Below are 50,867 nucleotides of genomic sequence, written 5' to 3' on the forward strand. Positions count from 1 at the left end.
CCTGCAGGGATGGCGGATAGGTCAATTGGCCCTCGTAGTATTTGCCGGGAAGGGAATACGATTGTAGCCGCATCCGGCGCGCGCGGTTTTGCCGCACGCGGCCGCGACCCGGCTTACGCGCATTCCAGCCGCTTCAGTTCCATCCCGATCTGTTCGCAAAGTGCAGGCGTGGCTTGCTGCAGCGGCGCGCGCAAGCCGTCGTCCATCCACCCCATCATGGAGAGCGCCGCCTTCAGCGGCCCGGGATTCGGTTCCCGGAACAGCAGCCTGATCAGCGGCAGCAGCCGATAGAACCTGTCCCTTGCCTCCGTGAGCGCGCCGTGCTCGACCAGCCGGACGATCTGCACGAACAGCTCGGTGCGCAGATGGGCCGATGCCATAATGCCGCCACTGCCGCCGAGTGCCAGGGTCGAAAGCAGCTGGTGATCCTCCCCTGCCAGGACCTGCAGCCCGGTTTCCGTGATCAGCCGCATCGTCAGCACCGGGTCGCCGCCGCAGTCCTTCAGCGCCACGATGCGGTCGTGGCGGGCGAGGCCGGCAAGTGTGTTGAACTCCATCGTCACACCCGTGCGATACGGAATGTTGTAGAGGACCAGCGGAACCAGGGCGGCATCGGCAAGCGTACGGAAGTATTCGGTCAGACCGGCCTGGGATGGCCTGATGTAGTAGGGAGGCGGCACAAGGAGGCCGGCGACCGGGCGCTGCTGCACGCGTTCCAGCCGGCCGAGCACCGCGCGCAGGTTGTTGCCCGCCAGCCCCATCATCACCGGTGCGCCGGGCACTGCCGCGAGTACCGCGTCCAGTACCGCGAGTTGTTCGTCTTCGTCCAGCGCCGCCGCCTCGCCGGTCGAACCGCATGCGACGAGCCCGGATGCGCCCGCTTCAACGAGGCGGCGTGCAAGCGCCTGCAGCGATGCGAAATCGATCGCGTCCCCGCGGAACGGTGTCACGAGGGGAACCCAGATACCTGAAAAGCCTGTCATGAAACACTCCTGTTTGAATGACCGTCAGGGTCACCGCCAGGGTGTTCTGCGAGTGCGTGCAACAGAGGGAGGGAGTGCGACCGGTCTGTGTGCCTGCTGTCCCGTCAGCCCACCTGACGGGACAGCGCGCCCCGGTCAGATGAGCGACTGTTTTTTCGATTTGCCTGCAGCAGCGCGTGCCGACACCGGAGCGGGGGCGCTCAGGTTGGCAGGGCGGGCGGCGTGCTGGGCAGTCATCGTAAGCATTGGAAGAAGAATGGTCTATCGATTATGTTTCGGCAGGCGCAGGGCGTCAAGCCGGCCCGTCCGCTTCACTTTCCGGGTGTCGCCAAAGCATCTATGAATGCGCGGACCCGCGGCGGCAGCAGCCGGCTCCCCGGCCATATCACGCTGATCGGCAATGGCGGCGGGCGGTACCGCGCCAGCACCTCCACCAGTGTGCCGTTCCCCAGTTCCTCTGCAACCATGTAGTCCGGCACCTGCGTCAGTCCGAGGTCGTGACACGCCGCCTGCACCAGCGCTTCGCCGTCGTCCATCAGCACGCGGCGCGGGGGATGCAGGTCGATGGTCCTGTCCTCGACCCGAAACTGGAGCGGGCGCTCTCGCCCGGAACTTGGATTGCGGAACAGCAGGAATGCATGGCCGTCCAGGCGGCCGGGATGCTTCGGCTTGCCGTGGCGAGCCAGGTAAGCCGGGCTGGCGCACAGCAACAGATGCTGCCAGCCGATACGCCGGCACGCCAGGCGCGAATCTTCGAGCGGCGCGATGCGGATGACCGCATCCATCCCATCCTTGACCACGTCACAGAACTGGTCCGACAGCCGAAGGTCGGCGGACAGCGCCGGATGTGCCGCCATCAACCGGGCCAGCGCCGGTATCACCACCCGCTTGCCGTAAGTGATCGGCACGTTGATGCGCAGTTCGCCGCGCGCCTCGCCGCTGGCGCCGGCCGCGAGCGCTTCGAGTTCATCGATGTCGGCCAGGATTTTCTCGCAGCGCGCATACAGTGCCTCGCCGTCCGAGCTCAGGGTGACGTGGCGCGTCGTGCGGTGAAACAGTTTCACGCCGAGCTGGCGTTCCAGCTGCGCGATCCGTTTGGCCACGGTCGATGCCGTGATGCCGAGCTCACGCCCCGCCTGCGCAAAGCTGCGGCGGCGCGCGGCACTGGCAAACGCGAGGAACTGGTTGAAGCTGCCCATCTGCGATTGAAGAAAAATTTTCCTCAATATTACGACATTGCACATCGTTCCGGACAGGGCGCGAGATGCGCATACTCATCTCTCGGCCGCCATGCGGGCGGCGACCCGTAAAACAAGGAGATCGACCATGTATGTGATTGCAAACCAGGCGCCGGCCGCGACCGGCATTCCCGGCATCGAGCACGTGACCCTTGCGGGCAGCGACGACGGCCTGCGCCGCATCTCGGTCTGGCAGCAGTCGCTGGCTCCCGGTGCGGCAACGCCGCCGCACCGGCACGATTGCGAGGAAGTGGTCCTGTGCCGGGCGGGCGCGGGCGAGCTGCATATCGGCGAATGCATCGAGCGCTTCGGCGCCGACATGACCGTGTTGATTCCGGCCGATGTCGACCACCAGATAGTCAGCGTGGGCAAGGAAGCGCTGCAACTTGTCGCCGTATTCAGCGCGACGCCGGTGGCGACCTGGTTGCCGGACGGCGCGCCGATCGAACTTCCCTGGCGCTCCTGATGTTGTGGCGGCGAGGCGGTTTTGTCCGCCCGCCAACTTCTTGCAACGCTGGAAACGGGAAGGCCGGAAGGATGGCGCAGAGATGCGCCTCCGGCATCGCCGCGCGGCTATAATCTGCGGATGCAAAATCTCCTCCACAACCTTAATTCCGAGCAGCTCGCCGCCGTCACGCTTCCCGCACAATCCGCATTGATCCTGGCCGGTGCCGGCTCGGGCAAGACGCGCGTGCTGACCACGCGGATTGCCTGGCTGATCCAGACCGGACAGATGTCGCCGGCCGGCGTGCTGGCGGTAACGTTTACCAACAAGGCGGCGAAGGAGATGATGTCGCGCCTGTCCGCAATGCTGCCAATCAATACTCGCGGCATGTGGATCGGCACCTTCCACGGTTTGTGCAACCGGCTGTTGCGGGCGCATTACCGCGACGCCGGCCTGCCTCAGACCTTCCAGATCCTCGATTCGGCCGACCAGCTCTCCGCCATCAAGCGGCTGCTGAAGTCGCTCAACATCGACGACGAAAAATACCCGCCGCGCAACCTGATGTACTTCATCAACGGTGCGAAGGAACAGGGTTTGCGCGCGAAGGATGTGGAGGCGAATGACGATTACAACCGCCGCTTCGTCGAGCTTTACGAGGCGTATGACCAGCAATGCCAGCGCGAGGGCGTGGTCGACTTCGCGGAACTGCTGCTGCGCTCGTATGAATTGCTGATGCGTAACCAGCCGCTGCGCGAGCACTACCAGTCGCGCTTCAAGCACATCCTGATCGACGAGTTCCAGGACACCAACAATCTGCAATACAACTGGCTCAAGCTGATGGCGGGCCAGCACAACGCGGTATTCGCGGTGGGCGACGACGACCAGAGCATCTATGCGTTCCGCGGCGCCAACGTCGGCAACATGGCCGCGTTCGAGCGCGAGTTCCGCGTGCAGAACCTGATCAAGCTGGAGCAGAACTACCGCTCGCACGGCCACATCCTCGATGCCGCCAACATCCTGATCGCCAACAACAGCCGGCGCCTCGGCAAGAACCTGCGCACCGACGCCGGCCATGGCGAGCCGGTGCGCATCTATGAAGCCAGCAGCGATATCCAGGAGGCGCAGTGGATCATCGAAGAGGCCAAGGGCCTGATCAATGACGGCGCGTCGCGCAGCGAGATCGCGATCCTGTACCGCTCCAACGCGCAGTCACGCGTGATCGAGCATGCGCTGTTCACCGCGGGCATTCCGTACCGCGTGTACGGCGGCCAGCGCTTCTTCGAGCGCGCGGAAATCAAGCATGCGATCGCCTACCTGCAGCTGATGGACAACCCGCACAATGATTCCGCGTTCCTGCGCGTGGTGAATTTCCCGGCGCGCGGCATCGGCGCGCGCTCGCTCGAGCAGCTGCAGGATGCGGCCCGCCAGTACGGGGTGTCGCTCTATGCGGCGGTACCCTATGTGGCCGGCAAGGCCGGTACCTCGCTCGGTTCTTTCGTGAAGCTGATCGAAGGCATGCGCTTCGAGACGCAGAACCTGCCGCTGCAGGAAATGGTGCAGGTGATGCTCGACATGAGCGGCCTGGTAGCGCATTACCAGACCGAGAAGGAGGGCGCGGACCGCATCGAAAACCTGGAGCAGCTGGTCAGCGCCGCGATGCTGTTCGTTTCCGAGGAGGGGTTCGGCATCGACGCGCCGGCCTTGCTCGGCCCGAAGACGCAGGCCTCTTCGGGCGTGCCGCTTCCCAACGGCGATGAGCTGATCGACGCCGACGCGCCGCTGCCCACCGTGATGTCGCCGCTGTCGGCCTTCCTGTCGCATGCGTCGCTGGAAGCGGGCGACAACCAGGCGCAGGCCGGGCAGGACGCGCTGCAGCTGATGACGGTGCACTCCGCCAAGGGCCTGGAATTCGACGCGGTGTTCATCACCGGGCTGGAAGAAGGCCTGTTCCCGCATGAGAACAGTGCGCAGGAAGAAGGCGGACTGGAGGAAGAGCGCCGCCTGATGTACGTCGCGATCACGCGCGCCAAGAAGCGGCTCTACATCAGCTTCTCGCAGACCCGCATGCTGCACGGCCAGACGCGCTACAACATGAAGTCGCGCTTCCTCGACGAATTGCCGGAAGAGGCGCTCAAGTGGCTGTCGCCGAAGGTGCAGCAGCACAGCTGGTTCGGCCAGCGCAAGTCGGCCTGGGACGAGGCGCCGGAAGCGGCGGCGAACGCGATTGCGCAGAACTTCAGCCGCAAGGATGCCGGCTGGCGGGTCGGCGAGACGGTGGCGCACCAGAAGTTCGGCGAGGGCGTGATCGTCAATATCGAAGGCAGCGGCACCAATACCCGCGCCCATATCAACTTCGGGCGCCACGGGATGAAGCTCCTCGATCTCAATATTGCCAAGCTTGAAAGAGTGGCCGGCTGAGCAGCCGTTCAGCGGGCGTGCGCGGCACTGCCGCGCCGCTTGGGGCTGGCGTCGCAGGACGCAGCCCTATGCTTGCCGAGACCTATTCCAGCGCAAAGAACTTCATCGGGTCGACGCGCCACTTCTCCGGCAATTCATGGCTGAGGATCTTGTCGCCCCCGCCCAGGCCCAGCGGTCTGGACAGATCCACTTCCACGGGCTTGATGTAGGTGTTGGACCGGGTGCTGAAGAACACGTTCACCTTCGGCGCCAGCAGGTTGGTCTCGTGCGGTTCGGTGACCACGCCGAGCCGGCCCGATTCCAGCAGCACCAGCGTGCCGACCGGGTAGATGCCGACGCAGCGCATGAAGGCCTGCACATGCTGCGCATTGAAGTGGAACTTGCTCCATTCGTAGATCTTGCGGAGCGCGACCGCGGCGGGCATGCCCTTGTGGTAGCAGCGGTCGGCGGTGATTGCGTCGTACACGTCGACGATCGCCGCCATCTGCGCGAGGGTGCCGATGCGCTCGCCCGGCAACCTGTCCGGGTAGCCGCTGCCGTCCATGCGCTCGTGGTGATGCAGCGTGATATCGAGCGGGATTTCCCCCACCCCGGGTGTCCTGAGCAGGATGTCGTAGCCGTCCTTCGGATGCTTGCGGATGATGTCGAATTCCGCGTCGGTCAGCCGGCCCGGCTTGTTCAGTACCGCGTCCGGCACCAGCGCCTTGCCGGTGTCGTGCAGCAGGCCGCCGAGGCCGGCCTCGCGCGTGGTCGCCGCGTCCAGCCCTGCGGAGCGGCAAAAGGCGACCAGCAGCGTGCAGACGCTGACCGAATGCAGGAAGGTATAGTCGTCCTTGTTCTTGATGCGCAGCAGGCCGGTCAGCGCGCCGGGATTGCGCAGAATGGATTCGGTGATGTTCTGCACCACCGGCTCGACCCGGTCCAGTTCGATCGCCTTGCCGAGTCGCGCGTCCGCCATCACGGTGCGTACCAGCTGGTGCGCCTGGTTCTTGATCTGCTTGGCGCGCGCGATTTCCTGCGTCAGGGTCACACGGGCGACTGGCGCCGGCTGGCGCGCGGCAATGTCGACCAGTTCCTTTTCGAGCGAGCGCTGCACCTGTTCCGCGGTCGGCGCATCGGCGACATCCAGGCCCTTGCCGGTATCGATGTACACCTCGTGGATGCCGGCGTCGATGATCTTGCGGATCTCGTCTTCGGAGGTGACCAGCAGCCGGTTGCGCATGAATGGATGATTCATCCAGTCGCAACTCAGGTCGTGCACGTACATGCCGACCTTGAGCTGGTGTACCGCGATTTTCTTGATCATCTGCACCTCCCTGGATGTCGCGTTGACAGTTCCGGCCGGCGCAGGGACCGGCGTGGGGCTAGTATAGCGAGAATGTTTCCTGCTAGCAGCGAGCCGGACGGGAAGCGGCTATTGTTGCGGCAGGACAGGAGCGGGCTGCGGTCCGGGGCGGCCGAAAATCGAGGTATAGGTCGGATAGAAGGAACAGTACATCACGACGGTCAGCATCAGGGAGACTGACAGCAATACCAGCATCACCGCGAACGCCTTGCCGACCAGCAGCGCGACGAAGCTGGAAATCACCGCCGGCAGGATCACGCCGAGCAGCATCCAGACCAGTCCGTACACGAGGAAGGCCATGCCGGAGCGCTTGACCGCGAAGAAGCTGTAGAACACTGCCTTGCCGATGCTCATATCCTGCCAGGCGACCAGCGGCGCGGCATACCAGAATGCCATGAGCGCCGGCGTGTAGATCGCCGCGGCGAACATCATGGCAGACGACAGGTTCGAGCCGCGTATGGTTTCCGCGTCCAGGCTCTTCTGGCCGGTCATCACTTCCCAGAACACGCCGCCGTCGACCACCGCCGATGCGCCGACGGCGACAACCGCGGCAGCCAGGTACAGCACGCCGAGCTTGATCAGGCGGCGCATCGCCGGGCTGCGGAAACCAGTCAGGAGCAGGTTCGGATACACCTTCCGGCCTTGCTCGATATTCGCGCAGGCCTGCATGAAGGCCATCGAAAACACCGGCACCAGCATCAGCGGCAATATCTGGCCGAGCAGCGGCAGGAAGCCGATGGCGATCATCAGGAACATGTACGCCAGGAACAGCGTGGAGATTTCGGCGGGCTGCTTGCGGAACAGTGCAAATCCTTCCTTCACCCAGAGCCAGCCGGTAATTGCGGGCAATTTATCCATTGTCAGAACAGGTCGGGCACCGGATGGTTGATGCGTTGGCGAAGGATGCGTTCAAAATGCGTCGGGTCGTGCGGCGTCAGCATCTCCGCTTCACGCGGCAGATAGAAATCGTACAGCCGCGACAGCCAGAAGCGCAGCGCACCGGCCTGCAGCATCGGCTGCCATGCAATCTTTTCGGCGGCATTGAACGGCCGCACCGCGTGGTAGGCATCGAGCATCGCGCGCACGCGGCTTTCGTCCAGCGCGCCGGTTGCTAGGTCGATGCACCAGTCGTTGACGGTAACCGCCACGTCGAAGATCCAGGTGTCGCAGCCGGCGAAGTAGAAATCGAAGAAACCGGTCAGCCGCTCGCCGTCGAACATCACATTATTGCGGAACAGGTCGGCATGGATCGGGCCGCGCGGCAACTGGTGGAAGGTGGCGGAGGCGGCAAAGGCTTCCTGCGTGTGGATTTCGGCTCGCAGCAGATGCTGCGCGTCTTCCGGCAGGTAGGGCATGACCACCGGCGTCGTTTCGCGCCACCAGTCCAGGCCGCGCAGGTTTGGCTGCTGCAGCGGGAAATCCTGGCCGGCAAGATGCATTTTCGCGAGCATCGCGCCGACCGCCGCGCAGTGCGCCGGCGCTGGAGAGAGCTGCGAGCTGCCGTCGAGCTTGGTGACGATCGCACACGGCTTGCCATGCAGCGCGTGCAGGATATCGCCATGGCGATTGGCAACCGGCGCGGGGACCAGCACGCCGCGGTCAGCGAGATGGCGCATCAGTTCCAGGTAGAACGGCAGTTGTTCGAAGCTCAGCTTTTCAAAGATCGTCAGGACATATTCGCCCGCTTCGGCCGTGAGGAAGAAATTGCTGTTTTCGATGCCGGAGGAAATGCCCTTGACCGCAAGCGGCTTGCCGAGGGAGAACTGCTTGGTCCATTCCGTAAGGTCATCCAGGCTGACCGGGGTGAATACTGCCATGTGCGGAAACGATAAAAAGTCGAAATCGGGTTGGGTGGAGTGCTATTTCTGGGCGGGTGGCGGGGGCGGCGGCGGTGCAGGCGCCGCGGCCTGCGCTTCTTCCTGCTCCCTGGCGGTCGGCCGGCCCAGGTTGAATTCCTTCACTTCCCATTGCGCAGCGCGTATTGCATGTCCCTGCAGGTCGCCGGCGGCGGCGCTGCCTGCCTGGTCATTCGCTCTTACGACATAGGTGCTGCCGCCGGTGCTGACCCTGATCGCGGTGACCTTGCCGCCAGGCGTGCGGTTTTCCTCGATCCGGCTTTTCTGGTCAGGCTTGCGGATCGTGACCGCCGGCGCCTCGCCTTCGTCCAGGCTTTCCAGTTGTGGCGGCTGCTGCGCGAACGCCGCCAGTGTGGTTGCTTGAATGGCAATGCAGGCAAGCGCTGCGTGCCGTGCCTTGTTCAGGAACGTCATGAGGTCGAGGTGTTGGTTGATCCGCTTTGCCTGACTGCAATCAGGCGCTGGAGCAACATTTTAGCAAACCCGACCCGGCGGCCGGGGAAATTCCCGGCCTTGGGCGCTCCGGCAGTCTCACAGATACGCGCCGGCTTCCCTGCTGTCGGCGGACAGCAGCTCGTGATGCGCCTCATAGAACGCAAAGATCGCTTCCACGACGTTGGCGGGTTCGTCGATCAGCTGCACCAGGTCGAGATCCTTCACATCGATCATGCCGTTCGCTGCAAGGCTGGTCCGGAACCAGTCGAGCAGGCCACGCCAGAACGTTGTGCCGACAAGAATGACGGGAATACGGCGTGACTTCCCGGTCTGAATCAGCGTCAGCACCTCGGTGAATTCATCCAGCGTACCGTAGCCGCCGGGCATGACGACATATGCGTCTGCATACTTCACGAACGCGACCTTGCGCGCGAAAAAGTGGCGGAAATTAATGGAGATGTCTTGCCAGGCATTGCTGGCTTGCTCGTGCGGCAACTCGATGTTCAGCCCGACAGAAGAGGATTTGCCTTCGAACGCGCCTTTGTTTGCGGCTTCCATGATGCCGGGGCCGCCGCCGGAGATCACCGCGAGTCCGGCATCGGACAGGCGGCGCGCGATGTCGATCGCCTTCTGGTAGTAGGGATCATCCGGTTTCGTGCGGGCGGAGCCGAAGATCGAGACTGCCGGCCGCAATTCCGCCAGCCGTTCGGTCGACTCGATAAACTCTGCCATAATCGTGAGCATATGCCACGATTCACGCGCCTTTTTCGCCGTGGCGCGATTGACGTCCGCGATCTGCCGCAGACGGGGCACGTTTTTTCCCTTTGATTCCATATGAATAAAACCTTGTTGTTAGTTGACGGTTCGAGCTACCTGTATCGCGCCTTCCATGCAATGCCCGATTTGCGCAACGGGGAAGGCGCGCCGACAGGCGCGATCTACGGCATGATCAACATGCTGCGCAAGCTGCGCAACGACTTCGATGCAGCATACATCGCCTGTGTATTCGACGCAAAAGGAAAAACATTCCGCGACGACCTGTATCCCGACTACAAGGCGCACCGGCCTCCGATGCCGGAAGACCTCGCCCGGCAGATCGAACCGATCCATGAAGCGGTGCGCGCACTCGGCTGGCCGATCCTGATGGTGGAAGGCATCGAGGCCGACGACGTGATCGGCACCCTCGCCACGCAGGCGGTACAGCATGGCATGGAGGCGGTCATCTCCACCGGCGACAAGGACATGGCGCAGCTGGTGAACGAGCATGTCACGCTGATCAACACGATGACGAATGAGAAACTCGATCGCGAAGGCGTGATCGCGAAGTTCGGCGTGCCGCCGGAACGCATCGTCGACTACCTGACGCTGATCGGCGACACTGTCGACAATGTGCCCGGCGTCGACAAGGTCGGCCCCAAGACCGCGGTCAAGTGGCTGACCCAGTACGGCACGCTGGACAACATCATCGAACAGGCGGCCGGCATCGGCGGCGCGGTCGGCGAGAATCTGCGTCGCGCGCTCGACTGGCTGCCGCAGGCGCGGGTGCTGTTGACCATCAAACATGATTGCGACCTGGCCAAGCATATGGTGTCGATCCCGGAATCGCTGGTCGCGCGGCCGGCGGATAACGACGCGCTGATCGATTTCTTCCGGCGCTACGGCTTCAAGACCTGGCTGCGCGAACTCACGGGCGATGCCGGCAGCGCGCGTGCCGCTACGGCGCCGGCCAATGGGGAGCCGCAGGGCGGCCTGTTCGATGCCGCCGCGCCGGCCCCCGCTGCCGAGTACGAGACCGTGCTGACGGAAGCGCAGCTCGAGCGCTGGCTCGCAACCGTCGACGCCGCGGCACTGACTGCCGTCGATACCGAAACCACCTCGCTCGATCCGATGCGCGCGCAGCTGGTCGGCATCTCGCTGTGCTGCACGCCCGGCAAGGCGGCCTACATCCCGGTGGCGCACCGCTACCAGGATGCGCCCGCGCAGCTGTCGCGCGAACTGGTGCTGGCGAAGCTCAAGCCCTGGCTGGAGGACGCCGGCAAGCCCAAGGTCGGGCAGAACCTGAAATACGACAGCCATATCTTCGCCAACCATGGCGTGACGCTGCGCGGCATCGTGCATGACACGCTGCTGCAATCCTATGTGTTCGAATCCCACCGCAGCCATGACATGGACAGCCTCGCGCTGCGCCACCTCGGCCGCAAGACGATTGCCTACGAGGAAGTGTGCGGCAAGGGCGCGTCGCAGATCGGCTTCGACGAAGTCGCGGTGGAGCGTGCGACCGAATATGCGGCGGAGGATGCGGACGTGACGCTGCAGCTGCACCAGGCGATGTGGCCGGAGGTGGCGCAGGACGAGGGCCTGCAATTCATCTACGAGAAAGTCGAGCTGCCGACCTCGGTCGTGTTGCAGAAGATCGAGCGCAACGGCGTGCTGATCGATGCGCAGCTGCTGTCGGCGCAGTCGCATGAACTCGGCCTGCGCATGCTGGAGATGGAAAAGCAGGCCTACGAGCTGGCGGGCCAGCCGTTCAACCTGAATTCACCCAAGCAGATCTGCGAAATCTTTTTCGACAAACTGCAGCTGCCGGTGGTGAAGAAGACGCCGTCCGGCTCGCCGTCGACCGACGAGGAAGTGCTGCAGAAGCTGGCGGAGGATTTCCCGCTGCCCAAGATCCTGCTCGACTATCGCGGGTTGTCCAAGCTGAAATCGACCTATACCGACAAGCTGCCGAAGATGGTCAACCCCGGCACCGGCCGGGTGCATACCAATTACGCGCAGGCGGTGGCCGTCACCGGCCGCCTGGCATCCAACGATCCCAACCTGCAAAACATCCCGGTGCGCACCGCCGAAGGCCGGCGCATCCGGGAAGCGTTCATCGCACCACCCGGCAGCGTGATCGTGTCGGCTGACTATTCGCAGATCGAGCTGCGCATCATGGCGCACATTTCTGGCGACGACAACCTGCTGCGCGCATTCGCCGAGGGGGAGGACATCCACCGTGCGACCGCCGCCGAAATCTTCGGCGTAGCCCCGGCGGAAGTCAGCAGCGAGCAGCGCCGCTATGCGAAGGTGATCAATTTCGGCCTGATCTATGGCATGAGCGCTTTCGGACTGGCGAGCAACCTCGGCATCGAGCGCTCGGCGGCGCAGATGTATATCGACAAGTATTTCCAGCGCTATCCGGCGGTGGCGCAGTACATGGCTGACACGCGCACGCAGGCCAAGGCGCGCGGTTATGTGGAAACGGTGTTCGGCCGCCGCCTGTGGCTGTCCGAGATCAATTCGCCCAACGGTCCGCGCCGGCAGGCCGCCGAGCGCGCCGCTATCAACGCGCCGATGCAGGGCACCGCCGCCGACCTGATCAAGCTGTCGATGATCGCGGTACAGGACTGGCTGGAAGCGGAGCGCATGGCGTCGAAGATGGTGATGCAGGTGCATGATGAACTGGTGCTGGAAGTGCCGCAGGAAGAACTCGAGCGCGTACGGCAGAAGCTGCCGGCGCTGATGAGCGGCGTGGCGCAATTGAAGGTGCCGCTGCTGGCGGAAGTGGGCATCGGCCCGAACTGGGACCAGGCGCACTGAGCGGGGCGGTGATTCCGGCATTGCCGGCGAGCGGCCCGGCGGCTGCCGCCACAAGGAAAGGGCGCAGCCTGGAAAGCGCGGTGGAAACAGCCGCGCTTTTTGCTGCCGTTTGCCGAAATACCCGGTCTGTGCTTTAATTTGCAACTTTGTTGCATCTTTGCCGAGGCCGAAAATCGACTCTTCCCTGCTTTCCATCCTGCTAGCCACGATCCTTGCCGGCATCGTCAGCATTACCGCGGCCGCGGCGTTTTCCTTTTCGCTGCTGTCGAAAATGGTCGAGCGCATGGTCAGCCTGTCGGTCGGCCTCCTGCTCGCAACCTCGCTGCTGCATGCGTTGCCGGAGGCGTTCGAGTCCGGCGCCGACACCCATGCGCTGTTCGCCACGCTGCTGGCCGGCCTGCTTGGCTTTTTCCTTCTCGAGAAGATGGCGATCCTGCGCCATTCGCACCATTACGAGGGCGACGGCCATGGCCATGAGCACGGCCACGATGCGCACGAGGCAGGCAAGGCGGGATGGATGATCCTGGTGGGCGACGGGCTGCATAATTTCACCGACGGCATCCTGATCGCCGCCGCTTTCCTGGCCGATCCGAACCTCGGCCTGATTACTGCGCTGGCAATCATCGCGCACGAAATCCCGCAGGAGATCGGTGACTTCATCGTGCTGCTCAATGCCGGTTTTTCCCGCGCCCGTGCATATGTGTACAACCTGTTGTGCAGCCTGATGGCGGTGGCGGGCGGGGTGATCGGGTATTTTTCGCTGGAACGCGCGTCGGGAATGATTCCCTATGTGCTGGTATTTGCCTCTTCAGGCTTCATCTACATCGCGGTCAGCGACCTCATGCCGCAGATGCAGCGCCGGTCGACGCTGCGCGACACGATCCCGCAGGTCTTGCTGATCGCCGTCGGTGTCGCGGTGGTGCTGTTGCTGACTGGGCAGTCCCACGACCACTAGCGATCGTCAGGGGGGGCGTCCCCTGAGTCAGGGGTGCCTCTGCCGCCGCGCGCTTACCCGCCCCTTGCCACCGGGCGCGCAGGATCGGCGCACCATTCGCTCCATGAGCCCGGGTACAGCGCCGCGCCCTTCAGGCCGGCCACTTCCAGCGCCAGCAGGTTATGACAGGCGGTCACGCCGGAGCCGCACTGCATGATGCTGTTTTCCGGCGTGTCGATCAGCGCGCCGAAATCCTGGCGCAGCTGCGCGGCCGGCTTGAAACGCCCGTCCGGCGCAAGGTTGTCCTTGAAGAAGCGGTTCTTCGCGCCCGGAATGTGCCCGCCGACCGGATCCAGGGTTTCATTCTCGCCGCGGAAACGGTCGGGCGCCCGGGCATCGACGACGGTCCGCGCCGGGTTCGCGAGGTTGGCCAGGATATCCGCCGCGCTGACAGTCGATGCCAGCGGCGCATGCGGCTCGACATTGCCGCGCGGCCGCGCGACCGGCGCGTTCGACAGCGGCTGGCCGGCTGCCTGCCATGCCTGCAAGCCGCCGTCCAGCACCGCGACCGCTTCATGGCCAATCCAGCGCAGCATCCACCACAGGCGCGCGGCAAACATGCCGCCCTGGGCGTCATAAGCGATGACCTGTGAACCATGGTTGACGCCCCAGCGGCGCAGCGTCTCGACGAAGGCATTGCGGTCCGGTAGCGGATGGCGTCCACGGAAGGCGCCATCCGGCGCCGGGCGTTTGTCCGACAGGTCGGTATCGAGATGGGCGAACTGGGCGCCCGGGATATGCCCGGCGTCATAGGCGGTCTTGCCGGCGTCGGGGTTGGCGAGGTCGTGGCGGCAGTCGAGCACGACCCAGTTGGCGTCGTGAATATGACGCGCCAGGTCTTCCGCGCAAATCAGTGTGGTGGCGTAAGGCATGGGTCTCCTTCCCGGTTGTTACACCCTCTATACCTCGGTCGCGATCGGATCGTTCGCGTTTGCCACCGATACCTTGGCGGCGGCAGGCGGGGTGTTCCGTGCATTGTAATAGGTTGCGGCGATGCCGCTGGCAAGAATGATGGCGATGCCGGCCCAGCTCGTCAGGCTGAGGACGTCGCCCCAGATCAGGATGCCCCAGAGACTGGAAAACACGATGCCGGTGTATTGCAGGTTCGCCGTCACCAGCGTCTTGCCGAGGCGGTAGGCGCGCGTCATTGCCATCTGCGCGACGGTGGCGGTGATGCCGGTCGCCAGCAGCAGCAGGATGCCCTCGACACTGTGCGCGCTCCAGGCGGTGGCGCCGTTCGCATCGGCGAGCGTGCCGGCAACGCCGGCGAGGCAGCCGGTCAGGGAAAAGTAAAACACCACGCGGTATTCCGGCTCGCCCATCTGGCCGAGCTTTTTTACCTGCAGGTAGGCGAGCGCCGACAGCACGCCGGATGCCAGTCCGACCAGCCCGGCAAACCACTGGTCGGCGTGGAAGGACGGCTGCAGCAGCAGGGTCACGCCGATGAAGCTGAACAGGATGGCCGCCGCCAGCCCCCATTCGAAACGCTGCTGGCGATGCCACCATGCGGCGCCGAACAGGATGGCGGCGATCCATATCGGCGACATGTAATTGAGCGTCATGCCGGTCGCGATCGGCAGCTCGCCGATCGAATAGAACCACATCCAGAGCGCAGTGACGCCGACCACGCCGCGCCACAGGTGGTGCCAGGGCAGCGCGGTGCGGAAGGTGCCGCCGCGCGCCGTGATCAGGCCCGCCATGAACAGCGCGCCGATCATGCCGCGGTACATCACGATCTCGGCGATGGAATACATGCCGGATGCCATCTTCACGCACACCCCCATGATGGAGAAGACGAAACTTGCGAACAGCATCCAGAGCGATTGCATGGGGCGGCTAACGGGGAAGAACGATGGGCAAGCCCATGATGATACGCGCAATCGCACTTGCGGGCAGGGAACCGCCCAGGCAGGGAGAGGAGGCGCGGGCGGACGTCCTGCGTCCGCCCGCCGGTGCGCTTATACCGCGATGCGAGCCCGGTACCATTCGTGGAAGTGCTGCATGCCGTCTTCCATCGGCGACTGGTAGGGGCCGACTTCATTGACGCCGCGGTCGAGCAGGATGCGGCGGCCGACGTCCATGCGCACGCCGATCTCGTCGTCCTCGATGCAGGTTTCCATGTAGGCGGCGCGCTCGGCCTCGACGAATTCGCGTTCGAACAGCACGATTTCTTCGGGGTAGTAGAACTCGACCACGTTGGTGGTCTTCTGCGTGCCGTTCGGCCATACGGTCGACACCACCAGCACATGCGGATACCACTCGACCATGATGTTCGGGTAGATCGTAAGCCAGATCGCGCCGTAGGGTGGCACCACGCCCTTGCGGAACTTCATCACCTGTTCCTGCCACTTGCGGTACTTCGGCGAGCCGAACTTGGTCAGGCCGCTGTTGATGCCCACCGTCTGCACGCTGTAGTCGGCGCCGAATTCCCAGCGCAGGTCGGAGCAGGTCACGAAGTTGCCCAGGCCCGGGTGGAACGGCTCGACGTGGTAATCCTCGAGGTAGACCTCGATGAAGGTCTTCCAGTTGTAGTCGCAGTCGTGCACCTCGATATGGTCCAGCATGTAGCCGCTGAAATCGAGGTCCTTGGTCACGGTGAGCCTGGACATCATGTCGGCGATGTTCACGCCGTTCTGCTCGAACAGCAGGCCGTTCCAGCGCTGCAGCCTTGCCGGCGACAGGTTCATGCACGGCGTGTCCTCGAAATGCGGCGCGCCGATCAGGTCGCCCTTCAGATCGTAGGTCCAGCGGTGGAGCGGGCAGACGATGTTGGGCGAGTTGCCGCGTCCGTCAAGCATCTTGGCTTGCCGGTGGCGGCAGACGTTGGACAGGAGTTCGATGCCATGCGGGCCGCGCACCAGCATGCGGCCTTCCTTTTCCCAGGGGAGCGTAGCGTAATCGTTCTCGTTGGGCACCATCAGCTCATGGCCGACGTAGCGGGGCCCTTGTTGAAATAGTTGCTTGATTTCCTGCTGCAACAGCGCGTCGTCGAAATAGACGTTGACCGGAAGTTGCGCGTTGGATCGCGCGAGCTTGGCCGCAGAAGCCAGATCGGACATCCCCACCCCCAAATTAATTTGCACCAACCTAAGAGAGAAAGAATCCGCAAAAACCAGTATTCAAATAAGATGAAACGGAAATTTTGGACAGAACCAAGGATTATACCCCAGCCGGTGTCCGAAACCCGCGAGCAGCAATTCTGATAAGAAAAAAAAGGGCTACGGACGAGGGTAATTTGCCTATAGAAAAACTGTATGTTCTCCTTTCTGCGCGGATGCTGCGCCGCCTGTGGGACATGGGTCGATCATGTTGCCGTTTACCTAATGCGGCTTGATCTTGCGCAGAACCGTGACGTTTTCCTGCGCATTCGCGTGAAATTCGCGTTTCTCGGCCTCAACTGGTTACAGATGGTTTGTTCTAAAATATCGGGCTACACTTAAATTTTGAGCACTATGTCCAAGAAATCATCGCCTGCCGAGGGGCAGCCCGCGTCCTTCGAGGATGCGATGGCCGAGCTGGAGCAGCTGGTCGCGCAGATGGAAGCCGGCGAACTCCCGCTGGAAGCGTCGGTGGCGGCGTATAAACGCGGTTCCGAACTGGTCAAGTATTGCGCGGGGCAGCTCGACAAGGTCGACAGCCAGGTCAAGGTCCTGGAAGGCGAGATGCTCAAGCCTTTCGCCACGGAAGCGGCGTCCGGAGCGGAAGAATGACCGGCCGCGCATTCGACGACTGGATGAGGCAGGTGCAGTCGGCCATGGAAGACGCGCTTGCTTCCTTCCTGCCGCCTGCCGCGCAGGCGCCGGCGCGCCTGCACGAGGCGATGCGCTACGCGGTGCTGGACGGCGGCAAGCGGGTGCGTCCGCTGCTGGTGTTCGCAGCCGGCGAGGTGTTCGACGCGGACGATGCGGCGCTGGCGCGCGCGGCCGCGGCAGTGGAAATGATTCACGCGTACTCGCTGGTGCATGACGACATGCCCTGCATGGACGATGATGCCTTGCGGCGCGGCAAGCCCACGGTGCATGTGAAGTATGACGAGGCGACCGCGTTGCTGGTCGGCGATGCGCTGCAGTCGCAAGCCTTCATGGTCCTGTCCGAGGGCGAGCTGGGGATCGATGCCGGGCGGCGGCTGGAAATGCTGCGCTTGCTGGCACGGGCATCCGGCTCGGCCGGCATGTGCGGCGGGCAGGCGATCGACCTGGCCAGCGTCGGCCTGTCGTTGTCGCTGGGCGAGCTGGAACGGATGCATCGCCTGAAGACCGGCGCGCTGCTGCGGGTGTCGGTGCTGCTCGGCGCGCTGTGCGGCGCGTCCCTCGGCGCGGCCCAGAAGGCGGCGCTGGATGCGTATGCGGCCGCGGTCGGACTGGCGTTTCAGGTGGTTGACGACGTGCTCGACGCGACCGCCGACTCGGCCACGCTGGGCAAGACGGCGGGCAAGGATGCGGCGGACAACAAGCCGACCTACGTGTCCATCCTCGGGCTGGAAGAGTCCCGGGAACTGGCGGAAAAACTTCGGCATGATGCGCACCAGGCGCTCATGCCCTTCGGGGACAAGGCACGGCGTCTGCGCGAGATCGCGGACCTGATCGTGCAACGGAAAGCATAGTATGGATTTGCTGAAGAACATTAACGGACCGGCGGACCTGCGCAGGCTCTCGCGCATGCAGCTCAAGCCGCTGGCAGACGAGCTGCGCGCCTTCGTCCTCGACTCGGTGTCGAAGACCGGCGGCCACCTGTCGTCCAACCTCGGCACGGTGGAGCTCACCATCGCGCTGCACTACGTGTTCAACACCCCGGAAGACCGCATCGTATGGGATGTCGGTCACCAGACCTATCCGCACAAGATCCTGACCGGGCGGCGCGACCAGATGCACACGCTGCGCCAGTTCAACGGCATCTCCGGCTTCCCGCGCCGCTGCGAAAGCGAGTACGACACCTTCGGCACCGCGCATTCGTCGACCTCGATTTCTGCCGCGCTCGGCATGGCGATGGCGGCGAAGTCCAAAGGCGAGAACCGGCACGCGATCGCGGTGATCGGCGACGGCGCGATGACCGCCGGCATGGCCTTCGAGGCGCTCAACAATGCCGGCGTCTATCATGACATCAACCTGCTGGTGATCCTGAACGACAACGATATGTCGATCTCGCCGCCGGTGGGCGCGCTCAACCGCTATCTGGCGCGCCTGATGTCGGGCAAGTTCTACGCAGCCGCGAAGAACGTCGGCAAGACGGTGCTGCCCGGTCCGATGCTGGAACTGGCCAAGCGCATCGAAGAGCATGCGAAGGGCATGGTGGTGCCGGCCACGATGTTCGAGGAATTCGGCTTCAACTACATCGGTCCGATTGACGGCCACGACCTGGAGTCGCTGATCCCGACCCTGCAGAACCTGAAGAACCTGAAGGGGCCGCAGTTCCTGCACGTGGTCACGAAGAAGGGCCAGGGCTACAAGCTGGCCGAAGCCGATCCGGTGCTGTACCACGGTCCCGGCAAGTTCAACCCGGCCGAGGGCATCAAGCCGTCGGCAGCGTCGAAGATCACCTACACCCAGGTATTCGGCGACTGGCTGTGCGACATGGCGGCGCACGATCAGAAGCTGGTCGGCATCACGCCGGCGATGCGAGAAGGTTCCGGCATGGTGCAGTTCGAGAAGCGCTTCCCCGGCCGCTACTACGATGTCGGCATCGCCGAGCAGCATGCGGTGACCTTCGCCGCCGGCCTCGCCTGCGAGGGCCTGAAGCCGGTGGTCGCGATCTATTCCACCTTCCTGCAGCGCGCCTACGACCAACTGATCCACGACGTGGCGCTGCAGAACCTGGACGTGACCTTCGCGCTCGACCGCGCCGGCCTGGTCGGCGCCGATGGCGCCACGCATGCAGGCAATTACGACATCGCCTATCTGCGCTGCATTCCCAACATGGTGGTGATGGCCGCGTCCGACGAAAACGAGTGCCGGCAGATGCTGACCACCGCCTACCAGTACCAGGGCCCGGCGGCGGTGCGCTACCCGCGCGGCGCCGGCATCGGTGCGGAGATCGGGAAGGAACTGCGCGCGATTCCGCTCGGCAAGGGGGAAGTGCGGCGCGAAGGCAAGGGCGTCGCGATCCTCGCGTTCGGCACCATGCTGGCGCCGGCGCTGGGCGCGGCGGAAGCGCTGAACGCGACGGTCGCCAACATGCGCTTCGTCAAGCCGCTCGACGTCGAGCTGGTCAAGCAGCTGGCGCAGTCGCACGATGCGCTGGTGACGGTGGAGGAGGGCTGCGTGATGGGCGGCGCCGGCTCGGCGGTCGCGGAGGCGCTGGCCGAGGCCGGCATCGTCAAGCCGGTCCTGCATCTCGGCTTGCCCGACAGGTTCGTCGATCACGGCGACGCGGGCCAGTTGCTGGCGCTGTGCGGCCTCGATGCGAAAGGCATCGCCGCTTCGATCCGCAAGCGCTTCGACAAGGGCGAGCCGCGGCTGGTGGTGAACAACACCTGATCCGCCCGGCCAATAAAAAAAGCGACGCGCGGGCGTCGCTTTTTTTTCGGCGGCCGGGTCAGGCGTCGCGCTTGCGATCCTTCTCCCACAGCACATCGCTGCCGCCGGCGAAACGGTTAAGCACGCGCGACAGCACGAACATCAGGTCCGACAGCCGGTTCAGGTATTGCCGCGGATTGGCATTGATGGTTTCGCTGTTGCCCAGCGTGACGACAGCACGTTCGGCACGGCGGCAGACGGTGCGGCAGACATGCGCGAGTGATGCGGCGCGCGAGCCGGCGGGCAGGATGAAATCCTTGAGCGGCGGCAGGTCGGCGTTGTACTTTTCCAGGAGGGAATCGAGGCGTGCGACATGCACCTCCGTGATCAGCGTGTAGCCCGGAATGCAGAGTTCGCCGCCGAGGTCGAACAGGTCGTGCTGGATCGAAAAGAGTTCTTCGCGCAGCGCGGGCGGCATGTCTTCGCACAGCAGGAGGCCGATCTGCGAGTTGAGTTCATCGACGTCGCCCATCGCATGCACGCGCAGGCTGTCCTTCGGGACGCGGCTGCCGTCGCCCAGGCCGGTGGTGCCGTTGTCGCCGGTGCGGGTGGCGATTTTCGAGAGTCTGTTGCCCATGATGTCGGAACGAGGTTGGTCAAGCCCAGAGAATACGGCAAAAACGCCCGCGGCGCTGTCGTCCGGATGCCAATAGGCGGCCCCCCGCCATCGGAGTAGAATCGAAGCACAAGGCGGCCCGTCGACAGCGGCGCCGCCGCAAGCCCCTCCCGGAGACAAGCATGAACCATCCCGCCCAACTCGCGGCGCTCAAGAAGCCGTTGCCGCCGGAACTGCTGGCCGCGCTCCAAGCCGTTTTCGCCGACCGCGTCACCACCTCGCTTGCAATGCGCGAGCACCACGGCCGGGACGAGTCGTCCTACGATCCGATGCTGCCCGATGCGGTCGTGTTCGCGCAGACCACGGAGGAAGTGGCGGAAGCGGTGAAACTTTGCAGTTCGTTCGACATCCCCATGATTCCCTACGGCACCGGCACCTCGCTCGAAGGGCATATCCTTGCATTGCGTGGGGGAATTACGATCGACCTGTCGCAGATGAGCAAGGTGCTCGCGGTGCATGCCGAGGACCAGACCGCGACCGTGCAGGCCGGCGTGACCCGCAAGCAACTGAACCAGGAAATCAAGGATACCGGACTGTTCTTCCCGATCGACCCGGGCGCCGACGCGTCGCTCGGCGGCATGGCCGCCACCCGCGCATCGGGAACCAATGCGGTGCGTTACGGCACGATGCGCGAAAACGTGATGGCGCTGACGGTGGTGACCGCGGACGGCCGCATCATCAAGACCGGCACCCGTGCGAGGAAATCTTCCGCCGGCTACGACCTGACCCGCATCTTCGTCGGCAGCGAAGGCACGCTCGGCATCATCACCGAAGTCACGGTGCGGCTGTATCCGCAGCCGGAAGCGGTTTCCGCCGCGGTCTGTTCCTTCCCGAACACCGCTGCCGCGGTCAACACCGTGATCCAGACCATCCAGATGGGCGTGCCGGTGGCGCGGGTGGAATTCCTCGACGAGAATGCGGTGCGCTCGATCAACCGGCACGACAAGCTGAACCTGCCGGAAAAGCCGCTCCTGCTGTTCGAATTCCACGGCAGCGAGCACGGCGTGCAGGAACAGGCGCAGGTGGTGCAGGAACTCGCCGGCGAGCACGACGCGATCGGCTTCGAATGGGCGACCCGCCCGGAAGACCGTTCCCGCCTGTGGACGGCGCGCCATAACGCCTACTTCGCGATGCTGCAGATGCGGCCCGGCGCGCGCGCGATCTCGACCGACTGCTGCGTGCCGATTTCGCGGCTGGCCGAATGCATCCTCGACACTCAGGCCGATTGTGAAAAGAACGACATGATTCACGGGATCGTCGGCCATGTCGGCGACGGCAATTTCCACGTGCTGATGATGGTCGACCCGCACGACCCGGCTGACGTGGCGAAGGCAGAAGGCGTCAATGCGCGCATGGTGGCGCGGGCGATTTCAATGGATGGCACCTGCACCGGCGAGCACGGCGTGGGCATGCACAAGATGGATTTCCTGGTGCAGGAGCACGGGGTCGAGGCGATCGAGCAGATGCGCATCCTCAAGCGTGCATTCGACCCCAAAAACATCATGAACCCCGGTAAAATCCTTCACTCCGTCCAAGAAACGATCTGACTATGGCCACGCGCCTCCCACCGGTTCATGCCCTGTCCGCCTTCGAGGCGGCGGCCCGCCATGGTTCCTTTGCGCTTGCCGCGGACGAGCTGTGCATTACGCCGTCAGCGCTGTCGCACCGCATCCGCCTGCTTGAGGAATTCGTCGGCGAACGCCTGTTCCTGCGTGACGGACGGGCAGTGACGCTGTCGGAATTCGGCCGCCGTTACCTCGACGTGGTGAAGGCGGCGCTGCGCACGCTGACCGACTTCCCGCTGCCGCACCGGACCGCGCCGGCCCAGCCGCGCATCAAGGTGACGGTGCCGCCGACCTTCGCGCGCTGCCTGCTGGTGCCGCGCCTGGCGGACTTTACCGCGCAGCACCCGGACATCGTGATCGAGCTCTTCCTGTCGGTGCCGCTGTACGACCTGAGCCTGTCCGAGAGCGATGTCGAAGTCCGTTTCGGCGCCGGCAAGTATCCCGACCTGGTGACCGAGAAACTCTACGAGGAACCGACCTTCGCGGTCGCCAGCCCGAAATACCTGGAAAAGATAGGCGGGCTGAAGGCGCCGGCCGACCTGCACAAGGCGACCCTGCTGCGCTCCGCGCTGGAGCCGTGGCAGCCTTGGTTCGAGGTGGCCGGCCTCGACTGGCCGGAACCGTCGACCGGCCTGCGCCTGGACGACCTCGGCCTGCTGCTCGAAGCGGTAAGGCACGGGCACGGCGTGGGCCTGACCCGCAAGCATTTCATGCAGGACATGGTGGCCAACGGCGAACTCGTCCCGCTGTTTCCCCAGGTGCAGCTGAAGTCGCCGCCGCATGCTTATTACGTGGTCTACGAAAAAGCGGCGCGCGAGCGGCCCGAAGTCAGTGCCTTTGTCGAATGGCTGATGGCGACCATCGGCAAGCTGTAACGCTGCGACAACTTGAAAAGAATTCAACCAGGATTGGAAGGGGTATCCCGCGCCGGCAAGCCGGTGTGAGCCGGTGGATGATACCCGCGCCGATCCGGTCCGCCTTCCGCCGTCTGTTGCGTCCGGTTGCAGCCTGCGTTGAAAAGAATTCACGCCTTCATTGCCGCCGCGGCAGCCGGTTTTCGCTACACTCCCTGTGTACGCTGAACCAGCCAGGAATGCATCATGAACGCCCCCCAACCCTCATTCACCCTCGAGCGCCAGCGCGAAGTGGTGGCTGCATTGCGCCGGCTGCTGCCTGACGCCTGCATCCTGTTCAACGAGGAAGACACCCGCCCCTACGAGTGCGATGGCCTGGCCGCCTACCGGCAGCTGCCGATGGTGGTGGTGCTGCCGCAGACCGAGGCGCAGGTGGTCGACATCCTGAAGACCTGCCGCGAACTGAAGGTGCCGATCGTGCCGCGCGGCGCGGGTACCGGCCTGTCCGGAGGGGCAATGCCGATCGCGGACGGCGTGGTGCTGTCGACCGCGCGCCTGAACCGCATCCTGAAGATGGACCCGTATTCGCGCACCGCGGTGGTCCAGCCCGGCGTGCGCAACCTCGCGATCTCGGACGCTGCCGGGCAGCACAACTTGTACTACGCGCCCGATCCGTCGTCGCAGATTGCCTGCACGATCGGCGGCAATGTCGCGGAAAACTCTGGCGGCGTGCATTGCCTGAAGTACGGCCTGACGGTGCATAACGTGTTGCGCGTGCGCATGGTGACCATCGACGGCGACGTGGTCGAGCTTGGCAGCGAGGCGCTGGATGCGCCCGGCCTCGACCTGCTGGCAGTGTTCATCGGTTCCGAAGGCATGCTCGGCGTGGTCACCGAAGTGACCGTCAAGCTGGTGCCCAAGCCGCAGATCGCGCGCGTGATCATGGCGTCGTTCAACGACGTGGTGAAGGGCGGCGACGCGGTGGCGGAAGTGATCGCGGCCGGCATCATCCCCGCCGGCCTGGAAATGATGGACAAGACTTCCTCGCGCATGGTCGAGCCGTTCGTGAAGGCGGGCTACGACACCGAGGCCGAAGCCATCCTGCTGTGCGAATCCGACGGCTTGCCGGAAGAGGTCGAGGAGGAAATCGCGCGCATGAGCGAGGTGCTGAAATCCTCCGGTGCAACCGCGATCGCGGTATCGCAGAACGAGGCCGAGCGCCTGCGCTTCTGGTCCGGCCGCAAGAACGCGTTCCCGGCGGCGGGGCGCATTTCGCCCGACTACTACTGCATGGACGGCACCATCCCGCGCAAGCATCTGGCACAGGTTCTGACCAGCATTACCGAAATGGAAAAGAAGCACGGCCTGCGCTGCGCCAACGTGTTCCATGCGGGCGACGGCAACCTGCATCCGCTGATCCTGTTCGATGCCAACAAGGAAGGCGAATTCGAGCGCGCGGAAGCGTTCGGCGCCGACATCCTCGAACTCTGCGTGCGGGTGGGCGGCACCATCACCGGCGAGCACGGCGTGGGCATCGAGAAAATCAATTCCATGTGCGTGCAGTTCGCGCCGAAGGAACTGGAAGCTTTCCTTGCGGTCAAGAGGGCGTTCGACACCGTCTCCTTGCTCAATCCCGACAAGGCCATTCCGACGCTTAACCGCTGCGCCGAAAACGGAAAGATGCGGGTGACCGGCGGACAGATGAAGTTCGCGCACCTGCCGCGCTTTTGAAGGGAAGGTATGGAACAGGTATTGCAACAATGGCGCGACGCGGTCATCACGGCGACCGAAAGCAAGACGCCGCTGCGCATCCGCGGCGGCGGCACCAAGGACTGGTATGGGCAGGCGCTGCACGGTCAGATTCTCGATACGCGCGAATACCGCGGCATCATCGCGTATGAGCCCACCGAACTGGTGATCACCGCACGCTGCGGCACTCCGCTTTCCGAGATCGAAGCGGCGCTGGACGAGCATAACCAGATGCTGGCCTTCGAGCCGCCGCATTTCGGCCCCGGCTCGACGATCGGCGGCGTGGTCGCCGCCGGCCTGTCCGGTCCCCGGCGCCAGGCAGTGGGCGCGGTGCGCGACTTCGTGCTCGGCGCGCGGCTGATGGATGGCAGGGGCGAGGTGCTGCGCTTCGGCGGGCAGGTGATGAAGAATGTCGCGGGTTACGACGTGTCGCGCCTGCTGGCCGGCTCGCTCGGCATGCTCGGCCTGATCGTGGAGGTGTCGCTCAAGGTCTTGCCGAAACCCTTTTCCGAAACCACGCTGCGCTTCGAGATGAACGAGCAGCAAGCGATCGAGCGCCTGAACCAGTGGGGCGGGCAACCGCTGCCGCTTTCGGCAAGCGCATGGCACGGCGGCGTGCTGATCGTGCGCCTGTCCGGCGCACAGGCGGCAGTGAAAGCGGCTGTGCAGAAGATGGGCGGCGAGGAAGAAACCCAGGCCGCAGGCTTTTGGAACGAGCTGCGCAACCAGGGCAATGGATTCTTCGCTGCGACCAGCGGGCCGACCGCGCTGTGGCGGCTGTCGGTCCCGCCGGTTGCGCCGCCGCTGGCGCTGGGAGGCGAACAGCTGATCGAATGGGGTGGCGCGCAGCGCTGGCTGCGCACGGACTCCGACGCGGCAGGCGTGCGAGCGGCTGCCGAACGCGCGGGCGGCCATGCGACGCTGTTCCGCGGCGGCGACAAGAGCGCCGGCGTATTCCATCCGCTCGCACCGGCCGTCGCGAAGATCCACGGCAACCTCAAGAACGCATTCGATCCGGCCGGCATCTTCAATCCGGGCCGGATGTACAACGGTTTTTAACGATGCAAACCAATCTCGCTGATTTCATCAAGAACATGCGCGAAGGCGAGGAGGCCGACGCCATCCTGCGCAAGTGCGTGCACTGCGGTTTCTGCACCGCGACCTGTCCCACCTACCAGTTGCTGGGCGACGAGCTCGACGGGCCGCGCGGCCGCATCTACCTGATGAAGCAGGTGCTCGAAGGCAAGCGGGCGACCTTCAAGACCATGACCCACCTCGACCGTTGCCTGACCTGCCGCAACTGTGAATCGACTTGCCCGTCCGGCGTGCAGTATGGCCGCCTGGTCGATATCGGCCGCAAGGTGGTCGAGCAGCAGGTGAAGCGCCCGCTGGCGCAGCGGGTGATGCGCACCGTGCTCAAGGAAGCGCTGCCGCGCAAGTGGCTGTTCCATCCGGCGATGAAGGCCGGGCAGCTTGTGCGTCCGCTGCTGCCGCAGGTGCTGAAGAACAAGGTGCCGGCCAAGCAGGACGCCGGGCGCTGGCCCGCGGCCCAGCATGCGCGCAAGATGCTGCTGCTGGACGGCTGCGTGCAGCCGGTGATGGCGCCCAACATCAATGCGGCGACCGCGCGCGTGCTCGACGCGCTCGGCGTGCAGCTGGTGGTCGCGCCGAAGGAAGGCTGCTGCGGCGCGATCCGCTACCACATGAACGACCAGGACGGCGGCCTGGACGACATGCGCAACAACATCGACGCCTGGTGGCCCTACGTCGAATCGGGCGTGGAAGCGATCGTGATGACCGCGTCCGGCTGCGGCGTGACGGTGAAGGAATACGGCCATCTGCTCGCGCATGACGAGAAGTATGCGGCCAAGGCGAAGCGCATTTCGGAACTGACCAGGGACCTGAGCGAGATCCTGCCGGCCTTCGAAGCGGAATTGCAGAAAAAGCTGGACGGCAGGATTGCCAAGCGCGTCGCCTACCACCCGCCGTGCACGCTGCAGCACGGGCAGCAGATCCGCGGCAAGGTGGAAGGATTGCTGCGTGCGGTCGGGGTCGACGTGCAACTGTGCGCCGACAGCCATCTTTGCTGCGGTTCCGCCGGCACCTATTCGGTGCTGCAGCCGGAGCTGTCCTACCGGCTGCGCGACAACAAGCTGGCCAACCTGCACGCGACCAGGCCGGACCTGATCGTGTCGGCCAACATCGGCTGCCAGACGCACCTGCAGTCGGGGACCGACATGCCGGTGACGCACTGGGTCGAGCTGATCGACCGGGCGCTCGCGGCAAACACCCGATAATCGAGACCGGGCGCTTGCCGCATGGCGCCCGAATCGACTTCTTCCCAGGTATCCCGGTTCTCGACAGGGCAACGGCGCCGGGGCATTTTCGTCTCTATTTCCGAGGTGAATGAGACTTATCGGCTTCGCCTCCTTGTTATACTTGCAACAAGGAGGCGCCGTGATCAAAACCTTCGCAGTCCTGCTTGTATTCCAGACGCTGGGCGAAGGCCTGTCGTTTGCGTTTTCGCTGCCGGTGCCGGGCCCGGTGCTCGGCATGCTGATGCTGTTCTGCTGGCTGCTTGCCCGGCCGAATGAGGTTGCCGCGCTCGCGCCGACCGCGCTGGAATTCCTCAAGCACCTTTCCCTGCTGTTCATCCCCGCCGGCGTCGGCATCATGGTCCATGCGCAGCGTGTCGCCGCGGAGTGGCTGCCGCTGCTGGCCGCGCTCGTGATCAGCGCGGCGGTCTCGCTGGTCGTCACCGCGCTCGTTCTCAAGTGGTTGCAGAAATGAACGCGGGCATCGGGCAGGTCTGGGTCTATCTGTCGGCGTCGCCGCTACTGTGGCTGACGGCGACCGTGCTTGCCTATCAGCTCGCCTATGCGCTGTACCAGCGCAGCGGGTTCAATTCGCTCGCCAACCCGGTCGCGACCGCGGTGGCGCTGCTGGTAGCGGTTCTCTCGCTGACGGCGACGCCGTACGAGCGCTACTTCGAGGGCGCGCAGTTCGTGCACTTCCTGCTCGGACCGGCAACGGTGGCGCTGGCCATTCCGCTCTACCAGCAGTTGCCGAAGCTGCGCCGCAACTGGTTTGCGCTGCTCGCCAGCGCGCTGGTCGGCGGGACGGCGGCGATCGCCAGCGCGATGGGCGTGGCATGGGCGCTGGGCGCGTCGCCCGCAACCGTGCTGTCGCTCGCGCCGAAAGCGGTGACCACGCCGATCGCGATGGGCGTGGCGGAAAAGATCGGCGGCTTGCCGTCATTGACGGCGGTGCTGGTGATCCTGACCGGCATCCTCGGCGCGGTGGCGGCGCGCTGGCTGTTCGACCTGCTGAAGATCAGGGATCACGGGATCCGCGGCTTTGCGCTGGGCGCAACCTCGCATGGCATCGGTACCGCGCGCGCGTTCCAGGTGAGCGAGGAGATGGGAGCGTTCTCCGGGCTGGCGATGGGGCTGGCGGGCATCCTGACTGCGTTGCTGCTGCCCCTGGTGCTGAAGCTGCTGCAGGCCGCCTGAGGAGGCGTTCCCGTCTTGAGGTGCTCGATGTTTTTGCTAACGATGGATTTTCGTCCTACCAGATTTGTATTGGGGGGAATGCATGAAGAAATACATTCACACAAGGCAGATCACTTTTATCAATGCAACTGCTGTAATAGTCCTGACGCTCGCATGTATCGGTTGCTCAAACATCATTGCGCCTGGCAATCCATTGCTACGTCCCTCGATGGGCAGGGATATCGTTAGCGAAGGATTGCCCCAAGAGCTGTTTGTTCTACTGGATAGCAGGTCGATTACGGAAAAAGAAAAAGAACGGAGGAAAGCCAAGGGCATCCGTTTTAACGATCATGAGATAAACGAGGAGACCAAACGTGAACTCGACGCATTGAAGGCAGCTGTTTTTCCGAATGGACGTCTAGGCGATGCGTATGTCACTGGCGATTTCAGCCAAATGCCAATGGTAAAAGTGTATGTGCCTGATCGACGTGCAAGAGAACAACTCTTGTCGCATCCAAGAGTAAAGGCCGTGTATGAAAATCAGGAGTCAAGCTTGGACGTCTTGCCGAAGTAATACGAAAGGAAACTACGGAAGTTGCAAAGGCGGCTTCTTGTCCGTCACTCCGCCAGCAGCTTCTCGATATCCTTCATCAGTTCCTTCGGCTCGGTCTGCGGCGCGTAGCGCTTGTACACGCGGCCATCCTTGCGGACCAGGAACTTGGTGAAATTCCACTTGATCGCTTCGGTGCCCATCAGCCCGGGCGCTTCGCTTTTCAGATGCTTGAACAGCGGATGCGCGCCGTCGCCGTTGACGTCGATCTTGTCGAACAGCGGGAAGGAGACGCCATAGTTGCGCTCGCAAAAGGCGCCGATCTCGTCGGCGGTGCCCGGTTCCTGCGCGCCGAACTGATTGCAGGGGAAGCCGAGCACTTCCACACCCTTGTCCCGGAATTGCTGGTACACCGCTTCCAGCCCCTTGTACTGCGGCGTGAAGCCGCAGTTGCTGGCGGTGTTGACGATCAGCAGCACCTTGCCGCGGTATTGCTGCAGGTCGACGGGCTTGCCGTCGAGGCTGTTCGCTTTGAAATCGTAGACAGTGCTCACACAATCCCCAGATGTTCCGTTCCCTTGGACAGGTCGCGGCCCTGCGCCTCCTTGCTGTTGAGCTTGATCGCAAGACGCAGGTCGTTGACCGAGTCGGCGTTGCGCAGCGCGTCTTCGTAGGAAATCCTGCCGGCTTCGTACAGGTCGAACAGAGCCTGGTCGAAGGTCTGCATGCCCAGCTCGCGCGATTTCTTCATGATTTCCTTGATCTCGTGCACTTCGCCCTTGAAGATCAGGTCGGAAATCAGCGGCGAGTTCAGCATCACTTCCACGGCCGCGCAACGGCCCTTGGTATCTTTCAAGGGTATCAGGCGTTGCGATACCATCGCTTTGAGATTGAGCGACAAATCCATCAAAAGCTGCTGGCGGCGTTCTTCCGGGAAGAAGTTGATGATGCGGTCGAGCGCCTGGTTGGCGCTGTTGGCATGCATCGTTGCAAGACAGAGGTGGCCGGTCTCGGCGAACGCGACCGCATAGTCCATGGTTTCGCGGTCGCGGATTTCGCCGATCAGGATCACGTCGGGCGCCTGGCGCAGCGTGTTCTTCAGCGCGGCGAACCAGTCGGCGGTGTCGACCCCGACTTCGCGCTGCGTGACGATGCAGTTCTTGTGCGGATGCACGTATTCCACCGGGTCTTCGATGGTGATGATGTGGCCGTAGCTGTTCTCGTTGCGGTAGCCGATCATGCCCGCCAGCGTGGTCGATTTGCCGGAACCGGTGGCGCCGACCATGATCACCAGGCCGCGCTTGGTCATCGCCACTTCCTTCAGCACTTCCGGCACGCCGAGGTCTTCCAGCTTCGGAATCGTGGTGGTGATGGTCCGCAACACCATGCCGACCTTGCCCTGCTGGACGAAGGCCGACACGCGGAAGCGGCCGAGTCCGCCCGGGCTGATCGCGAAATTGCATTCCTTGGTCGCTTCGAACTCCGCCGCCTGCTTGTCGTTCATGATCGCGCGCGCGAGTTCGACGGTGTGGGTGCCGGTCAGCGGCTGGTTCGACACCGGCGTCATCTTGCCGTCGATCTTGAAGGCCGGCGGGAAGTCGGCGGTGATGAAGAGGTCGGAGCCGTTCTTGCTGAGCATGAGCCTCAGCAGGTCATGCATGAATTTCGTGGCCTGTTCGCGTTCCATGTGCTTTCCTTGCGACGCGGGCGGCGCGCCCGCGGTGTCTTTGTATTATCCGGGGAAGTTTTCCGGGATCTTCGCGGCGGCGCGGGCGGCTGCGGCGGAAATCACGTTGCGGCGCACCAGGTCGGTCAGGTTCTGGTCCAGCGTCTGCATGCCGATGCTGCTGCCGGTCTGGATCGCGGAATACATCTGCGCGACCTTCGCTTCCCGGATCAGGTTGCGGATCGCCGGCGTGCCGAGCATGATTTCGTGCGCGGCGACGCGGCCGCTGCCGTCCTTGGTCTTGAGCAGCGTTTGCGAAATGACCGCCTGCAGCGATTCGGACAGCATTGCGCGCACCATTTCCTTTTCCTCCGCGGGGAACACGTCGACGATACGGTCGATGGTCTTCGCGGCGGACGAGGTGTGCAGCGTGCCGAACACCAGGTGGCCGGTTTCGGCGGCGGTCAGCGCCAGGCGGATGGTTTCCAGGTCGCGCAATTCGCCCACCAGGATCGCGTCCGGGTCTTCGCGCAGCGCCGATCGCAGCGCGTTCTGGAACGACATCGTGTGCGGACCGACTTCGCGCTGGTTGATCAGGCACTTCTTCGATTCATGCACGAATTCGATCGGGTCTTCAACCGTCAGGATATGGCCGTACTCGGTTTCGTTCAGGTGGTTGATCATCGCCGCCAGCGTGGTCGACTTGCCCGAGCCGGTCGGCCCGGTCACCAGCACCAGGCCGCGCGGCTTCAGCGCGAGGTCGGCGAAGATCTTGGGCGCATGCAGCTGTTCCAGCGTCAGCACCTTGGAAGGAATCGTGCGCAGCACGGCGGCGGCGCCTCGGTCCTGGTTGTAGGCGTTCACGCGGAAGCGGGCCAGGCCGGGGATGGCGAAGGAAAAGTCGCACTCGAGGATTTCCTCATACGCCTTGCGCTGGCCGTCGTTCATGATGTCATAGATCATGCCGTGCACGTCGCGATGTTCCAGCGGCGGCAGGTTGATGCGGCGGACGTCGCCGTGCACCCGGATCATCGGCGGCAGGCCGGCGGAAAGGTGCAGGTCGGAAGCGTTATTCTTGACGGCAAAGGCGAGGAGTTCGGAGATGTCCATTTATAATCCCTGGGCACGGCCACGCCGTGCCAAATGCGCAATACCAGGCAATATTGCCTAGAGCAAACTGATTATGTCTCCAATTTCCTACAACTTGCAAGCCGTGCGGGAACGCATCGCTGCAGATGCGCGCACAGCGTTGCGGGATCCGCAGTCGGTCTCGCTGCTGGCTGTTTCCAAGACCTTCGGGCCGGATGCGGTGATCGAAGCGGCGGATGCCGGGCAGCGCGCGTTCGGCGAGAACTACCTGCAGGAAGCCGTCGACAAGATGACGGCGGTGCGGGCGGCGCGACCCGGCCTTGCGCTGGAATGGCACTTCATCGGGCCGATCCAGAGCAACAAGACCAGGCCGATCGCCGAGCACTTCGACTGGGTGCATTCGGTGGACCGCGAAAAGATCGCGCAGCGCCTGTCGGAGCAGCGCCCGGCGCAGCTGCCGCCGCTGAACATCTGCCTGCAGGTGAACGTCAGCGGCGAGGAAAGCAAGAGCGGCGTCGCGCCGGACGAGGTGGCGGCGCTGGCGCGCAAGGTGGCGGGATTGCCGCGCCTTGCATTGCGCGGCCTGATGGCCATTCCCGAGCCGACGGAAGACACGGAGCGGCAGCACCAGCCGTTCCGGCAATTGCGCGGCCTGCTGGAAAGCCTGCGGGCGGAGGGACTGGCGCTCGACACGCTCTCGATGGGCATGTCGGCGGACATGGATGCGGCGATTGCGGAAGGCGCGACGATCGTGCGGGTGGGAACGGCAATTTTCGGACACAGACATTATGCAAAATGAATTGAAGATCGGTTTCATCGGCGGCGGCAACATGGCCACCGCCCTGATCGGCGGACTCGCCGGCAAGCTCACCGCGGGCGCGAACATCCACGTGGTGGATCCGTATGCGCCGGCGCTGGAAAAGCTGCAGGCGCAGTTCGGCGTGAGTACGTCGCAGGCGATCGATGCCGCGCTCGCGGATACCGACATCATCGTGCTGTCGGTCAAACCGCAGCAGATGAAGGAAGTGGTGCTGCAGTTACAGCCGCATCTGTCGTCCCAGCTGCTGCTGTCGATTGCGGCGGGCATCCGCGCGGTCGACCTGTCGCGCTGGCTGGGCGGCTATGATGCGATCGTGCGCACCATGCCGAACACGCCGGCGCTGATCGGCAAGGGCATCACCGGCATGGTGGCCAGCGCCGGCGTGAGCGCGCAGCAGCGCGATGCGGCCGACGCGATCATGCGCGCGGTAGGTGCTACTGTATGGCTCGACGACGAAGCACTGATCGACCCGGTGACCGCGGTATCGGGCAGCGGTCCGGCCTATGTGTTCTATTTCATCGAGGCGATGCAGCAGGCGGCGCAGGAAATGGGGCTTTCGGCGGAGCAGGGGACGCAGCTTGCGATCGCGACCTTTGTCGGCGCGTCGCAGCTGGCGGCGCAATCGACGGAGCCGGTATCGCTGCTGCGCGAGCGCGTGACGTCCAAGGGCGGCACCACCTACGCCGCGCTGACCAGCATGGACGCCAGCGGCGTCAAGCAGGCGATCGTCGCCGCGCTCAAGGCCGCCGCGGCGCGCGGCAAGGAGCTGGGCGAGGAATTCGGCCGCGACTGATCACTCGCGGCCGGAAAGCATCCGCAGCGCCGGCGCGATCGAGCGCCAGGTACGGATTGTCGCCGCCCCGGCGCGCAGCCAGGAAGACAGGCGGCGCGGCGTGAGCAGCACGAGACCGGCGGCACCCGCGGCGATCCACCCGGGGTGTCGCCGCACCCGTCGCAGGATGCGCATGCCGGTCTCCACCGATTCGAGTCGCCATGACAGCGGTTGCAGCTGCACCGCCAGTTCGGCGCGCTGGGCGTGGCTTTCCGCCAGCAGTTGCTGGCGTTTCCATGCGAGCAGTTCGGCGCGCGTCTTCATGCCGGCGGTTGCAGCAGTTCGGTATCGCGCCCGAGTTCGGCGGCGGTATGGCCGAGCAGTTTCGGCTTGCTGCGGTACAGGTTGCGGACATGCCGCGCGATCATGATGCCGACGATGGCGAACGCAGCCGTCAGCGTCGCGAGGATGGCGACACGATGCGATTCCCAATACAGCACGACGGCCAGCAGCACGCCGAGGACGACGGCGATGCCGATGCAGAACATCGCCGCGAGCGACAGCATCAGATAGGAAAAATAGCGAAGCGATTCCTCCTCGAGCTCGGTCGCGGCCAGCTCGACCCGGTTCTGCGCCATGGCGAGCAGGGTGGCGGCCAGCCGCGCGAGCGATTCGGCGAACACCATGCGGTTCAGCGCCTGCTGATCAGCAGGCCGAGCACCAGCCCGGCGGCAGCGCCGATCCCCACTGCCTGCCACGGGTTTTCGCGCACGTAGTTCTGCGTGGTGTCCATCGCGTCGCGCGCGCCTTCGGTCACCCGCCCTTCCAGCGTGGACAGGCCGCTCCTGGCACCGCTCAGCGTGGATTCGAAGCGCGCGCGTGCCGCACGGTAACCTTCATCCACCTGTTGCCCGGTGCTGCGCAACAAGTCCTCCGCATCCTTGATCACCAGCCTCAGGTCTTCCAGCAGCCGGTCCCGGATATCACCGCCTAGTCCAGTCGTATCCATTGCACACTCCTGATGTTGAAAAGGGCGACTTTGAGTGTAAGCAACGGACATCGCAGCATCTTGCGAGGGGTCAAACCGGAGCGGCTTGACCCCGGCTAGAAGGCCAGCGGCTGCCGTGTCGCATAGTCGAGCGCGATGCCGGCGAAGATCGCCGCGCCGAGCCAGTTGTTGTGACGGAATGCAGCAAAGCAGCCCATGCGGTCGCGCTCCCGGATCAGGCTGTAATGATAGGCGGCGCAGCCGGTCGCCACCAGAATGCCGGCGACAAACCATGCCTGCAATCCATATTCCAGCCCGACGATCAGAATGATCGCGAAGGTCGCCGCGTAACATGCCATCACGGCGGTCACGTCGAAGCGGCCGAAGGTGATCGCCGAGGTCTTGATGCCGATCTTCAGGTCATCGTCCCGGTCGACCATCGCGTACTCGGTGTCGTACGCGACCGCCCAGAAGACATTGGCGATCAAAAGCAGCCAGGCTGCGGGCGGCACCGTCTCCTGCACCGCGGCGAACGCCATCGGGATGCCGAAGCCGAATGCGATGCCGAGATAGGCCTGCGGGATCGCGAAGAAGCGCTTGAAGTAAGGATAGGTGCCGGCAATCACCAGCGCGGCCACCGACAGCTGCTTGGTCAGCGCGTTGAGCGGGATGATCAGCATGAAGGCGATCGCCGCCAGCACTGCCGCCACCGCCACAGCTTCCCAGGGTGCGATCTTGCCGCTCGTGAGCGGCCGCTCGGCGGTGCGCTTCACATGCCGGTCGAAGTCGCGGTCGGCGTAGTCGTTGATCGCGCAGCCTGCCGAGCGCATCAGCACCGTGCCCAGCGTGAAGATCCCGACCAGCTTCCAGTCCGGCCGGCCGCGCGACGCAAGCCACAGCGCGGACAGCGTCGGCCACAGCAGCAGCAGGATGCCGATGGGTTTGTCGATGCGGATCAGTTTGGCGTACAGGGCGAGTCGGTTCATGGTTCGGTATTGCGCTGCAAAATGGAATTATAAGCGGCGTCCTGCCGCTTTAAGTTATCGTAATGCAACTGTCGCAACTGATGGTTAAAATACAATTTTCAGTGGAGGAGACATCCATGCCGTTACAAGTGAAGCCGATGCTGGCTGCGACCCTGCTTGCGCTGGCGAGCGCGTCCGCCCACGCAGTCACAGAAATCACCTGGTGGCACGCAATGCAGGGCGCGCTGGGCGAGCGTGTCAACGGTCTGGCGGACCAGTTCAACAAGAGCCAGTCCGACTACCGGGTCACGCCGGTCTTCAAGGGCAGCTACGACGAAGCGATGGCCGCCGCGATCGCCGCTTACCGCGCCGGCAATGCGCCGCACATCCTGCAGGTGTTCGAAGTCGGCACCGCCACGATGATGTATGCCAAGGGCGCGATCAAGCCGGTGACCGAAGTGATGAAGGCCGCCGGCGAGAAGTTCGATCCCGCGGTGTACGTCCCCGCCGTCGCCGGCTACTATACCGCGCCCAACGGCGATATGGTGTCCTTCCCGTTCAACAGCTCGACCACGGTGTTCTACTACAACAAGGACATGTTCGCCAAGGCCGGCCTGAACCCGGACAAGGCGCCGGCAACCTGGCAGGAAGTCCTGGCGGCGGCCGCCAAGCTCAAGGCCGGCGGCGAGAAATGCACCTACACCACCGGCTGGCAGTCCTGGGTGCACCTGGAAAGCTTCTCCGCCTGGCACAACGTGGAATTCGCGTCGAAGAACAACGGCTTCGGCGGCCTCGATGCCCGCCTGAAATTCAACAGTCCGCTGCACGTCAAGCACATCGAAAACCTCGCCAACTGGGCCAAGCAGGGTTACTTCACCTATGCCGGCCGCAAGAACGAACCGGAGGCGAAGTTCTACTCCGGCGAATGCGCGATGCTGACGTCGTCCAGTTCCGCGTACGCCAACATCAGCAAGAACGCCAAGTTCAAGTTCGCGGTCGCGCCGCTGCCTTACTACAGCGACGAACCGGGCGCGCCGCAGAACACGATCATCGGCGGCGCGTCGCTATGGGTCATGAGCGGCAAGCAGACCGAGGAATACAAGGCCGTCGCGAAATTCTTCAAGTTCCTGTCGCAGCCGGAAGTGCAGGCGAAGTGGCACCAGGAAACCGGCTACCTGCCGATCACGACCGCGGCCTATGAGCTCACAAGGAAGTCCGGCTTCTACGAGAAGTCCCCCGGCCCGCAGGTCGCGGTGCAGCAGATGATCGTTAAGACCACCGCCAAGTCGCGCGGCCTGCGCCTGGGCAGTTTCGTACAGATCCGTACCATCGTCGACGAGGAACTGGAGCAGGTGTGGGGCGGCAGGAAGACCGCGAAGGAGGCGCTGGACAACGCGGTGCGGCGCGGCGACGAACTGCTGGTACGGTTCGAGAAGGCGAACAGGTAAGGGGAGCGCTCATCGGTATCCTGGAGGGTGGGTTGAGCGAAGCGAATCCCACCTTCGAACGTTCACGAAGCGCTTGGTGGGTTGCGCTTCGCTCAACCTCGGCGGCCCCACCCACCCTACAGTTCTTTTTCCCGACAGACATGGAAAAACGCGCCCGCTTCAAATCCGCCTGGCTGCCGTACGTGCTGGTCGCGCCGCAGATCCTGGTCACGCTGCTGTTCTTCTTCTGGCCCGCGGCGCAGGCGCTGTACCAGTCGGTGCTGCTGCAGGACGCTTTTGGCGCCTCCTCGCAGTTCGTCTGGTTCGACAACTTCCGCGACCTGTTCAACGACGACACCTATCTGGAGTCCTTCAAGACTACTGCGATGTTTTCGTTGCTGGTAGCCTTTTTCGGGCTGACGCTGTCGTTGCTGCTGGCGGCATTCGCCGACCGCGTGCTCCGCGCGGCCACCGTCTACAAGACTTTCCTGATCTGGCCGTACGCGGTGTCGCCGGTGGTGGTCGGCGTGCTGTGGATGTTCCTGCTCAATCCGACGCTGGGCGTCGTCGCGCACGCGCTGCGAGGTGCCGGCATCGAATGGAACAGCCTGCTCGACGGCTCGCATGCGATGATCCTGATCGTGATCGCCGCGATCTGGAAGCAGATCAGCTACAACTTCCTGTTTTTCCTCGCCGGCCTGCAGGCGATCCCGAAATCGCTGATCGAGGCGGCGGCGATCGACGGCGCCGGCCCGGTGCGGCGCTTCTTCACCATCGTGTTCCCGCTGCTGTCGCCGACCACGTTCTTCTTGCTGGTGATTAACATCGTCTATGCCTTCTTCGATACCTTCGCGATCATCGAGGCGACCACCCATGGCGGCCCCGGCAAGGATACCGAGATCCTGGTGTACAAGGTGTTCCATGACGGCTTCAAGGGCGGCGACCTCGGCAGTTCCGCCGCGCAGTCGGTGGTGCTGATGGCGATCGTGATCACGCTGACGGTGATCCAGTTCAAGTATGTGGAGAGGAAGGTGCAGTACTCATGACATGTGCCATATGACGCGAGAGAAACCCATCCCCCACCCGGCCTCCCTCTTGAAGGGGGAGGTGAGATCGGACTTCATACAATCATGATCGAACGCCGCCCCATCCTCGATATCCTCAGCCATCTGGTGCTGATCGTCGGCGTGGCCATCGTCGCCTTCCCGATCTATGTCGCCTTCGTCGCCAGCACGCAGACCGCCGAGCAAGCTGCGCTGGCGCCGCTGTCGCTGGTGCCCGGCGACCAGTTCCTTGCCAACTATTCCGCGGTGCTCGTGAAAGGCGCGTCGGGCTACATCACGGTGCCGCCGGTCGCGCGCATGATGTGGGTAAGCCTGGTCTCCGCGCTGGTGATCGCCATCGGCAAGATCGCGATTTCAATGTTGTCGGCGTTTGCGATCGTGTACTTCCGCTTTCCCGGACGTTCGCTGTTCTTCTGGATGATCTTCGTCACCCTGATGCTGCCGGTCGAGGTCCGCATCACGCCGACCTACCAGGTGGTGTCCGACCTGCGGATGCTCAACAGCTATGCCGGACTGACGATTCCGCTGATCGCGTCGGCGACCGCCACCTTCCTGTTCCGGCAGTTCTTCCTGACCGTGCCGGAGGAGCTGGCGGAGGCGGCGCGCATCGACGGCGCCGGGCCGCTGCGCTTCTTCAGGGATGTGCTGTGGCCGCTGTCGCGCACCAACGTGATCGCGCTGTTCGTCATCATGTTCATTTACGGCTGGAACCAGTACCTGTGGCCGCTGCTGGTGTCGACCGACCAGGCGATGTACCCGATCGGCATCGGCATCAAGACCATGATCGCCGGCGGCGATGCCGCGCCGGAGTGGAACATGGTGATGGCCACGCTGATCCTGGCAATGCTGCCGCCGGGGCTGGTGGTGGTCATCATGCAGAAATGGTTTGTGAAGGGGCTGGTGGATTCCGAAAAATGACGGCGCGGCCGCGGCGTCCACTAATCGACGATAACCCGGGAAACGGGAAACAGGGAATATGGCAATCGTCCATCTGAAAGACATCACCAAGACCTACGGCAAGGGAGCGAAGGCCGTGGAAGTCATCCATGGCATTTCCATCGATATCGCGGACGGCGAATTCATCGTGATGGTCGGCCCCTCCGGCTGCGGCAAGTCCACGCTGTTGCGCATGGTGGCCGGGTTGGAGGAAATCAGCGGCGGCCAGATCGTGATCGGCGAGCGCGTTGTGAATCAACTGGAACCCAAGGACCGCGACATCGCGATGGTGTTTCAGAACTATGCGTTGTACCCACACATGAGCGTGTACGAGAACATGGCGTACGGCCTGAAGATCCGCGGTTTTTCCAGGGGCGACATCGACAGCCGCGTGCAGAAGGCGGCACGGATCCTGGAACTCGGCGCGCTGCTGCAGCGCACGCCGCGCCAGCTGTCCGGCGGCCAGCGCCAGCGGGTGGCGATGGGCCGCGCGATCGTGCGCGAGCCGGCGGTCTTCCTGTTCGACGAACCGCTGTCCAACCTCGATGCGAAGCTGCGGGTGCAGATGCGCCTGGAGATCCAGAAGCTGCACCGCACGCTCGGCACCACCAGCCTCTACGTGACGCATGATCAGGTCGAGGCGATGACGCTCGGCCAGCGCATGATCGTGATGAATGCCGGCCGCGCGGAACAGATCGGCACGCCGGCGGAGGTGTACGGCAGGCCGGCGACCACCTTCGTGGCCGGATTCATCGGCTCGCCGCCGATGAATCTGCTGCATGGCAGGATCGACGGCGGGCGCTTCGAACTCGGTGACGGCGCCGCCATCGCACTGCCGCCGCTGCCGGCCGCGCTGGCGGGCAGGGAATGCATCCTTGGCGTGCGCCCGGAGCATCTGGTCCTTGGAACGCCGGGCGTGCGCATGCAGGTGGAAATGGTGGAGGCGCTCGGGGCGGACGTGCTGGTGCATGGCATCAGCGGCGGCCAGCGATTGGTCTTGCGCGCGCCGGCCGGCACGCAGGTAGCGGCAGGGCAGGCGGTGGAGGCCGGCTTCGATGCGGCGTCGCTGCACTGGTTCGACCGGCAGACGACCCGCCGCATCGAACTCTGAACCGGGTCAGGCTTCCGCGCTTTCCGCCTCGCGCAGCATGGTCGCGCCATGCAGGTCGCAGGACAGCACCGCCTGGCGCACCGCCTCAATCGCCGGGCGCCGGGTGAAGCTCTTGCGCCATGCGATCACCACCCGCCGCGACGGGCTCGGTTCCTCGAACGGCACATAGCGCAGCATGCCGTCCCTGGCCTGCATGTCGGGTACCGACCCATGCGGCAGCACTGTGATGCCGATGCCGGAAGCGACCATGTGGCGGATGGTTTCCAGCGACGAACCTTCGAAGGTGCGCGCGATGCCGTCGCCGCTGGTGGAAAAGCGTGACATCTCGGGGCACACTTCCAGCACCTGGTCGCGGAAGCAGTGGCCGTTGCCGAGCAGGAGCATGGTTTCGGATTTCAGTTCTTCCGCCCGGATCGCCGTCCGGTTTGCCCACGGGTGGTTCTTCGGCAGCGCGACGACAAAGGGTTCGTCGTACAGCGGCTGCACTTCCAGGCCCTGGTCGGCGAACGGCAGCGCCATGATCGCTGCGTCCAGTTCGCCCTGGCGCAGCAGTTCGACCAGCTTGACGGTAAAGTTTTCCTGCAGCACCAGCGGCATTTGCGGCACCCGCTCGATCATGGTCTTGACCAGCGGCGGCAGCAGGTAGGGCGCGATGGTATAGATCACGCCGAGGCGCAGCGGGCCGGCGAGAGGATCCTTGTTCTGCTTGGCAATTTCCTTGATCGCCGCAGTCTGCTCCAGCACCCGTTCGGCCTGCGCGACGATCTGCGCGCCGAGCGGCGTCATCGAAATTTCCGAGCCGCCGCGTTCGAAGATCACCACGCCGAGTTCATCCTCGAGTTTCTTGATCGCCACCGACAGCGTCGGCTGGGCGACGAAACAAGCCTCCGCTGCATGGCCGAAATGTTTTTCGCGCGCGACGGCGACGATGTATTTGAGTTCGGTAAGGGTCATGGCGTCTGCCCGCGTGGCAAGGAGTCCGTTAGTTTTGTCTGAAAGCCAACCTCAATACCATTGGCAATATTCATAGTATAAAGACTATGTGAAAAAGCAAATGTATGCCGTGCGGAATATGGAGTGAACAACAAGGGACGGCAGAGGCAGCCTGCCCATCCGGGTCTTTTTTTACAGCTCGCCGGCGCCGCCGGCGTCAAACCTTCAGGAACTCTTCGCGCCCGCCCAGCCAGCGCGCCAGGTGCGCCTCCACGGTTGCCGGATCCTCATGCAGCAACACGTGCGCGACGTCGCGCGCCTTTTCCACCAGCCACTGGTCGGTCTGCAGGTCGGCAAAGCGCAGCATCGCCTGGCCCGACTGGCGGGCGCCGAGGAATTCGCCGGGGCCGCGGATTTCCAGGTCGCGCCGCGCGATCTCGAAGCCGTCGGTGGTTTCCCGCATCGTCATCAGCCGCTGCTTTGCCACCGGCCCGAGCGGACTCTGGTAGAGCAGCAGGCAGACGCTCGCCGCCGAGCCGCGCCCGACCCGCCCGCGCAGCTGGTGCAGCTGCGACAGCCCGAAGCGCTCCGCATGCTCGATCACCATCAGCGACGCGTTGGGCACATCGACGCCGACTTCGATCACCGTCGTGGCAACCAGCACATGCACCTCGCCGCGCGCAAACCCGTCCATCACGATCTGTTTCTCGGCCGGCTTCATGCGGCCGTGCACCAGTCCCACCCGCAGGTCGGGCAGCGCCTCGGCCAGCATCGCATGGGTATCGGTCGCGGTCTGCAGCTGCAGTGCCTCGGATTCCTCGATCAGCGGGCACACCCAGTACACCTGCCGGCCCTCGAGCGCCGCCGCATGCACCCGTTCGATCACCTCGTCGCGCCGGTTCTGGTCGACGATGCGGGTCACGATCGGCGTGCGTCCCGGCGGCAGTTCGTCGATTACCGACACTTCCAGGTCGGCGTAATAGGTCATCGCCAGCGTGCGCGGAATCGGCGTGGCCGACATCATCAGCTGGTGCGGCACGGTTGCCGCATCCAGCCCCTTGTTGCGCAGCGCCAGCCGCTGGCCGACGCCGAAACGATGCTGCTCGTCCACGATCACCAGGCCGAGCTTCGCGAACTCCACGCCTTCCTGGATCAGCGCATGGGTGCCGATCACCAGTTGCGCGTCGCCCGTTTCGATGCGCGCCTGCGCCTCGGCTTTTTCCTTTTTCTTCAGGCTGCCGGTCAGCCACGCAACACGCACGCCGAGCGGTTCCATCCATTGCGCGATTTTGCGGAAGTGCTGTTCGGCAAGGATTTCGGTCGGCGCCATCAGCGCTGCCTGGAAGCCGCTGTCGATCGCCTGCGCGGCAGCGAGCGCGGCGACCACCGTCTTGCCGCTGCCGACATCGCCCTGCAGCAGGCGCTGCATCGGGAAGGATTCGCGCAGGTCGGCACGGATCTCCGCCAGCACCCGCTGCTGCGCGCCGGTCAGGGCGAAGGGCAGCGCGTCGAGGAAGGCGGTCGACAACGCGCCGAGCACCGGCAGCGCCGACGCGCCTTTCGCGCGCCGCGCCGCCTGCGCGCGCTTGAGCGACAGCTGCTGTGCGAGCAGCTCGTCGAATTTCATGCGGATCCAGGCCGGATGCGAGCGGTCCATCAGCGCCTGCTCGCTGACATCCGGCGGCGGGTTGTGCAGCAGCCGCACCGACGGCTCGAAAGCCTGCAGCTTCAGCGCGGCGAGCAGCGCCGGCGACAGCGTGTCGCGCCAGTCGACCCGCGTCATCGCACTGGCGATCGCCTTGCGCAGGTAGGCTTGCGGCAGGCCCTCGCCGGAAGGATAGACCGGCGTCAGCGCCTGCGGCAGCGGATCGCCTTCCTGCACCACCTTGTAGGACGGGTGCACCATTTCCGCGCCGAAGAAGCCGTGGCGCACCTCGCCGCGCGCGCGTACCCGCGTGCCGGCGGCGAGCTGCTTGACCTGGTTGCCGTAGAAATTCAGGAAACGCATCACCAGCGGCCCGGTTTCGTCGGCAATGGTGACCACCAGCTGCCGGCGCGGCCGGTACTGGATGTCGCATTCCGTGACCACGCCTTCGACCTGCGCGCTGTTGCCGCCCATGAAACCCGCCTCGCGGATCGGCAGCACCCGGGTTTCATCCTCATAGCGCAGCGGCAGGTGCAGCACCAGGTCCATGTCGGTGCGCAGGCCGAGGCGCGCGAGCTTGGCGGCGCCGGTATTGGCCTGGGATTTTTCGGGGGATGCGGTTTTTCGCTTTACGGCGGGCATGTGAATCGTGCTGCAGGGCGTAAAATAGCGGGTTTTTATTTGGCCGAAGCGGTCGGTCTGCCATTGTATGGCAATTCTGCCAAGGGCGGACGCGCCGCCCGCCCCCGGGATGACCCGGACTCGCCCGCTTCCTGATCCATCTTGCCATTCTGACGCATGTATTCGCTTTCCGACTTTGATTTCGACCTGCCGCAGGAACTGATTGCGCAGATGCCGCTGCCCGAACGCAGCGCATCGCGCCTGCTGGAGGTCGACGGCGACAGGCGGGCCGACCGCAGCTTCGCCGACGTGGTCGACCTGCTGGCGCCGGGAGACCTGCTGGTCTTCAACAATACCCGGGTGCTGAAGGCACGCTTTTTCGGCGCCAAGGACAGCGGCGGCAAGGTCGAAGTGCTGGTCGAGCGGGTGCTCGACACCCGCCATGTGCTGGCGCAGGTGCGCGCTTCCAAGTCGCCCAGGGCCGGCAGCCGGATCCGGCTGGCCGACGCCTTCGAGGTGACGGTGGGCGAACGCGCAGGCGAGTTCTACACGCTGCAGTTCCCATCCGACGTGTTCGACCTGATCGACGCCCACGGCCGCCTGCCGCTGCCGCCCTACATCGAGCATGCGGCGGACGACTTCGACGAGAAGCGTTACCAGACGGTGTATGCGAAGGAGCCGGGCGCGGTGGCGGCGCCGACCGCCGGCCTGCATTTCGACCAGGCGCTGCTCGACCGCCTGCAGGACAAGGGCGTGCGCTTCGCCTATGTGACGCTGCATGTCGGCGCCGGCACCTTCCAGCCGGTGCGCACCGAAAATCTTGCCGAACACAAGATGCACAGCGAGTGGTATACGATGCCGCCCGAAACCGTCGAGGCGGTGCGCGCCGCGCATGCGGCGGGCCGGCATGTGGTTGCGGTCGGCACCACCAGCATGCGCGCGCTGGAGTCGGCGTCGCAGTCCGGCACGCTCGCGGCCGGCAGCGCCGATACCACGCTGTTCATCACCCCCGGCTACACCTTCAAGACGGTGGACCGGATGATCACCAATTTCCACCTGCCGAAATCGACCCTGCTGATGCTGGTGTCGGCCTTCGCCGGCTACCGGCAGATCCGCGCCGCATACGCCCATGCGATCGAGAAGCGCTACCGCTTCTTCAGCTACGGCGATGCGATGCTCCTGACGAAAAATACACAATGCTGAATTTCAAACTCCTCAAGACCGACGGCCGCGCGCGCCGCGGCCGCCTGACGCTCAACCATGGCGTCGTCGAAACCCCGATCTTCATGCCGGTCGGCACCTACGGCTCGGTGAAGGCGATGTCGCCGGAAGAACTGCATGACGTCGGCGCCCAGATCATCCTCGGCAATACCTTCCACCTGTGGCTGCGGCCGGGGCTGGACGTGGTCGGCAAGTTCGACGGGTTGCATCGCTTCATCGGCTGGGACAAGCCGATCCTGACCGACTCCGGCGGCTTCCAGGTGTTTTCCCTGGGCGCGATGCGCAAGATCACCGAAGAGGGTGTCAAGTTCGCATCGCCGATCAACGGCGACAAGCTGTTCCTGTCGCCGGAAATCTCGATGCAGATCCAGCGCGTGCTCAATTCCGACATCGTGATGCAGTTCGACGAATGCACGCCGTATGAGATCGACGGCGATCCCGCGACCGAGGCGCAGGCCGGCAAATCGATGCGCATGTCGCTGCGCTGGGCGAAGCGCTCGCGCGACGAGTTCGACCGCGGCGAGAACCCGAATGCGCTGTTTGGCATCGTGCAGGGCGGCATGTTCGAGCACCTGCGCGACGAGTCGCTGGCCGGCCTGCAGGAGATCGGCTTCGAAGGCTATGCGATCGGCGGCCTGTCGGTGGGCGAGCCGAAGGAAGACATGATGCGGGTGCTGGAGCACGTCGGGCCGCGCCTGCCGGCCGACAAGCCGCATTACCTGATGGGTGTGGGCACGCCGGAAGATCTGGTCGCCGGCGTCGCGTCCGGCGTCGACATGTTCGACTGCGTGATGCCGACCCGCAATGCGCGCAACGGCTGGCTGTTTACCCGCTACGGCGACCTGAAGATCAAGAATTCCCGCTACAAGGACGACGACAAGCCGCTCGACGAAAGCTGCGAGTGCTATGCCTGCCGCAACTTCTCGCGCGCCTACCTGTACCACCTGCATCGCGCCGGCGAAATCCTCGGCGCGCGGCTCAATACCATCCACAACCTGCATTACTATCTGCAGTTGATGCGGGAAATCCGCGCGGCGATCGATGCCGACCGGTTCCAGGTCTTCGTTGCCCAGTTCCATGCGGACCGGGCGCGCGGCGTATAGACAACGCGATATCGATACCGGCCGGCAGCCTGCTGTCGCCCGGGGATGTAAGGAAACCCGGCGTGAATGCGCTAAAATGCCGGGTTAGTCTACACAACAGCTAGGAGCAAAACCCGTGTTCATTTCCAACGCATACGCGCAAACCGCGGCCGCAGGGGCCGAAAGCAGCTTCATGAGCTTCCTGCCAATCATCCTGATGTTCGTCGTGCTGTACTTCCTGATGATCCGCCCGCAGATGAAACGCCAGAAAGAGCAGAAAGCCATGCTCGATGCGCTCGGCAAGGGAGATGAAGTGGTGACAGCCGGCGGCATCGTCGGTCGCGTGACCAAGGTCACCGACGCGTATGTCACGCTGGAGATCGCCGACGGTACGGAAATCGTCGCGCAGAAGGCCGCCGTCTCCACTCTGTTGCCCAAGGGCACCATCAAGTCGCTGTAAGGGACGCCGGGTCGGCTTTCCTGCCGGCATGTTTTGCGGGCGCGTATGCAAGTACGGCCCGCCCAACGCGGAACCTCGAATCCTATGAATCGCTACCCCCTCTGGAAATACATCCTGATCGTGATCGCGCTGCTGTTCGGCGTCATCTACACGATCCCGAACTTCTTCGGCGAGTCGCCCGCCGTGCAAATCAGCAGCGCCAAAGCGACCGTCAAGGTGGGCGAGGCCACGCTGTCGGCGGTGGAAGACGCGCTCAACAAGGGCGGCCTCAAGCCCGACGGCATGTTTTTCGATGTCAGCGGCAACCAGGGCTCGGTCCGCGCCCGCTTCGAGGACACCGATACCCAGTTCAAGGCCAAGGCGCTGCTCGAGAAGGCGCTGAATACGGACCCGAACGATCCGACCTATATCGTCGCCTTCAACCTGATGCCGAACACGCCGCAGTGGCTGCAGAGCCTGCACGCGCTGCCGATGTACCTCGGCCTCGATCTGCGCGGCGGCGTGCACTTCCTGATGCAGGTGGATACCAAGGGCGTGCTGAACAAGCGCCTGCAGGGCCTGCAGGCTAGCGTGCGCAGCCTGCTGCGCGACAAGAACGTGCGCCATGCCGGCATCGCCCGCGGCGGCGATGCGATCGAGATCAGGTTCCGCGACGCGGAAACCCGCGACAAGGCGAGGGAAGTGCTGTCTTCGCAGCTGTCCGAACTGGTCTACCAGGACGCCGCCGAAGGCGCGGACCTGAAGCTGGTCGCCAGCTTCAGGCCGGAAGCGCTCAAGCGCAACGTCGAGGAAGCGGTCCAGCAAAACATCAGCACGCTGTCCAAGCGCGTCAACGAACTCGGCGTGGCCGAGCCGGTGATCCAGCGCCAGGGCGCCGACCGCATCGTGGTGCAGCTGCCCGGCGTGCAGGACGTCTCGCGCGCAAAAGACATCATCGGCCGCACCGCGACGCTGGAAGTGCGCATGGTCGACGAGAGCGTGGTGCGCGGCACCGAGCAGACCGCCGCGGTGCCGTTCGGCTCCGAGCTGTTCAAGATCGGCAAGGGTGCACCGGTCGTGCTGTACAAGGAACCGATCATTACCGGCGATTATATTTCCAGCGCCTCCGCCAGCTTCGACCAGAACCAGCAGCCGTCGGTCAGCATCGACCTGAACGGCGACGGCGGCCGCCGCATGCGCGAAGCCACCCGGGAAAAAATCGGCAAGCTGATGGCGATCGTGCTGTTCGAAAAGAACCGTGGCGAGGTGCTGACGGTCGCCACCATCCGCGACGAGCTCGGTTCCCGCTTCCAGATCACCGGCATGGGTTCGTCGGAAGCGGCCAACGACCTGGCGCTGCTGCTGCGCGCCGGCTCGCTGGCGGCCCCGATGGAAATCATCGAGGAGCGCACGATCGGCCCGCAGCTGGGCGCAGAAAACATCGAGAAGGGCTTCAACTCGACGCTGTACGGCTTCGCGGCGATCGCCGTCTTCATGTTCATCTACTATCACCTGTTCGGCTTCTTCAGCGTATTCGCGCTGGCGGTCAACCTGCTGTTGCTGATCGCGGTGCTGTCCACGCTGCAGGCGACGCTGACGCTGCCCGGCATGGCCGCAATCGCGTTCACGCTCGGCATGGCGATCGACGCCAACGTGCTGATCAATGAGCGGATACGCGAGGAACTGCGCGCGGGCAACAGTCCGCATGCGGCGATCGCCGCCGGCTTCGACCGCGCGTGGGCCACGATTCTCGATTCCAACGTGACGACCATGATCGCCGGCCTGGCGCTCCTGATCTTCGGTTCGGGCGCGATCCGCGGCTTCGCGGTGGTGCACTGCCTCGGCATCATGACCTCGATCTTCTCGTCGGTCTTCGTCTCGCGCGGCATCGCCAACCTGTGGTATGGCCGCAAGAAGAAGCTGACCAGCGTATCGATCGGCCAGGTGTGGAAGCCGAACGCCTGACAGGAATGTAAAGAGGGCGGCTGCGGCCGCCGGCAGGAATCTGCGACAGAAAGGAATGTAATGGAGTTATTCCGCATCAAGAAGGACATCCCCTTCATGCGCCACGCATTGATCTTCAATGTGGTGTCGCTTCTCACCTTCGTGGCGGCAGTGTTTTTCCTGGTCTACAAGGGACTGCACCTGTCGATCGAGTTCACCGGCGGCACCGTCATCGAGGTGAACTACAGCAGACCGGCCGACCTGGAAGGCATCCGCAAGACCATCGAGGGGCTGGGCTACACCGATACCCAGGTGCAGAGCTTCGGCACCGCGCAAGACGTGATGATCCGCCTGCCCGCCCGCAAGGACGTCGGCTCCGCGCAGCAGAGCGAGCGGGTGATGTCGGCGCTCAAGGCGCAGGAAGAATCGGTCAAGCTGCAGCGGGTGGAATTCGTCGGTCCGCAGGTGGGCGACGAACTGGCGCACGACGGCCTGCTCGCGCTCAGCATGGTGATCATCGGCATCGTGATCTATCTCGCGTTCCGCTTCGAATGGAAATTCGCGGTCGCGGCGATCGTCGCGAACCTGCACGACGTGGTGATCATCCTCGGCTTCTTCGCATTCTTCCAGTGGGAATTCTCGCTGACGGTGCTGGCCGCGGTGCTTGCGATCCTGGGCTATTCGGTCAATGAATCGGTCGTGATTTTCGACCGCGTGCGTGAAACCTTCCGCGACCGCCGCTACGGGAAGATGGGGACCGGGGAAGTGATGAACCACGCGATCACCAGCACCATTTCCCGAACCATCATCACCCACGGCTCCACCCAGATGATGGTGCTGTCGATGCTGCTGTTCGGCGGCCCGACGCTGCATTACTTCGCGGTCGCGCTGACCATTGGCATCCTGTTCGGCATCTATTCCTCGGTGTTCGTCGCGGCCGCGGTCGCCATGTGGCTGGGCGTCACGCGCGAAGACCTGATCAAGCCGGTCAAGGAAAAGGACGAGACTGACGGCGCGGTGGTCTGATCTCCGCTGCAACAAAAAAGCCGGCTTTCGAGCCGGCTTTTTTTTTCGTCTACACTGATGCTTGCACTCGAAAGGACAAGGCATGAAGAAAGTACGCGTCTGGGACCTGCCGATCCGCCTGTTCCACTGGGCTCTGGCGGCGCTGGTCGTGGCCTCCGTGGTCACGGAAAACATCGGCGGCAATGCAATGGACTGGCATTTCCGTGCCGGCTACGCGGTGCTGGCATTGCTCGGGTTCCGCATCCTCTGGGGGCTGGTGGGGCCGCGCTATGCGCGCTTTTCCAGTTTCCTCTATGGTCCGTCCACGGTGATGGGTTACCTGCGTGGCGAGGAGCGCAAGCGGCTCGGGCACAATCCGCTTGGCAGCCTGGCGGTGTTCGCCCTGCTCGGCGTGGTGCTCGCGCAGGCGGTGTCCGGCCTGTTTTCGAACGACGACATCGTCAATGAAGGCCCGCTGGTGAAGTTCATCAGCAAGGAGTTGTCCGATAGCTTCACCTGGTTTCACACGGAGGTCAGCGCAACCGCGATCTATGTAATGGTCGGCCTGCACCTGGCGGCGATCGCGTTCTATCAGATCGGGAAGCGGCAGAACCTGGTGCGGCCGATGATCACCGGCGATCATGAAGTCGAATTCGACGCGCCGGCCGCCAATGATTCCTGGGCCATGCGGCTGCTGGCGCTGGCGCTGCTGGCCGCCTGGGCCGGCGCTGTGTACTACCTCGTCACGCTGCCGGCGCCGTCGGTGTGATCCATGAAAAACGCCCGCGGGCACGTGCCGGCGGGCGTTCCATAGGTGAGAGCGGGATTACTTGTTGCGGTAGTTGTCGTGGCAGTTCTTGCACGACTGGCCGACGCCGCCGAATGCCGACTTGATCGCATTCAGGTCACCGGATTTTGAGGCGGTGGAAAGCTTCGCGACTTCCTGCTGCATCTTTTCCGCGGCCGCCTTGAATTTATCCTGCTCCTTCCAGAGCTCCGGCTTGGCCTTCGAGTTCTGCAGGTCGGAACCCTGCGGGAAGGCCGACCATGGCAGCTTCGACATCATCTCGATCACCGCCACGTCGCCTTCGACGGCTGCCTTGTCGTACGGCCTTTCGCCCTTGACCACCGCCCCAACGCGGCCCATGTGCGTACCCATCACCGAAAACACGGACTGACGGTACTTGACGGCGTCCTCGACCTTGGCGAACTGCGCTTGGGCGGAGAAGGGGATTGCGATCAGCGTTGTCAGGGCGATGCTGGCTATCGGGTGTCTCATACAAGCTCCTTTGCTGGATTGTTTGTGTGTTCAGCAACTGCTGCCGCCGGCGATGCGTCCTGCACGCTATTCGCCGCGACGGCCTGCTAAACCTTGTCCGCCGCCGCTTCCAGGCGCTGTTTCAGCTTCGCCAGCTCGCGCTCGAGCTTGTCGAAGTCCTGCTCCCGGTAGCCAAGGAAGGGCTGCCTGCAAAATTCTACATGAGGCGGGAAAACCCGTTTGAACAGCGCTTCGCCCTTCGCCGTCAGCCTGACGATGGTGCTGCGCCGGTCTTCCACGCAGACCACGCGGCGCACCAGGCCCTTGCCTTCCAGCCGGTCGACCACCCCGGTCAGCGTTCCCTTGGTGATCAGGGTCTTCTCCCCCAGTTCCTTGAACGGCATGCCCTCGGTATTGCCGAGCGTGGCGATGATGTCGAACTGCGGCGGCGTCAGGCCGAGCGTGCGGATATGCGAGCCGGACAGGCGCTCGAAGGCGTGGTAGCACTCCGCCAGCAGGCGGATGCTGCGAAGGAAGCGTTCTTTCTTCACGTCTGGTTGCTCCAGCAAAAGAGCGATATCGGGATGGTTGCGGCATGGCGCGCCGCGCCGCACCAGCGGCGTGGCCAGGCAGGGCGATCCGGCAGGGGTATCGCCCTGATTTGAGGGCAGGGCGTCGGCGCCGGGCTCAGACCTTGCGCGCCAGGTCGGCGGCGCGGCCGATGTAATTGGCCGGGGTCATCGCCAGCAGCTGGTCCTTGGCTTGCTGCGGAATCGCCAGGCCGGTAATGAACTCGCGCAGCGCATCCTTCGAGATGCCCTTGCCGCGCGTGAGTTCCTTGAGCTGCTCGTACGGATTCTCGATGCCGTAGCGGCGCATCACCGTCTGCACCGGTTCTGCCAGCACTTCCCAGGTCGCGTCCAGGTCTTCCGCCAGCCGTGCCGGGTTGACTTCGAGCTTGTTCAGGCCGCGCAGGCAGCTGTCATAGGCGAGCACCGCATAGCCGAAGGCGACGCCGATGTTGCGCAGCACCGTGGAGTCGGTCAGGTCGCGCTGCCAGCGCGAGACCGGCAGCTTTTCCGACAGGTGCTTCAACACCGCATTGGCCAGGCCGAGGTTGCCTTCGGAGTTCTCGAAATCGATCGGGTTGACCTTGTGCGGCATGGTCGACGAACCGATCTCGCCGGCCTTGGTCTTCTGCTTGAAGTAGCCGAGCGAGATGTAGCCCCAGATGTCGCGGTTCAGGTC

Annotated in this window: 50 protein-coding genes; 27 read left to right on the forward strand and 23 right to left on the reverse strand. The window is 64.1% G+C overall.

Going from position 1 to position 50,867, the window contains the following annotated elements:
- Positions 1 to 113: 113 nt before the first annotated feature.
- Together dapA and VEC01_RS13705 are read right to left on the reverse strand one after the other, a co-directional pair.
- Entirely contained in the window at positions 114 to 983 is an 870-nt protein-coding gene (gene dapA / locus VEC01_RS13700; RefSeq protein WP_324901453.1) for a 4-hydroxy-tetrahydrodipicolinate synthase, read from the reverse strand.
- Positions 984 to 1,294: 311 nt separating this feature from the next.
- A complete protein-coding gene (locus tag VEC01_RS13705; RefSeq protein WP_324901454.1) occupies positions 1,295 to 2,182 on the reverse strand; it encodes a LysR family transcriptional regulator in 888 nt (295 codons plus the stop codon).
- A gap of 127 nt (positions 2,183 to 2,309) precedes the next feature.
- On the opposite strand from VEC01_RS13705, the gene VEC01_RS13710 reads away from it, so the two are divergent.
- Both VEC01_RS13710 and VEC01_RS13715 read left to right on the forward strand, forming a co-directional pair.
- On the forward strand, positions 2,310 to 2,687 hold the full coding sequence (locus tag VEC01_RS13710; protein WP_324901455.1) for a cupin domain-containing protein: 378 nt from the start codon (positions 2,310 to 2,312) through the stop codon (positions 2,685 to 2,687).
- A 120-nt stretch (positions 2,688 to 2,807) separates the two neighbouring features.
- Positions 2,808 to 5,084: a UvrD-helicase domain-containing protein gene (locus tag VEC01_RS13715; RefSeq protein ID WP_324901456.1), complete on the forward strand. Its 2,277-nt coding sequence runs from the start codon at positions 2,808 to 2,810 to the stop codon at positions 5,082 to 5,084.
- A gap of 82 nt (positions 5,085 to 5,166) precedes the next feature.
- Here the strand turns inward: VEC01_RS13715 and VEC01_RS13720 are convergent, their stop codons facing one another.
- The 5 genes from VEC01_RS13720 to VEC01_RS13740 all read right to left on the reverse strand — a co-directional run bounded on the left by VEC01_RS13720 (position 5,167) and on the right by VEC01_RS13740 (position 9,554).
- The gene (locus VEC01_RS13720; RefSeq protein ID WP_324901457.1) at positions 5,167 to 6,390 is read right to left on the reverse strand and encodes an HD-GYP domain-containing protein; all 1,224 of its coding nucleotides are present in this window, start codon (positions 6,388 to 6,390) and stop codon (positions 5,167 to 5,169) included.
- A gap of 108 nt (positions 6,391 to 6,498) precedes the next feature.
- Entirely contained in the window at positions 6,499 to 7,287 is a 789-nt protein-coding gene (locus tag VEC01_RS13725) for a BPSS1780 family membrane protein (protein WP_324901458.1), read from the reverse strand.
- A gap of 2 nt (positions 7,288 to 7,289) precedes the next feature.
- Positions 7,290 to 8,246, reverse strand: a complete 957-nt coding sequence (locus VEC01_RS13730; protein ID WP_324901459.1) for a homoserine kinase — start codon at positions 8,244 to 8,246, stop codon at positions 7,290 to 7,292.
- Between the two features lie 42 nt (positions 8,247 to 8,288).
- Complete coding sequence (locus tag VEC01_RS13735; protein WP_324901460.1) at positions 8,289 to 8,699, reverse strand: DUF2782 domain-containing protein; 411 nt, start codon at positions 8,697 to 8,699, stop codon at positions 8,289 to 8,291.
- 117 nt (positions 8,700 to 8,816) lie between these two features.
- Positions 8,817 to 9,554 (reverse strand): TIGR00730 family Rossman fold protein, encoded by a 738-nt coding sequence (locus VEC01_RS13740; RefSeq protein WP_324901461.1) that lies wholly within the window; start codon positions 9,552 to 9,554, stop codon positions 8,817 to 8,819.
- Here VEC01_RS13740 and polA point away from each other — a divergent pair, their 5' ends adjacent.
- Together polA and VEC01_RS13750 are read left to right on the forward strand one after the other, a co-directional pair.
- On the forward strand, positions 9,555 to 12,302 hold the full coding sequence (gene polA, locus VEC01_RS13745) for a DNA polymerase I (protein ID WP_324901462.1): 2,748 nt from the start codon (positions 9,555 to 9,557) through the stop codon (positions 12,300 to 12,302). It abuts the gene before it with no gap.
- 220 nt (positions 12,303 to 12,522) lie between these two features.
- Positions 12,523 to 13,257: a ZIP family metal transporter gene (locus tag VEC01_RS13750; protein WP_324901502.1), complete on the forward strand. Its 735-nt coding sequence runs from the start codon at positions 12,523 to 12,525 to the stop codon at positions 13,255 to 13,257.
- Between the two features lie 53 nt (positions 13,258 to 13,310).
- Here the strand turns inward: VEC01_RS13750 and VEC01_RS13755 are convergent, their stop codons facing one another.
- The 3 genes from VEC01_RS13755 to VEC01_RS13765 form a co-directional block, all read right to left on the reverse strand.
- Positions 13,311 to 14,168 carry a sulfurtransferase gene (locus VEC01_RS13755; protein ID WP_324901463.1) on the reverse strand — a complete coding sequence of 286 codons (858 nt, stop codon included), beginning with the start codon at positions 14,166 to 14,168 and terminating at the stop codon, positions 13,311 to 13,313.
- Positions 14,169 to 14,195: 27 nt separating this feature from the next.
- Positions 14,196 to 15,125 (reverse strand): DMT family transporter, encoded by a 930-nt coding sequence (locus VEC01_RS13760; protein WP_324901464.1) that lies wholly within the window; start codon positions 15,123 to 15,125, stop codon positions 14,196 to 14,198.
- Positions 15,126 to 15,254: 129 nt separating this feature from the next.
- Complete coding sequence (locus VEC01_RS13765; protein ID WP_324901465.1) at positions 15,255 to 16,355, reverse strand: aromatic ring-hydroxylating dioxygenase subunit alpha; 1,101 nt, start codon at positions 16,353 to 16,355, stop codon at positions 15,255 to 15,257.
- A 393-nt stretch (positions 16,356 to 16,748) separates the two neighbouring features.
- Here VEC01_RS13765 and VEC01_RS13770 point away from each other — a divergent pair, with 393 nt between their 5' ends.
- From VEC01_RS13770 to dxs, 3 genes are read left to right on the forward strand one after another with little or no spacing between them, the layout of a single operon-like run.
- Positions 16,749 to 17,006 carry an exodeoxyribonuclease VII small subunit gene (locus VEC01_RS13770; RefSeq protein WP_324901466.1) on the forward strand — a complete coding sequence of 86 codons (258 nt, stop codon included), beginning with the start codon at positions 16,749 to 16,751 and terminating at the stop codon, positions 17,004 to 17,006.
- The gene (locus tag VEC01_RS13775; RefSeq protein ID WP_324901467.1) at positions 17,003 to 17,899 is read left to right on the forward strand and encodes a farnesyl diphosphate synthase; all 897 of its coding nucleotides are present in this window, start codon (positions 17,003 to 17,005) and stop codon (positions 17,897 to 17,899) included. Before VEC01_RS13770 ends, VEC01_RS13775 begins: the two co-directional genes overlap by 4 nt.
- Position 17,900: 1 nt before the next feature.
- Positions 17,901 to 19,769, forward strand: a complete 1,869-nt coding sequence (gene dxs, locus VEC01_RS13780) for a 1-deoxy-D-xylulose-5-phosphate synthase (RefSeq protein WP_324901468.1) — start codon at positions 17,901 to 17,903, stop codon at positions 19,767 to 19,769.
- A 58-nt stretch (positions 19,770 to 19,827) separates the two neighbouring features.
- Here the strand turns inward: dxs and VEC01_RS13785 are convergent, their stop codons facing one another.
- Positions 19,828 to 20,385: a cob(I)yrinic acid a,c-diamide adenosyltransferase gene (locus VEC01_RS13785; RefSeq protein WP_324901469.1), complete on the reverse strand. Its 558-nt coding sequence runs from the start codon at positions 20,383 to 20,385 to the stop codon at positions 19,828 to 19,830.
- A 161-nt stretch (positions 20,386 to 20,546) separates the two neighbouring features.
- Between VEC01_RS13785 and VEC01_RS13790 the strand changes: the two genes are divergently transcribed.
- From VEC01_RS13790 to VEC01_RS13825, 8 genes are all read left to right on the forward strand, one after another.
- A complete protein-coding gene (locus VEC01_RS13790) occupies positions 20,547 to 21,971 on the forward strand; it encodes an FAD-binding oxidoreductase (RefSeq protein WP_324901470.1) in 1,425 nt (474 codons plus the stop codon).
- A gap of 2 nt (positions 21,972 to 21,973) precedes the next feature.
- The gene (locus tag VEC01_RS13795; RefSeq protein ID WP_324901471.1) at positions 21,974 to 22,864 is read left to right on the forward strand and encodes a LysR substrate-binding domain-containing protein; all 891 of its coding nucleotides are present in this window, start codon (positions 21,974 to 21,976) and stop codon (positions 22,862 to 22,864) included.
- 225 nt (positions 22,865 to 23,089) lie between these two features.
- Positions 23,090 to 24,574: an FAD-linked oxidase C-terminal domain-containing protein gene (locus VEC01_RS13800; protein ID WP_324901472.1), complete on the forward strand. Its 1,485-nt coding sequence runs from the start codon at positions 23,090 to 23,092 to the stop codon at positions 24,572 to 24,574.
- Positions 24,575 to 24,583: 9 nt separating this feature from the next.
- Positions 24,584 to 25,651 (forward strand): glycolate oxidase subunit GlcE, encoded by a 1,068-nt coding sequence (glcE, locus tag VEC01_RS13805; RefSeq protein ID WP_324901473.1) that lies wholly within the window; start codon positions 24,584 to 24,586, stop codon positions 25,649 to 25,651.
- Between the two features lie 2 nt (positions 25,652 to 25,653).
- Positions 25,654 to 26,889, forward strand: a complete 1,236-nt coding sequence (glcF, locus tag VEC01_RS13810) for a glycolate oxidase subunit GlcF (protein WP_324901474.1) — start codon at positions 25,654 to 25,656, stop codon at positions 26,887 to 26,889.
- A gap of 160 nt (positions 26,890 to 27,049) precedes the next feature.
- The gene (locus VEC01_RS13815; protein ID WP_324901475.1) at positions 27,050 to 27,382 is read left to right on the forward strand and encodes a CidA/LrgA family protein; all 333 of its coding nucleotides are present in this window, start codon (positions 27,050 to 27,052) and stop codon (positions 27,380 to 27,382) included.
- Positions 27,379 to 28,104: an LrgB family protein gene (locus VEC01_RS13820; protein WP_324901476.1), complete on the forward strand. Its 726-nt coding sequence runs from the start codon at positions 27,379 to 27,381 to the stop codon at positions 28,102 to 28,104. Before VEC01_RS13815 ends, VEC01_RS13820 begins: the two co-directional genes overlap by 4 nt.
- A gap of 82 nt (positions 28,105 to 28,186) precedes the next feature.
- Entirely contained in the window at positions 28,187 to 28,657 is a 471-nt protein-coding gene (locus tag VEC01_RS13825; RefSeq protein WP_324901477.1) for a hypothetical protein, read from the forward strand.
- Positions 28,658 to 28,701: 44 nt separating this feature from the next.
- Here the strand turns inward: VEC01_RS13825 and VEC01_RS13830 are convergent, their stop codons facing one another.
- From VEC01_RS13830 to VEC01_RS13840, 3 genes are read right to left on the reverse strand one after another with little or no spacing between them, the layout of a single operon-like run.
- Entirely contained in the window at positions 28,702 to 29,187 is a 486-nt protein-coding gene (locus VEC01_RS13830; protein WP_324901478.1) for a glutathione peroxidase, read from the reverse strand.
- Positions 29,184 to 30,320: a PilT/PilU family type 4a pilus ATPase gene (locus VEC01_RS13835; protein WP_324901479.1), complete on the reverse strand. Its 1,137-nt coding sequence runs from the start codon at positions 30,318 to 30,320 to the stop codon at positions 29,184 to 29,186. The genes VEC01_RS13830 and VEC01_RS13835 overlap by 4 nt, the downstream gene beginning before the upstream one ends.
- Positions 30,321 to 30,365: 45 nt before the next feature.
- Positions 30,366 to 31,409 carry a type IV pilus twitching motility protein PilT gene (locus VEC01_RS13840; protein ID WP_324901480.1) on the reverse strand — a complete coding sequence of 348 codons (1,044 nt, stop codon included), beginning with the start codon at positions 31,407 to 31,409 and terminating at the stop codon, positions 30,366 to 30,368.
- Positions 31,410 to 31,482: 73 nt separating this feature from the next.
- Here VEC01_RS13840 and VEC01_RS13845 point away from each other — a divergent pair, with 73 nt between their 5' ends.
- Complete coding sequence (locus tag VEC01_RS13845; RefSeq protein WP_324901481.1) at positions 31,483 to 32,187, forward strand: YggS family pyridoxal phosphate-dependent enzyme; 705 nt, start codon at positions 31,483 to 31,485, stop codon at positions 32,185 to 32,187.
- A complete protein-coding gene (gene proC / locus VEC01_RS13850) occupies positions 32,177 to 33,001 on the forward strand; it encodes a pyrroline-5-carboxylate reductase (RefSeq protein WP_324901482.1) in 825 nt (274 codons plus the stop codon). Before VEC01_RS13845 ends, proC begins: the two co-directional genes overlap by 11 nt.
- Here proC and VEC01_RS13855 read toward each other — a convergent pair whose 3' ends face one another.
- The 4 genes from VEC01_RS13855 to ubiA form a co-directional block, all read right to left on the reverse strand.
- On the reverse strand, positions 33,002 to 33,304 hold the full coding sequence (locus VEC01_RS13855) for a YqjK family protein (protein WP_324901483.1): 303 nt from the start codon (positions 33,302 to 33,304) through the stop codon (positions 33,002 to 33,004). It lies immediately after the preceding gene.
- Entirely contained in the window at positions 33,301 to 33,666 is a 366-nt protein-coding gene (locus VEC01_RS13860; protein ID WP_324901484.1) for a phage holin family protein, read from the reverse strand. The genes VEC01_RS13855 and VEC01_RS13860 overlap by 4 nt, the downstream gene beginning before the upstream one ends.
- Positions 33,667 to 33,671: 5 nt before the next feature.
- Complete coding sequence (locus VEC01_RS13865) at positions 33,672 to 33,989, reverse strand: DUF883 family protein (protein WP_324901485.1); 318 nt, start codon at positions 33,987 to 33,989, stop codon at positions 33,672 to 33,674.
- A gap of 95 nt (positions 33,990 to 34,084) precedes the next feature.
- Positions 34,085 to 34,954, reverse strand: coding sequence for a 4-hydroxybenzoate octaprenyltransferase (ubiA, locus tag VEC01_RS13870; RefSeq protein WP_324901486.1), 870 nt, complete (start codon positions 34,952 to 34,954; stop codon positions 34,085 to 34,087).
- 116 nt (positions 34,955 to 35,070) lie between these two features.
- Between ubiA and ugpB the strand changes: the two genes are divergently transcribed.
- The 4 genes from ugpB to VEC01_RS13890 all read left to right on the forward strand — a co-directional run bounded on the left by ugpB (position 35,071) and on the right by VEC01_RS13890 (position 39,471).
- Complete coding sequence (gene ugpB / locus VEC01_RS13875) at positions 35,071 to 36,381, forward strand: sn-glycerol-3-phosphate ABC transporter substrate-binding protein UgpB (protein WP_324901487.1); 1,311 nt, start codon at positions 35,071 to 35,073, stop codon at positions 36,379 to 36,381.
- 140 nt (positions 36,382 to 36,521) lie between these two features.
- Positions 36,522 to 37,406, forward strand: coding sequence for a sn-glycerol-3-phosphate ABC transporter permease UgpA (ugpA, locus tag VEC01_RS13880; RefSeq protein ID WP_324901488.1), 885 nt, complete (start codon positions 36,522 to 36,524; stop codon positions 37,404 to 37,406).
- Between the two features lie 84 nt (positions 37,407 to 37,490).
- Positions 37,491 to 38,342 carry a sn-glycerol-3-phosphate ABC transporter permease UgpE gene (ugpE, locus tag VEC01_RS13885; protein ID WP_324901489.1) on the forward strand — a complete coding sequence of 284 codons (852 nt, stop codon included), beginning with the start codon at positions 37,491 to 37,493 and terminating at the stop codon, positions 38,340 to 38,342.
- A gap of 58 nt (positions 38,343 to 38,400) precedes the next feature.
- Positions 38,401 to 39,471: a sn-glycerol-3-phosphate import ATP-binding protein UgpC gene (locus VEC01_RS13890; protein ID WP_324901490.1), complete on the forward strand. Its 1,071-nt coding sequence runs from the start codon at positions 38,401 to 38,403 to the stop codon at positions 39,469 to 39,471.
- Between the two features lie 6 nt (positions 39,472 to 39,477).
- On the opposite strand, the gene VEC01_RS13895 is transcribed toward VEC01_RS13890, so the two are convergent.
- Entirely contained in the window at positions 39,478 to 40,425 is a 948-nt protein-coding gene (locus VEC01_RS13895; protein ID WP_324901491.1) for a hydrogen peroxide-inducible genes activator, read from the reverse strand.
- Between the two features lie 196 nt (positions 40,426 to 40,621).
- Positions 40,622 to 42,691 (reverse strand): ATP-dependent DNA helicase RecG, encoded by a 2,070-nt coding sequence (gene recG / locus VEC01_RS13900; RefSeq protein WP_324901492.1) that lies wholly within the window; start codon positions 42,689 to 42,691, stop codon positions 40,622 to 40,624.
- Positions 42,692 to 42,847: 156 nt separating this feature from the next.
- On the opposite strand from recG, the gene queA reads away from it, so the two are divergent.
- From queA to VEC01_RS13930, 6 genes are all read left to right on the forward strand, one after another.
- Entirely contained in the window at positions 42,848 to 43,873 is a 1,026-nt protein-coding gene (queA, locus tag VEC01_RS13905; protein WP_324901493.1) for a tRNA preQ1(34) S-adenosylmethionine ribosyltransferase-isomerase QueA, read from the forward strand.
- A complete protein-coding gene (gene tgt, locus VEC01_RS13910; RefSeq protein WP_324901494.1) occupies positions 43,867 to 44,994 on the forward strand; it encodes a tRNA guanosine(34) transglycosylase Tgt in 1,128 nt (375 codons plus the stop codon). The genes queA and tgt overlap by 7 nt, the downstream gene beginning before the upstream one ends.
- A gap of 172 nt (positions 44,995 to 45,166) precedes the next feature.
- A complete protein-coding gene (yajC, locus tag VEC01_RS13915) occupies positions 45,167 to 45,433 on the forward strand; it encodes a preprotein translocase subunit YajC (protein ID WP_324901495.1) in 267 nt (88 codons plus the stop codon).
- 84 nt (positions 45,434 to 45,517) lie between these two features.
- Positions 45,518 to 47,377: a protein translocase subunit SecD gene (gene secD / locus VEC01_RS13920; protein WP_324901496.1), complete on the forward strand. Its 1,860-nt coding sequence runs from the start codon at positions 45,518 to 45,520 to the stop codon at positions 47,375 to 47,377.
- Positions 47,378 to 47,437: 60 nt separating this feature from the next.
- The gene (secF, locus tag VEC01_RS13925; RefSeq protein ID WP_324901497.1) at positions 47,438 to 48,382 is read left to right on the forward strand and encodes a protein translocase subunit SecF; all 945 of its coding nucleotides are present in this window, start codon (positions 47,438 to 47,440) and stop codon (positions 48,380 to 48,382) included.
- 82 nt (positions 48,383 to 48,464) lie between these two features.
- Complete coding sequence (locus VEC01_RS13930) at positions 48,465 to 49,130, forward strand: cytochrome b/b6 domain-containing protein (RefSeq protein ID WP_324901498.1); 666 nt, start codon at positions 48,465 to 48,467, stop codon at positions 49,128 to 49,130.
- Positions 49,131 to 49,187: 57 nt separating this feature from the next.
- Here VEC01_RS13930 and VEC01_RS13935 read toward each other — a convergent pair whose 3' ends face one another.
- The 3 genes from VEC01_RS13935 to VEC01_RS13945 form a co-directional block, all read right to left on the reverse strand.
- Entirely contained in the window at positions 49,188 to 49,640 is a 453-nt protein-coding gene (locus tag VEC01_RS13935; protein WP_324901499.1) for a cytochrome c, read from the reverse strand.
- Positions 49,641 to 49,726: 86 nt separating this feature from the next.
- On the reverse strand, positions 49,727 to 50,170 hold the full coding sequence (locus tag VEC01_RS13940) for a MarR family transcriptional regulator (protein WP_324901500.1): 444 nt from the start codon (positions 50,168 to 50,170) through the stop codon (positions 49,727 to 49,729).
- 136 nt (positions 50,171 to 50,306) lie between these two features.
- Positions 50,307 to 50,867 (reverse strand): lyase family protein (locus VEC01_RS13945; RefSeq protein WP_324901501.1); only part of this gene is annotated, 561 nt, incomplete at its 5' end.

The sequence above is a fragment of the Noviherbaspirillum sp. genome, from assembly GCF_035627455.1.
Taxonomy (GTDB): domain Bacteria; phylum Pseudomonadota; class Gammaproteobacteria; order Burkholderiales; family Burkholderiaceae_D; genus Noviherbaspirillum.

What these genes read in the sequence shown, in the direction of transcription:
- VEC01_RS13890 (WP_324901490.1), top strand. Translation starts at nt 38,401, where the DNA reads ATGGCAATCGTCCATCTGAAAGACATCACCAAGACCTACGGCAAGGGA.
- secD (WP_324901496.1), top strand. Translation starts at nt 45,518, where the DNA reads ATGAATCGCTACCCCCTCTGGAAATACATCCTGATCGTGATCGCGCTG.
- tgt (WP_324901494.1), top strand. Translation starts at nt 43,867, where the DNA reads ATGCTGAATTTCAAACTCCTCAAGACCGACGGCCGCGCGCGCCGCGGC.
- VEC01_RS13825 (WP_324901477.1), top strand. Translation starts at nt 28,187, where the DNA reads ATGAAGAAATACATTCACACAAGGCAGATCACTTTTATCAATGCAACT.
- ubiA (WP_324901486.1), bottom strand. Translation starts at nt 34,954, where the DNA reads ATGAACCGACTCGCCCTGTACGCCAAACTGATCCGCATCGACAAACCC.
- VEC01_RS13755 (WP_324901463.1), bottom strand. Translation starts at nt 14,168, where the DNA reads ATGCCTTACGCCACCACACTGATTTGCGCGGAAGACCTGGCGCGTCAT.
- proC (WP_324901482.1), top strand. Translation starts at nt 32,177, where the DNA reads ATGCAAAATGAATTGAAGATCGGTTTCATCGGCGGCGGCAACATGGCC.
- VEC01_RS13930 (WP_324901498.1), top strand. Translation starts at nt 48,465, where the DNA reads ATGAAGAAAGTACGCGTCTGGGACCTGCCGATCCGCCTGTTCCACTGG.
- VEC01_RS13845 (WP_324901481.1), top strand. Translation starts at nt 31,483, where the DNA reads ATGTCTCCAATTTCCTACAACTTGCAAGCCGTGCGGGAACGCATCGCT.
- queA (WP_324901493.1), top strand. Translation starts at nt 42,848, where the DNA reads ATGTATTCGCTTTCCGACTTTGATTTCGACCTGCCGCAGGAACTGATT.
- glcE (WP_324901473.1), top strand. Translation starts at nt 24,584, where the DNA reads ATGGAACAGGTATTGCAACAATGGCGCGACGCGGTCATCACGGCGACC.
- ugpB (WP_324901487.1), top strand. Translation starts at nt 35,071, where the DNA reads ATGCCGTTACAAGTGAAGCCGATGCTGGCTGCGACCCTGCTTGCGCTG.
- VEC01_RS13895 (WP_324901491.1), bottom strand. Translation starts at nt 40,425, where the DNA reads ATGACCCTTACCGAACTCAAATACATCGTCGCCGTCGCGCGCGAAAAA.
- VEC01_RS13835 (WP_324901479.1), bottom strand. Translation starts at nt 30,320, where the DNA reads ATGGAACGCGAACAGGCCACGAAATTCATGCATGACCTGCTGAGGCTC.
- VEC01_RS13800 (WP_324901472.1), top strand. Translation starts at nt 23,090, where the DNA reads ATGAACGCCCCCCAACCCTCATTCACCCTCGAGCGCCAGCGCGAAGTG.
- recG (WP_324901492.1), bottom strand. Translation starts at nt 42,691, where the DNA reads ATGCCCGCCGTAAAGCGAAAAACCGCATCCCCCGAAAAATCCCAGGCC.
- VEC01_RS13790 (WP_324901470.1), top strand. Translation starts at nt 20,547, where the DNA reads ATGAACCATCCCGCCCAACTCGCGGCGCTCAAGAAGCCGTTGCCGCCG.
- VEC01_RS13730 (WP_324901459.1), bottom strand. Translation starts at nt 8,246, where the DNA reads ATGGCAGTATTCACCCCGGTCAGCCTGGATGACCTTACGGAATGGACC.
- VEC01_RS13740 (WP_324901461.1), bottom strand. Translation starts at nt 9,554, where the DNA reads ATGGAATCAAAGGGAAAAAACGTGCCCCGTCTGCGGCAGATCGCGGAC.
- VEC01_RS13710 (WP_324901455.1), top strand. Translation starts at nt 2,310, where the DNA reads ATGTATGTGATTGCAAACCAGGCGCCGGCCGCGACCGGCATTCCCGGC.
- polA (WP_324901462.1), top strand. Translation starts at nt 9,555, where the DNA reads ATGAATAAAACCTTGTTGTTAGTTGACGGTTCGAGCTACCTGTATCGC.
- glcF (WP_324901474.1), top strand. Translation starts at nt 25,654, where the DNA reads ATGCAAACCAATCTCGCTGATTTCATCAAGAACATGCGCGAAGGCGAG.
- VEC01_RS13725 (WP_324901458.1), bottom strand. Translation starts at nt 7,287, where the DNA reads ATGGATAAATTGCCCGCAATTACCGGCTGGCTCTGGGTGAAGGAAGGA.
- yajC (WP_324901495.1), top strand. Translation starts at nt 45,167, where the DNA reads ATGAGCTTCCTGCCAATCATCCTGATGTTCGTCGTGCTGTACTTCCTG.
- VEC01_RS13795 (WP_324901471.1), top strand. Translation starts at nt 21,974, where the DNA reads ATGGCCACGCGCCTCCCACCGGTTCATGCCCTGTCCGCCTTCGAGGCG.
- VEC01_RS13775 (WP_324901467.1), top strand. Translation starts at nt 17,003, where the DNA reads ATGACCGGCCGCGCATTCGACGACTGGATGAGGCAGGTGCAGTCGGCC.
- VEC01_RS13770 (WP_324901466.1), top strand. Translation starts at nt 16,749, where the DNA reads ATGTCCAAGAAATCATCGCCTGCCGAGGGGCAGCCCGCGTCCTTCGAG.
- VEC01_RS13765 (WP_324901465.1), bottom strand. Translation starts at nt 16,355, where the DNA reads ATGTCCGATCTGGCTTCTGCGGCCAAGCTCGCGCGATCCAACGCGCAA.
- VEC01_RS13855 (WP_324901483.1), bottom strand. Translation starts at nt 33,304, where the DNA reads ATGAAGACGCGCGCCGAACTGCTCGCATGGAAACGCCAGCAACTGCTG.
- ugpA (WP_324901488.1), top strand. Translation starts at nt 36,522, where the DNA reads ATGGAAAAACGCGCCCGCTTCAAATCCGCCTGGCTGCCGTACGTGCTG.
- VEC01_RS13865 (WP_324901485.1), bottom strand. Translation starts at nt 33,989, where the DNA reads ATGGATACGACTGGACTAGGCGGTGATATCCGGGACCGGCTGCTGGAA.
- dxs (WP_324901468.1), top strand. Translation starts at nt 17,901, where the DNA reads ATGGATTTGCTGAAGAACATTAACGGACCGGCGGACCTGCGCAGGCTC.
- VEC01_RS13935 (WP_324901499.1), bottom strand. Translation starts at nt 49,640, where the DNA reads ATGAGACACCCGATAGCCAGCATCGCCCTGACAACGCTGATCGCAATC.
- VEC01_RS13860 (WP_324901484.1), bottom strand. Translation starts at nt 33,666, where the DNA reads ATGGTGTTCGCCGAATCGCTCGCGCGGCTGGCCGCCACCCTGCTCGCC.
- dapA (WP_324901453.1), bottom strand. Translation starts at nt 983, where the DNA reads ATGACAGGCTTTTCAGGTATCTGGGTTCCCCTCGTGACACCGTTCCGC.
- VEC01_RS13735 (WP_324901460.1), bottom strand. Translation starts at nt 8,699, where the DNA reads ATGACGTTCCTGAACAAGGCACGGCACGCAGCGCTTGCCTGCATTGCC.
- ugpE (WP_324901489.1), top strand. Translation starts at nt 37,491, where the DNA reads ATGATCGAACGCCGCCCCATCCTCGATATCCTCAGCCATCTGGTGCTG.
- VEC01_RS13715 (WP_324901456.1), top strand. Translation starts at nt 2,808, where the DNA reads ATGCAAAATCTCCTCCACAACCTTAATTCCGAGCAGCTCGCCGCCGTC.
- VEC01_RS13785 (WP_324901469.1), bottom strand. Translation starts at nt 20,385, where the DNA reads ATGGGCAACAGACTCTCGAAAATCGCCACCCGCACCGGCGACAACGGC.
- VEC01_RS13720 (WP_324901457.1), bottom strand. Translation starts at nt 6,390, where the DNA reads ATGATCAAGAAAATCGCGGTACACCAGCTCAAGGTCGGCATGTACGTG.
- VEC01_RS13820 (WP_324901476.1), top strand. Translation starts at nt 27,379, where the DNA reads ATGAACGCGGGCATCGGGCAGGTCTGGGTCTATCTGTCGGCGTCGCCG.
- VEC01_RS13840 (WP_324901480.1), bottom strand. Translation starts at nt 31,409, where the DNA reads ATGGACATCTCCGAACTCCTCGCCTTTGCCGTCAAGAATAACGCTTCC.
- secF (WP_324901497.1), top strand. Translation starts at nt 47,438, where the DNA reads ATGGAGTTATTCCGCATCAAGAAGGACATCCCCTTCATGCGCCACGCA.
- VEC01_RS13705 (WP_324901454.1), bottom strand. Translation starts at nt 2,182, where the DNA reads ATGGGCAGCTTCAACCAGTTCCTCGCGTTTGCCAGTGCCGCGCGCCGC.
- VEC01_RS13760 (WP_324901464.1), bottom strand. Translation starts at nt 15,125, where the DNA reads ATGCAATCGCTCTGGATGCTGTTCGCAAGTTTCGTCTTCTCCATCATG.